This is a genomic window from Hyphomonas sp. BRH_c22 (assembly GCF_000961795.1).
Classification (GTDB): domain Bacteria; phylum Pseudomonadota; class Alphaproteobacteria; order Caulobacterales; family Hyphomonadaceae; genus Hyphomonas.
Genome location: NZ_LADU01000054.1, coordinates 1 through 56,441, shown reverse-complemented (window position 1 = coordinate 56,441; position 56,441 = coordinate 1). Strand labels below are relative to the sequence as shown.

Here is a 56,441-nt window from a genome sequence, read left to right as displayed (position 1 = left end):
ACGATGATCCCGATTCAGACGTGGCGAAGTTTGATACACTGACGGTGGAGCCCGGCAAGAGCGCGATAGCGACCTATATGGCGTCGCTAGGACGTGCGCATCCGGCAGGACAGGTCTGGAACTATTCCACCGGTGAAACCAATCTGATCGGCGTGCTCGTCAGCCGTGCGACGGGAAAGCCATTGGCTGATTACCTGTCGGAAAAGATCTGGAAGCCCTATGGCATGCAACAGGACGCATCCTGGTTGCTCGGCTCCGACGGGCATGAGATCAGCGGCTGCTGCATACAGGCATCGGTGCGTGACTTTGCCCGCTTCGGCCAGTTCATCCTTGACGGCGGCGCAACCGGCGCTGGGCAGATATTGCCAGACGGATGGCTCGATAGCGCCACGCAGAAACAGGTCGACTATGGTGTGCCGGGCGAAGGCTACGGATACCAATGGTGGACATGGGACGACGGTTCGTTCCAGGCCGACGGCATATTCGGGCAGGGCATATTCATTGATCCCGCGCGCAATCTGGTGATTGCATCCAACAGCAGCTGGACATCGGCTCTGGGAGACCGCGATGGCGAATTCGAGGCCCGCAAGGCCTTTTACAAGGCAGTGCAGCGCGCGATTGATTCAAGTACGCAATAGGAGCGCCGTGCCGGGTCCGCGGGGTGACGTGACAGCAGGAAGGTGGCACTGTCCGCCGAAAAGGGAGAAGACATGAGCGACGTCCTGAAAGGCCCGTTTCGCGCGCCCGCGCAGATGCTGCAGGAGCAATCCTATGGCGGCCACAAGTCCCTGCACGACGATGCCGAGGCCGAACGGCTTGGCATCAAGGCGGGTCCGATCGAAGGCCCGACGCATTTCCAGCAATTCGTGCCGATGCTTTTCGATATCTGGGGCAAGGACTGGTTCGAGCGCGGCTGTCTCTCTACCCATTTCCTGAACATGGTGTTCGAGGGCGAGAAGGTCCGCGCCTTTGTCGAGCGTCCGGCGCCCGGCGAAACACGGGCCAAATGCTGGGCGGAAAAGGAAGACGGCACACCTGTCCTGGAGGCGAGCGCAACGCTCGGCCCTGACCATGGCGAGACCTTGCTCGAAGCGCGCATGGCGAAACTCCGTCCGGCTGAGGATCTTGTGATCCTCGCCGACATGAAGGTTGGCCTGACCACCACGAAGGACGAACCGGTCCGCATGGACGCCGACCAGCATATGGGCAACCTGTATCCTTTCAGCCTGAATCAGAAACTTGCCGTCATCACCGAGCCAAGCGACTGGTACAGCGATGCCGAAGCGTCTCCCTGGGGCCGCCCCGTCATCCCGCTGGAAATGGTCAGCGTCCTCGCCAACTATACCGGCGGAATGGCCAACTGGCCGGTCAAGCATCCGTCCATCGGCCTGTTTGCCGACCTTGAAATGCGCATGATCGACGGGCCGCTCTTTGTTGGCGAAGACTATATCCTCCGCCGTGAAGTCGTCGCGCTGTCAGCCAGCCGCCGGGCCGAGAATTATTGGATCCGTACACGTATATTCGATTCAACGGGCACCAGGCAGGTCGCGGAAACGCTTCTCAATCATGGCGTTCTGAAAGCCAGCTATCCGCACTACCCGGCCGACAGGCTGCCGGCCTGAATCCCGAAATCGCACCAGGGACACGCGCCTCATCAGGGCCTCGCCTTCCTGACCGACGCCCGCGAAAATGGTGCAATGAAAATCACCCAGACGCCCCGAGAAAGGCCAATCCGATGAAGACTGCACTTTTGAAATCTCTGGCCCTCTCGACTGCCTGCATCGTCGCGGCGGGTGTTGCCAGCGCACAGGACGCGGTCGTGCACGCAGGCCACGTTCTGGCGGTTCCGGGCGAGGGCTACCTCACCCAGCAGACAATCACCGTCAAGGACGGGCGCATCGTATCGATCCAGCCTGGCTACAAGTCCGGCGCGAAGGGCGCGCCGGTCATTGACCTCAAAAGCGCCTATGTCCTTCCCGGTCTCATCGACAGCCATGTCCATATCACCGGCGAGAATGGCCCGGATGAACGCTTGAAAAGTTTCACGGATTCCGCCGTGGATACCGCCTTTGATGGCGCCGCCTTCGCCAAGGTCACACTGGAAGCCGGATTCACCACTGTTCAGGATGTTGGCGCCGGCAACGATACCATCTTCGGCCTGCGCGATGCCATTGCCCGCGGCGCGGTCGTCGGTCCGCGGATGCGTGCGGCGGGCCAGGCGATCTCCGTCACGGGTGGCCATGGCGACGTGAACGGCTATTCCTCGCCGGTCATGAAACTGTTCACGGGCACGAATGTCTGCAACGGTGCGGATGACTGCCGCCGCGCCGTCCGCCAGCAGGTCAAGGAAGGTGCCGACATCATCAAGATCACGGCGACGGGCGGTGTCCTGTCGAACACGTCGGCCGGGCTCGAGCAGCAATTCTCGCAGGATGAACTCGTCGCCATCGTCGAGGCAGCGCATGCGATGGGGCGTCAGGTCACCGCTCATGCCCACGGCAAGGGCGGCGTCAATGCCGCGCTTCGTGCCGGTATCGATTCCATTGAACACGGCACTTACCTCGATGACGAATCGATTGCCCTGTTCAAGGAACACGGCGCCACCCTTGTGCCGACGGTGCTGGCTGGCGCAACCGTCACGGGCTGGACCAATGAGCCCTGGCTCCCTGAGGCCTCGCGCAAGAAGGCCGCGATCGTCGGGCCGCTGATGCTCGACATGCTGCGCCGTGCCCGTGAGGGCGGGGTAAATGTGGCTTTCGGCACTGATACGGGCGTTTCCCGCCACGGTGAGAACGCCAAGGAATTCGCGCTCATGGTCCAGGCTGGCTTCACGCCGGAAGAGGCGATCCGCTCTGCGACTGTGACCGCATCCCGGCATCTGGAAATGGAGACTGACATTGGCACGCTGGAAGCTGGAAAATATGCCGATCTCATCGCTGTGACCGCTGACCCCCTGAAGAAGATCACGGAACTTGAATCGGTCGACTTCGTGATGAAAGGTGGCGTGGTTCACAAGGGCCTGAATTAGCGCCTTCCAGTCATTTCTGGCCCGAAATGTGCAATAGCTTCGCCTAATCCGCGAAGCATTTTGACAATGCGCGGCAAAGGAATGAAAGTCAGGCATGCAGAATTTCCAAGCCTCAGCACCTCGGGCCATTGGCGGGAAAGGGTTCGCCATGGCTAATCGTGACCGCAATCTGGCCCGGATCGTCGCATGCTTGGCCCTGATTGGACTTGCTGCCTGCGCTGGCGAAGAGACGGCTGAAGTCGCAGCAAGCGCAGCAGGCAATGACCCTGAATGCATCACCATCGCCGAAGGCCTCTATGTGTTCGAAAATGGCAAATTCACCGCGACCGCGGCGCCAGTGCCGCAAGTGGTGGAGCGTGTGACACGCGTCTCGACGGGCTGGGTTGGCGAGATTGAAACGGCCCTTGCGGCGGCGGGCTATCCCTGGATGGGCATCGTGGCGCGCGAAAATGTGGCAACGCTCACCGGACTTGCCCCTGATGCCGACGCCAAACGCCGCGCTTTGGAAATCGGCACGACAGCGCTCCAGACTGACCCCGTCAGCTCCGCCGAGATCACGATTATCGTTGACGGGATTGGCATTGAAAGCGGCGAGCGTGGCCCGGGCGAAAGCCTCGCAGCGCTTGCCCAGGGCGGCATTTCGGAAGCCGCCTGCCAGCAGGCCCTGAACCAGACCATGGAAGGCCAGAAGATCCACTTCCCGACCAATCGCAGTGACATCTCGCCTGTCAGCACCGGTCTGCTCGATGCCGTCGCAGGGATTTCCATGCTCTGCGACGATTACGCCATCGAAATCGGGTCCCACACGGATTCCCGCGGGTCGGATGAATACAATCTGGTCCTGTCGCAGAAGCGCGCCGATGCGATCCGGCAATACCTGCTGGAACAGGGCGTGGCGGTCGACCAGCTCACCGCCATCGGCTTTGGCGAAAGCATGCCGCTGGACAAGGCCGATACGCCGGATTCGCGCGATCGCAACGTGCGGACCGAATTCCGGATTTCCCGTCGCCCCTGACGGGTCTCAGAAGGTCAGGATGCGTCCCGTCGCGGGGCTGACCTTGCCCTCCAGCGTGTCGTGCCAGGCCGCATCAATGGCATCCATGCCCGCATCTTGCTGCGGCGTCACGAATGCAGATGACGCGCGGTAGAAGGCCATCAGTGACGTGCCCAGCTTCTGGTTCAGCACATCGGCGCCCAGATCCTTTGCCCGCTGCGCCGCATAGGTCGGAACGAAGAAGAATTCCGGCTGCGGGTCAGGCAGGCTGATCGGCGCGCGATTGCCCTCCCAGTCGGTCACGCCAATCACCAGGCTGCGCACGAGGCGGTCTTTCAGCGCATTGTGCACGTCTGCCGTCAGGGCCGGCCGTCCGAGGAAATCGACAAAGGCCGTCAGGCCGCGCGCATGCATGCTGTCGACCTGGTCATAGGTCTGCGTGCGGGCATACAGCCCTGTGCTTTCAACATATTTCACGTTGCCCGGCGATGTCAGCGCCACGGCTTCGACGACGCCCCGGGCCTTCAGGCAGTGCGCCAGCGCCATCGCGGTCTTGGACGACGCGCTGGAAATCACGACCGTCTCCGGCACGGGATCACCCGTCTCCATCAGGCAGTCATCAATCATCCAGCCGGTTGTGAACAATGGCCGGAACAGCATCTGCTGCGCTTCGAAGGCAGGATCATAGGTCGGGTCGGCAGCGGTTAGCACATAGGTATTGTATATCGGCGCCAGGCCCTGCCGGTGTGCGGCGCCGTCAAGGAAGCTCTCCTTGCCGACACGGGCTGGCTGAACATCGAACGTGCCCGAGATCGGCAGGTATCCGTAAACGCGTGCCCCTGCTTCGACGCCAGGCGCTTTGGACTCAATCACCGTCGCAAAGCCCCAGACGGGCACGCGCCCGAATTCGGACGAGCCTGCCGGGAAGAATTTCCAATATTCCATCGCTTCGCCGAACGTGGCGTAGGTCACATTATTGGCGGTCAGCGCAAACGCGTCGACGCGCAACCGCGCCATGCCGTCGGCCAGGTCGGTCACCGGCGCATCGGCCCAGTGGCAATCACGAAGGTCATCGCGCCTGATCAGGTAGTCCATGGTCTTGCGTCCCCTTAGTCTTTGCGCATGAAGGCGCCGATTCGCGCCTGCATGTCAGGTCCGACGCCCTCATTCCTGAGAATTTCCCATTGAAGGCCGGAATCCATGTCGCGCGCATCTGTGGCTTCAAGCAAGCGTTTGTTGGCGGCATGGGAGAAGGAGGAGTTTGCAAGGATCTGGCGCGCAAGCGCGTCAATCGCCGCATCGAATTCGTCAGCCGGAACCACCTGTTCGGCGAGGCCGATCCGCAGGGCCTCTGCCGCATTGATCATTTCTGCCGTGAACATCAGGCGCTTGGCCGTCGCCACGCCCACGCGCCGCGGCAGGCGCTGGCTCATGCCCCAGATCGGGGTCAGCGCCCATTTGGCATGCGTGTCGCCAAACTTTGCTGTGTCGGCGGCGATAATGAAGTCCGCTGCCAGCGCCACTTCCAGTGCGCCGGTATAGCAATGCCCGTGCACGGCGGCGATAACGGGCTGGGGCAGGGTTTCCAGCATGCGCAGTGTTTCCGAATGCCAGCCGGGGGAGGGCACCTTCTCGCCTTCGGCAATGTCGCCAAGGTCATGACCGGCCGAGAAGCAGCGCCCTGCGCCGCGCAGGACCACGCACCCGATTGTCTCGTCCTTCTTCAGGGCAATCGCATGCGCGCGCAGTTCGCGAAACATGCCGACGGTCAGCGAATTCAGCTTGTCCGGCCGATTCAGCGTCAGCAGCGCCAGCCCGTCTTTGTCCTCCCGCGTGACCAGCGTGCTCATGTGGGCTTGCCCATATCCACCATCAGCCTCGAAATCGCATGAACAAAGTTGTTCGGCGCAATTTCCTGTTCACCCGTCCAGGCAATGTCGGGGAAGCGGCTGAGAATCTGGCGATAGGCCGCTTCCAGCTGCATGTTGGCCACGCGCTGTCCAAGGCAGACGTGCGGCCCGTGCCCGAATGACAAATGCTCCTTCGCATTGGCGCGGGTAATGTCATACGTATCCGGATTATCGAATTTGGCGGGGTCGCGATTGGCAGCGGCATAATACATGACCAGCTTCTCGCCCTCGGCAATGCCCTGGCCGCCAAGCTCTGTGTCCTTCGTCGCAGTCCGGCGCATATAGGTCACGGGGCTGACCATGCGGATCGACTCGTGCACGAAGTTCGGAAACAGGCTGTCGTCAGCCATCAGTTTCGCCTTCTGGTCCGGGTTCTGCGTCAGCAGTTTCATCGTGCCAGACAGCGAATTGCGCGTCGTGTCATTGCCCGCAAAGACGATCAGCAGCCACGAGCCATCGAGGAATTCCGGTGACAGCGGCTTGCCGTCAATCTCCACGTTCGCGATGGCACTCAGCAGGTCCGGTTGCGGATTCTTCCGGCGTTCCGCCAGCAGGGAACGGCCATAGTCGAACATCGCCTGGATTTCGTTCATGAAGGCGGTGATCTGTTCCATGCTCACATTGCCCAGGCCCTCCTGTTGCGCCTGGTATTGCGATGTCTCCAGGAAGTGCATCCAGTGGACCAGCTTCGGCCGGTCGGCCGGCGGCACGCCGAGGATTTCGCACAGTGTGAACAATGGCAGCTCTGCGGAGAAGTGTTCCACCATGTCGACCACCTGGCCCTGCGCTACCATATTGTCGAGCAGTACGTCGACATGCGCAGCCACGCGCTTGCGAAGTTCGGCCACGAAATCGGCGCGGAAATAGGCCATATGCTCCATGCGCAGCGGCGTATGGTAGGGCCGGTCCAGATTGATAAGCGAGTTCAGCGAGGATGAATGCAGCAGCGGATGGCGCGGTGTGCCCTCCATGCCATAATTCATCAGTATCCCGCCCTTTTGAGAGGAATAGGTTTCCGGGTTGAGTTCAATCCTCTTGACCAGGTCATAGGATGTGACGGCCCAGAAACCGGCGCCATACTCTTCCGGGTGCCACATCACGGGCGCCCGTTCACGCATCGTCGCAAAGGCGTCGAATGTATAGCCGCCATTGTCAGAGAAAACGGTCGGTGAGGTCAGGTCCACCGGTGGCGTGAGGTCAAACACAGGCGGGTGGCGCGGCTTGGTAGGCGCATGTTCGACCTGATAGGTGTCCGTGACGTTCTGAAAGCCCATGATCGTCTCCTAGAATTTGTAGCTGACGGGAATGGACTTTGGCCCGCCGACGAAGTTCGCCTTGATGAAGGTCGGATCGCCCGCCAGCTCGATCGACTTGATACGGCTGAACAGCTCTTCATAGATGATCTGCATTTCAAGGCGGGCCAGGTGCATGCCAAGGCACATGTGGCCGCCATGACCGAACGAGATCAGCTTGTTGGGGCTGCGATCCACCTTGAACTTGAACGGCTCGTCGAACACGTCCTCGTCGCGGTTGCCGGAAGGATAGCACAGCAGCAGGCTCTCGCCTTCCTTCACGGTTTTGCCGCGCAGGTCATAGTCGGCATGGGCGGTGCGCATGAAATGCTTCACTGGCGTTGTCCAGCGGATGGCTTCATCAACGGCCGTGCGCGCCATGCCCTTCGGATCATCCATGATCTTCTTCAGCTGCGAGCGGTCCTGCAGCATGGCCAGCACGCCGCCGCCGGTCGAGGCGCTGGTCGTGTCATGCCCGGCGGCTGCCGTGATAATGTAATAGCTCATCGCTTCCAGCTGGCCGATCGGCTCGCCGTCCACCATGCCATTGGCGATGACGGTGGACACGTCGTCGCGCGGATTGGCGCGACGGTCTGCGGTGATTGCGGTGAAATACATGAAAAACTCGGCCAGCGTCTGCTGGATCGAGGCGAGCCCGGCTTCCACGTCGCGGTTCTCGATTGCGTCCCTGCGCCGGCTGAGGTCTTCGTCCTGCGCGCCGAATATCTCCTGCGTCAGCTTCAGCATCATCGGCTCGTCGGATTCCGGTACGCCCAGTATCTGCATGATCACGCGCAGCGGATAGTGCAGGGCGATGTCGCGCTGGAAGTCGCATTCCCCGCCCAGGTCTTCCATCCGGTCGACAAACTGCCTGGCAATCGCCCGCACACCGTCTTCGCGCTTCTTCACGTTCTGCGGCATGAACCATTCCTGGGTCAGGTGGCGCAGCTTGAAATGAAGCGGGTCGTCCAGCTGGACGAGCGTCTTCAGCAGGTGCGGCTGGCCAAACTTGGCATAGACGCCTTTCTCCGCTTCCACATAGGACAGCATTTCCCGTTCGCCATTGGTGAACAGCTGGTTCTGGCGGCTGATCTCCATGATGTCGGCATGCTTGGTCACTGCCCAGAAAGGCCGGAAATCGTCCGGTTCGCACCATGCGAGCGGGTCTTCCGCCCTCAGTTTGGCAAAGGCGGCGTCCAGTACAGGCTGGTTCGCATAAACCGCCGGGTCAACGATCTGGTTGCACGTCGCGGCCGCCGCCGCGCTCATTGTCCGGCCCGGATCCATTTTGGTCTCGGGCGGGGTGGCAAGCGCGGTATCGGCCATGGAGGTCTCCGTGTGCTATTTTTTGGGTCTGCGTTTCCTGTCAGCAAGTCTAGTGGAACCGGGCCGCGTGCCAAGGTGTGACTTGGCGGCAGGTGCGGCGCGTTTCGGCGCCTCCCCCAGCGGCTTGTTGGCATCGGCAATCATGTGGCCGACCGTTTCAATCATCAGTTCGGCGGGAATTTCCTCCACGGCGCCGGGGCGCAGGTCACCCAGCTCATAGGGCCCGTAATTGATGCGGATCAGCCGGTTGACGATCAGGTTCACGGCCTCCAGTGCGCGGCGCACCTCCCGCTTCTTGCCCTCGGTCAGCGTCACGGTCAGCCACGAGTTCGCGCCATTCTCCCGGTCGAACACGGCGGTAATCGGCGCATAGTCCACACCGTCTACCGATATCCCTGCGGCCAGGTCGGCAATCTTGAAGTCCGTCACGGTGCCCTGTGCGCGCACACGATAGGTCCGCTCCAGCGCATTTTTCGGCAGTTCCAGTTCCCGCGCCAGCTCGCCATCATTGGTCAGCAGTAACAGGCCCTCGGTTGTCAGGTCGAGACGCCCGACAGTCACGACACGGGGCAGGGATTTCGGCAATTCGTCAAAGATCGTCCGGCGGCCCTCGGGGTCGCTGTTGGTGGCAATCAGGCCGGCTGGCTTGTGATATCGCCACAGGCGTGTCGGCTCGGGTGCGCTGATCGTCTTGCGGCCCACCTTGATCGTCTCGCGGCCGGTGACCTTGAAGGCAGGCGATGTCAGCTTCACGCCATTCACGATCACCTCGCCGGCCTCGATCATGCGCTCAACTTCGCGGCGCGAGGCGACGCCTGCGCGCGCGAGATATTTCGCAATGCGCTCGCCTTCGCTCCAGTCGGGCTCGGCCAGCGTTTTCGGGCTGTGTCCGGGCTTTTTCCGTGCTGTATCCGGGCTGTTCTTGACCGCACCTGTGCGGGTTTTCTGGGGGCGCGAACCAGGTTTTTCCTGGCGCGTGCGGCCCGTCTCTCGACGCTCCGTCATATCTGTATCTTTCGTTTCGGCCCTACAGGAATTGCAGGAGAGGGGCCGCAATAGCAAGTCCGACAAGAAATTCCATCGGAATCCACACCGGGATCATGCCATTCGACCGGTTCTTGCTGCCATCGACCAGCAGGGAAACCGTCCGTCCGAGGGCCGCGCCCATCCACGCCGCCGCCAGAGGCAGCACCACAAGCACGCTCAGCAGGTTCACGTCGCTGGCCGAAACGGTCAGCAGCAGGGCCGCCGTCATCATGTGGGACAACATGAAAAACCCGCCAAACGTCGCCCGGAACTCGGAATAGCCGCCCGGCTTGTCTGGATCGGGGTCTTCAACCAGTCGGACAACACCGGAAGCCCAGCGCGGCGAGATCAGCGCCATAACGCCCAGGATGGCGCCAAACCCCAGCGCCAGCAACGAAATGATTTCCCCATAATGCATGCGGCCGTCCTCCTTCTCATTCCCAACCTAGAGCATTTGTGGTGAAAGCGTAGTGCATCATCAAATTGGCAGGTGACTCGCTGGCGCTGCTTACTCCGGCGGCGGCGGGGTGCATCATTCCCATGCGAACCTGTACGGTTCAAACTGGATGTGGGGCGCCTGCCCCGCCGGGAACATGATGCAGGCTCCAGCGGGCTCGGCCTGTTCTTGAGGGAATGGAAATGGAACTGGCGATCTTTCTGTCGAGCGTGATTGTGTTCGCGACGTTCACGCTCATGCCGCTCGCCCGGCGGTCCGGCGCGCCGATCCTCCTCATCGTGCTCGGTGTCGGCATGCTGCTCGGCGTGGATGGTCCGGGGGGCATCCGGTTCTACAGTTTCCAGACAGGCTTTGATCTCGGCAGCATTGCCCTCGCCATCATCCTGTTCGCCGGTGGCCTGGAGACAGAACGCGGCATGTTCCACAATGCGCGCAATTCGTCCGTCATGATGGCCACGCTTGGCGTCCTGGTGACGGCGGCTGTTGTGGGCCTGTTTGCTAGCGTCGTCGTCGGCCTGCCCCCGTTTGTCGGCCTGCTGCTTGGCGCCACGGTTGCATCGACCGATGCGGCCGCAACCTTCCTGCTGATCCAGCAAAGCAAGGCGGGCATCAGTGAGCGCGTCAAGAACACGCTTGTCCTGGAATCCGGCCTTAACGATCCGATGGCCATTTTCCTCGTTGTCTCCCTTACGGCGATCGTGAATGGCGGGCCGCCTGGGTCATTGCAGGAGGTCGGCGGGTTCCTGTTCTTCCTGTGCACACAAATCGGCGTCGGCCTGGCCGGGGGCATTCTGGGCGGGCGGGCGCTGACCTTCATCATAGACCGGATGACGCTTCCCAATGGCACCTATCCTGCCATGGCGCTGTCCGGTGCTCTGGCCATTTACGCTTCAGTTGCCTTGCTGGGCGGCAGCGGCTTCCTAGCCGTCTACATCGTCGGTATCGTGATACGAAACCGCCTGCAGCGCCCGCTCGACAATATCCTGAACTTCAACGAGGCCCTGCAATGGATCAGCCAGATGGCCCTGTTCCTCCTGCTCGGCCTGCTGGTGGCGCCCAGTCACCTCCTCAAGGACATATGGGCCGCACTCGCAATCGCGGCAGTGCTCATGTTCGTCGCCCGTCCGCTGGCTGTTCTGGTCAGCATAGGCTGGATGGGCTTCACCGCTCGCGAAAACCTCTTCCTCAGCTGGGTCGGCCTGCGCGGTGCGGTGCCGGTCCTGCTGGCGATCTATCCTGTTATCACACCGGGGCCAGTCACGATCGAATTCTTCAATATTGTCTTTGTCATCGTCGTCGTGTCGCTCATCGCGCAGGGCTGGACCATCGCGCCGCTCGCAAACCTTCTCAAGCTCAAGGAGCCGGACGCCGTGACCGAAGCGGACGTGGAAACCTAGCCAGCCAGTTCGGTCAGCAGGACGTGCCAGTGTTCCAGCGCCCCCGGGATGGAATCCACCGGAACCCGCTCGTTCAGGCCGTGCGCATAGTCGTCAGACGGCTTCATGAACACGCCGGACACGCCATAGCTCGGAATGCCCTGGCCGCGGAACAGCAGGCTGTCTGTCGTTCCTGCCGACATGCTCGGAATGATCGGCAGGCCTGGCACATGCGTGTCGACCGCTTTGCGGACCGCCGCCATCAGTTCGGCATCCAGAGGTGACGTCTCGCTTTGCGGGAACTCCAGTGGAAAGGTCACCATTCCCGCATCGCCCACCAGTTCCTGCAGTTTCGCCTGCACCGTGCGCGGCGGAACGCCCGGGAATATCCGGCAATTGATATTAGCTGCGACACGCTGGGGCAGGGCGTTCTGGGCATGGCCGCCCTCGATCTGTGTCGCGACGCAGGTCGTGCGGACCTGGCCAATGTATTCTGGCTCGGCCGACAGGATGGCCACGGCCTCTGCATCGTCCTTGTCCTCGGCAAAACGCGCCATGGCCCCGCCCAGCGCGCCCGGTGTCTGCTTCGCCGTCTCGCGGAAATAGGCCTGCGTCAGCTCGCTCGTCTGCGGCGGGAAGGCATAGGCTGCCACCCTCGCCAGCGCATGCGACATGTCGACAATGGCATTGCTGCCCGTGGGCCGGCTGGAATGCCCGCCGGGATTTGTGATCACAACTTCGAAATCGGCATAGGTCTTCTCGCCCGCCTGCAGGCTGTAATAGAGAGGCGTTCCATCCTCGCCAAGCGTGCCGCCGCCCGCATCGGCGTTCAGCAGCATCCGCGCGCCCTTGAAGCGTGGCGCCAGTTCCGCAGCTGTCACCTGCGCTGTCTCTTCATCGCCCGTCAGGACCAGAATGATGTCGTGTTCCGGCACAAAGCCTTCGCGCTTCAGACGCATCAGCGTGGTGACCAGCATGGTCAGCCCGTATTTATTGTCCAGCACGCCGCGCCCGTAGAAATAGGTCCCGTCGGTCTCCATCCTGAAGGGGTCACGCACCCAGTCGGCCGGGTCCGCTTCCACGACGTCCATGTGCGCATTCAGAATGATCGGCGTCGCGCTGCTGCGGCCCGCATAGTGCGCCATCAGGGCCGCCGTCTCGCCAAAGGGCTCGACTGCCACGTCTTCCGCCGCAAAGCCGCCCGCGATCAGCACCCCGGCCAGGTATTCGGCATAGGCGGGCACCTTGCCACGGCCTTCCACCGTGTCAAACGCCACAGACGCTCCCAGAATCTCGACAGCCTTGTCCACGTCTGCTGGCTCAGCCGCCACCTTCAAGGGCACGCAGATGCACCCCGCCAGGATCAATGTTGCAAGGCTCGTCAGGATTCGTTTCGTCATGTCCGGTCAATTCTTCCCATAGGTTGTATGTTCTCGCACGGCAATTTCGGGACGTCGCTTGCCTTTAAGCTGACGCGGTCCGTGCGAATAGGTGTGGTCTGCGCCACCCTGCGCGTCAATATCTCTGCTCGGTACAGGCCGTCTGCCCGACGGTTGGCGTCCAGATCGAATGACCCTTGTCGCAAGGGACCCGGCGCGCCTGCTTCAAAAAGGCACAATCCTTGCAAATCGGTCCGGCAAACATAGTCAGAGAAGTATTTCAGGGATGGTGAACGCGCCGAAAATCAGTATTTCGCACCTGACGCCGGATATTCCTGATTATTACGCGATATCGCACCTGTCCAGGATATGGCGTGAGGTGGGTCTGGATGTCGAGGTCTCGCGTGAATACGCCGACGATGCCCGGCTATGCATTCTGCATCACGACAAGACGCGCTTGAGCAAAGACACAATTCCGGACGCGCCAAGCGGCGTAAAACCACTCAATGAGGATGTGCTCGATATTTCAAAGCGCTTGATTTCGACGCTTTTGCTCACGCCGGAATCCGACTGGGCTGGACCGGTCATCATCAAATCAGATCTCAACCATTACGGATTGCAGGACGGCGGCGATGACAGGGCAGGCATTGTTGCGCGTGTACAAAAGCGGCTGGCGCGCCATTCATGGCGATGGGCAAGGAAGCTTCCCGAGAAGCACTATCCTGTTCTTGCGTCGCTGAATGACGTGCCCGGTTGGGTGTGGAGCGATCAGCATCTCGTGGTCGAAAAGTTCCTGCCGGAATATTCAGATGATGGCCTTTACTGCGTGCGCGGATGGATATTTTTTGGCGACCAGGGATATGCCTATCGCAGTCTTTCAAAAGACCCGCTTGTCAAAGCCACTTCATTGGTCCGTAGCGAAATACTTGACGCGGTACCGGCTGAACTGGCCGCGCTTCGCGAAAAAATGAAGTTCGACTTCGGCAAGTTCGATTATGTCGAACACGATGGCGTGCCGATACTTCTCGATGCGAACAAGACCCCGACGTATCCCGTTTCGGATGGAACCCCGACGCCGCGCATGCGGCTGTTGGCCAAAGGCATTGAGGCTTTCCTGTGAGCCAGATGACAAGCCACACCAAGCCCCTGGTTCCACTCATGCCGCTTTTCGACCGGGGGGTCGCATTCGCCGCACGAACGGACCTTCGCCAGACGCGCATGATCGGCTTTTCAGCTTTCGATCTCGACAGTGTTACCAATGGGCTTCTGGGCTTGCTCAACGGCATGCCGACGGTGCGCCACATTTGCGGGGTCACGGACGAGGGACTCGCCGTGCTCGAACGGGCTGGTCTCCATGTCGACGAGGACATGCGCATATTCGAGACAGCCGCCGAGGCCAAACGCCGCACGAAAGAGTTGATCGAGGAAGGCTACAAACTCGCCTCGCCCTATCCGCTACCTGTCGGGACCTATCCGCAAAAAGCCCAACTGGTCTCGCGCGATTTGTGGCGTCGGCTTAACAACAAGAAAAATCTTCCAGACATCGTACCGGCGAAGCACCTGTCTGACCGCCGAATCGTTCCGCTCGATGATCCTGCTGCGTTTACATTCAATGGTCCGGTCTTCCTGAAATCATGCACCGACGAGGCAACAGGAATCGGTTACGCTGTTCGCCACTGTACGACTGAAGCAGAATACCTGGCTGCTTTCGAGAGTCTGAAGGCCTTGGGTGACGCAAGCGACGTGATTGTCGAGAACGACATGGACGTCGTCTCCTGCTGGTGCGTGTCGCTCGTCCTGTCGGAAACGGGCATCCACTATGCCGGTGCGGCGGAACAGCTGTTCGACCTGCCGGGCCAGCAGTCCGGCAGCGTGATCAATCCATCCAATCCATTTCCCAAGGCCGCAATCTCGCTGGCGCTGGAGGTTGGCGAAGCGGCACTCGCCATGGGATTCCGTGGTGTTGCCGGGCTCGACATTGGCCTAACCACCCGAGGACGATTGATCGTATTCGATCCGAATTTCAGGATTCAAGGTTCGACAGCCCAGGTAATGCTGCATGCGTCCGCGACCAAGCGGTCCGGCTTGCCGGCTTCGCGGTCTGCGAATTTCAGGAGTTCGCTCAACATTCGACAACTGGCACTCGAGCTCAGCGGGCCGATAGACGATGGGTGGTACATGCCCTTCCGCCTGATAGACGGGGCACGTCATGCTGAGCCGCCTGCCAACACGACCTGTACAGGAATCGTGATGGGTAAGACGCAGGCCGATGCAGAGCGACGTCACGGCCAGTTGAAAAAGCTCCTGGTCGCTGCCTAGATATCGCGAGATCAAGCGGACTGGATCACGCCCGCTTTGCGCCAGGCCTCCTTCGGCCAGCGGCGGTGCTGCCAGAACCATTGGCCGGGTTCGGCGCGGATACAGGCTTCCAGGAACTGGTTGATCCGCGTCACCGAGGCAAGGATGTCCGCCTCCGTGTCGCCCGTGTCCTGCGGCAGGAAAGGCTCATGGATTTCCACCCGGAATCGGGCCGGGCCGGTGCGCACGGTCGACACCGGCACGATGGGCACGCCGTATTTCAGCGCCAGCCGGGTTGGCCCCTGCGCCGTCATCGCGTCATGCCCGAACAGGGGTACCGCGATGCCTTCGCGGAATTTCTGGTCATTCATCAGCGCAACCGGCGCGCCGCGCGCCAGCGCCCGCATCAGTTCGCGCGTGCCAATGCCCTTGGGCGCAGCCGTGCCCGTTCCATAGTCGTGGCGCAGCTTGTTGATGCGCCGGTCAATATACGGATTGTTCAGTGCACGGTAGGTCATCACGGCATGCGGGATGCGCTTGCAGATGGCCGCAGGCATGATTTCCCAATTGGCGAAGTGCCCGGAAATGAACACCGCCCCCTTGCCGCTCACATTGATGGCATCGAGGCGTTCAACACCGACCACGTCAACACGCCCGCTCGTATAGGGATCAATCGCGGGCAGGTGGGGTATCTCGCCCGCCGTGCGCCCGGCGCTTTCCCAGGCCGCCAGCGCGATGCGGTCTATCTCGGCATCGCTCCAATCCGGAAAGGCGAGCTTCAGGTTGCGCCGTGTCGTCTTGTGCTGCGAAAGGCGCGGGCCGATCTTCTTCATCACCCAGCCGCCAAAGTCAGAGGCCTTGTCTGGCCCGAGCAGCTTCATCGGCCACCAATAGATGACGTCCCATGCGATTGTCTCCAGCCGCCATTGCACGCGCTGGCCAAACGAGGCGCGGTTGTCGATGTCCTTCGGGCGGACATAGGTGGAGGGCGTTTCGGTCATGCGCTCGCAGACGTGATGATCGGGGCCAGCAGCGCGTCAAGCGCGCTCGCATCTTCAAAGCGGGCGGCGACCGGAAAGGCAAGCACGCGCTGCTGTTCCGGCTGCGAAAGGCGCACATGGTCCTTGGTCGTCGTGATCAGCCGTGCGCCATGGTGGCTCGCCAGCTTGTGCAGGAATTTCAGCTCGCCTTCGGAATAGACATGATGGTCGCCATATCCCACCGCTTCGCGCAGGTCCGCGCCAGCGGCCTTCAGCGCGTCAAAGAACTTGAGCGGACGCCCGATGCCCGCAAAGGCCACAAGCGGTCCCTCCGGCATGGCGCCGACCGGCTCAACCGACGCGCGCAGGACAGGGGCCGCTGCCAGCATGACCGGGGCTGGAACCTCGCCTTCACCCATCAGGATAACGCCTTGCGCCCGCGCCAGTCCGTCAGCGACAGGTTCGCGCAGCGGGCCATTGGGCAGCAGGTGCCCGTTCCCGAACGGCGCCGCCGCATCAATCACAATGAGAGACAGGTCCTTGTGCAGCGACGGGTTCTGGTGGCCGTCATCCATGACAATCAGCTGAACCCCGTCGGCCTGCATCGCGCGGGCAGCGGCGACCCTGTCCTGGCCGATCCAGCTCTCGCCGCTCGCGGCCAGCATCAGCGGCTCGTCGCCAACGTCAGCCGCCGTATGCGTGCCCGGCTGCACCCTTGCCACACCCTTGATGCCCCCACCGTACCCCCTCGAAAGGGTCGCCGCGCGTATCCCGCGCGCCGCCAGCACACCCCTTATCGCCGCCACGACCGGTGTCTTGCCCACGCCGCCAACAGTGAGGTTTCCGACGCAGATTACCGGAATGTCCACGCTGGCCGGTAACGCCCTTTTCAGCTTGCGCTGCACGCCCAGCCGGTAGGCAAAGGCCAGCGGCGTCAGCAGAAGACGGGTCAGTGGCGCGGCTTCCCGTGATCGTGGGTCCAGCCCGGCTGACCAGAAATGCGGCGCCTTCATTGCAACAATCCTGGTTCGGGAATCAGGGGTAATAGAGCAGCCAGCGTTTCCACCATCGGCGCATCCGCATGTTCCGCCAAAGCATCGACCGCCGCCTGTGACGGCGGCGGGGAATTCTTCAGTGCATCGGCCACACCTGCTGCATCCGCTGCGATCCTGACAAGACCGCGCGATTCAAGGTCGGCCATCATGGGGGCAAAATTGAACACGTGCGGTCCGGTGACAACCGGCTTGGCAAACCTGACTGGCTCCAGCGGATTGTGTCCGCCAACCCCCTCGGCATGTCCGCCACCCAGATAGACGGCGTCGGCCAGGCGAAGCCACAGGCCCATTTCGCCCATCGTATCCGCCAGCAGCACGCGCGTACGTGTATTGGCCACCTGTCCCCTGGACCGGCGCGCATGCGGCAGGCCCCGTGCCTTGACCAATGCTTCCACCTCATCGCCGCGTTCTGGGTGGCGCGGCGCAATGATGATCGCCGTGTCCGGCATATCGGATACGGCATCGAGAAACAGTTCCTCCTCGCCTGCATGCGTCGATGCGGCCACGAGGCAGCGGCGCCCGCCGACGAATCCGTCCCGGATCCGCTTGATTTCAAAGTCGCTCGCTTCAGGGCCCGGGAGGGCAGATTTCATGTTTCCGGCTGACCGCACAGTACGTCCCAGCAAGCTGCCCAGCCGCTGGGCCGTGTCCGTATCTGCGGCGAGCACAACATCGAATTGTCCCACGAGTTTCTGGAACAGTTTGCTGGCCTTGCGCCAGCCATCTGCCGAGCCCTGCGTCATCCGTGCGTTCACCAGCGCGCGCTTTGCCCCGCTGCGTTCGGCTTCGAAAATCAGGTTCGGCCAGATCTCGCCTTCACCGAACACGCACAGGTCAGGCTGCCAGTGCTGGATAAAGCGCTTCGCAATCGCGGGTGTGTCCAGCGGTGCCATCAGGTGGATCGCGGCGTCTGGCAGGGCGGGGCCCATCAGGCGCGCCGATGTCAGCGTCTGGCTGGTGAAAACCAGCATCAGGTCAGGCCGCTCTGCCACCAGCCGGTGACCCAGTTCAAGCAACAGGCGGCTTTCTCCCACACTCGCGCCATGCAGCCAGACCAGCCGCCCGGGGCGGCGACCCGGCATTCCGCGCGCCAGCCGCTCGTTCAGCCGGCCAAAATCTTCCTTGCCCGCCCGTCCGCGGCGGCGCAGCAATCCCGGCAGGAAGGGTGACGCCAGCCGTCCGACGACGCGATAAAGATGAAAGGCTGGCGTCATGCTGTTGTCGGCTCCGAATTGGCTGGCGATCCTTCATAGCCTGCCAGCCTTTCGGATCGCCGCGTGACTGCATCGAGACGGCGCTGCAGTTCCGCGCGCAGCATCTCCGGATCGGCGCTGCGCGGTGTCTCCAGCAATTGTCCGAAAACAATAGCGCCTTTCGTGAACGGAAAGGGGATGACGAACCCATCCCAGCTGCTCAGCTGTTTGGCCGGCCTGGTCGTCACCGCATAGGGCAGGATGGGGGCGCCTGCCCGCTGCGCGATCAGGATGGCGCCGAGGCTGACCTGCTCGCGCGGCCCGCGGGGGCCGTCGGGTGTGATGCATACCGCGCCGCCAGACTTGAGCAGCTTTACCGCATCAATGATGGCGCGGGCGCCGCCCTTGTCCTTTTTGGCCTTCTTCTTGTTGCCAGCAGAACCGCGGATCGTTCCGACGCCGAGGTGGCGCATCGCGCGGGCAACAGGTTCGCCATCGCCTGACATGGAGATCAGCATGGACACGTCGGCCGTCCGGCCCGGCCAGCGACGGATCAGCCGGGTCCAGCCCGACGGGATGAGCATGATCCGGGAATGCCAGATGGCGACGACTATCCCTGGTGCGGAGACCCACGATGCCCTGGCTTCTGATGCGCCCTCGATGGTCCAGCGCACGGTACGGCCAATCAGGGCCATCCAGGACCAGATGAGGAAACCCAGCAGGACAGTGACAGGTTTGGAGCGGAACAGGGACTTCATCGCGTCGCTTATACTTCGCTTTGCGCCTTGCGCCACGATTGCTGGCAATGACAACTGAATTGTTTTGGATGGTGGGCGATGCAAGGTTCGAACTTGCGACCCCTGCCGTGTGAAGGCAGTGCTCTACCACTGAGCTAATCGCCCCGTTTCCAGGAAAGCGCGTCCGTAATCCGATGCCCTCTCAACGTCAAGCCGGGAAGGCCGTAACGAGGCTGCCGGTCCTGATGGCGTCTTTTTCATCAATGCAAAAATGCATTCCAGCATCCCGATGCTAAGCAAATCGACATGCATTAGCTGTGTTGCCTTATTTCCGCTTCCGTACGATCATGTTTGCGTCGTGGGGCCCAATCACACCAATGGTTGCCTGTTGCGCAACGGAATGTATGATTTCCGGCCCGGATTAACCTAGCGGAAAAGCTGGATGAACAACTGTTCATTGTGAATGGCTGTTCATGTTCCAATGTTACGCGATTTTCATTCGATTTCGCCCTTGAGAAACCCGGCAAACATAGTCATCTTCACGTCATAAACGATGAACTGAAGAGCAGTTCGCGGTGTTGATTTAAGAAGGACAGGCCTTGGTGAAGTAATTCGCCAATATAAACAAGAAGCCTGGAGAGAGAGACAATGAAAGACTGGTGTGACGAAGACGGCGCCAAGCGCCTCTGTGAGAAGATCAATGCGTACTGGGCCGAGCGTGGCTACGAAGTGGATGTCGACCTTATCGACGCTGGCTTCGTCCCCGCAATGCGCAGTGCCCGCACGGATGTTCGCAGCAATATGGTAAACGGAATGCCTCGCCGCCGTGCGGCAGGTGAAGCTGGCGCAGCTCGCCCCAGCTACCGTCCCAGATCCGAAGCGTCAGCTTAGCTGACGAATTCAAGTAAAACCGAAACCAGATCCGAATAGTTGCTGACAACTGCGTCGGCGTCGATTTCGTCTTGAGTTTCGGTCTCGTATCCAAACGGAACGAAAATGAAGGGCAGCCCGGCATTCCGGGCTGCCCTTTCGTCTGTCCGGCTGTCGCCCACCATGATCGCGCGTGACCGGTCACCGCCTGCGCGATCCACCGTCAGCAGGATATGGTCTCCATGCGGCTTGCGCTCCGGCACGCTGTCGGCACCGACAATCGCACTGAACCGGTCCGTCAGTTCAAGCGCCGCCAGCAGCTGGTCCGACAGACGTTGTGGCTTGTTGGTGCATACGGCCAGCCTCGCGCCGGCCACCGTCAGGGCGTCCAGGGCAGCTATCGTATTCTCGAAAGGCCGCGATCCCAGCGCGATATTGGCCTCGTAATAGGCCAGGAACTGATTGAACAGGCCATCCAGCCGGCGGCTCTCAGGCTCAACGCCCTGCGCGGCCATGCCTTTCACGATCATCGCCTTGGCACCGTGGCCGATCATCGTGGCAATCGTCTCGAGCCCCACCGGCTGCAATCCGGCTTCAACCAGAACGTGGTTCAGCGCGCTCAGCAGGTCCGGCGCCGTATCCACGAGGGTCCCGTCGAGATCGAAAACAATCGTCCAGCCGTCAAACGCTCCATTCATGCCTGTATGAATTCCTCTCTCGCCACTCGCCTTGAATCGGCCTTTGGTCTAGGCGAAAGGTCTGGGGAAAGCGAGAGGGCCTGCCCGTGACGAATATCGCCAGAGACCGCGCCGCCATTATCCTTGCCGCAGGCAAGGGTACGCGCATGAAGTCCGGCCTGCCAAAGGTCATGCACGCCGTCGGCGGCCGTCCCATGATCGACTGGTCGATCGAGCTTGCCCGCAATGCCGGCTGCTCGCGTATCGTCGTCATCGCCCATCCGTCGCAAACCGTCCTCATCGACCATGTCACCGCCAGCCTGGGCCGCGATGCGATTGCCTTTCAGGATCCGCCACAAGGCACGGGCCATGCCGTCCAGTGTGCCGAAGCCGCCCTCACAGGGTTCGTTGGCGACCTTGTTGTCCTCTATGGCGACAGTCCTCTCGTGCCTGTCAGCGCCATCGAAGACCTTTATGCTGTGCTCGAAACCGGGGCGGCGCTCGGCGTGCTGGGCTTCGAGGCGGCCGAGCCCGGTCTCTATGGGCGTCTCATCCTCGCCGGTGATGGCGACCTTGAGGCCATCGTCGAGGCGCGCGAGGCGACACCTCAGCAGCTTGTGGTCCGCCTCTGCAATTCCGGCGTCATGGCGGGCCGCGCTGAAACCATGTTCCGTCTACTCAGGCGTGTGACCAACCAGAACGCCAAGGGCGAGTATTACCTGACAGACCTTGTCGGGCTGGCGCGGAGCGAGGGCGCCATCTGCAAGGCCGTACGTTGCGCAGAAGCGGACCTGATCGGATGCGACAGCAAGTCAGACCTTGCGCAGGCTGAAGCCATCTTCCAGGCGCGCCGCCGCCTTGAAGCCCTGGAATCGGGCGTCACGCTGGTTGCGCCCGAAACCGTTTTCTTTTCCCACGACACCATTCTGGAGGCCGATGTGCTGGTGGAGCCCAATGTCGTCTTCGGCCCGGGCGTCCACGTAAAAGGCGGCGCGCGAATCCGGGCCTTCAGTCACCTTGAAGGCGCCATCGTCGCGACGGGCTGCGAGATTGGCCCCTATGCGCGGCTCCGCCCCGGCACCGTTCTCGAAGCCGGTGTCCGCGTCGGCAATTTCGTCGAGACCAAGAACACGCATATGGGTGAAGGCGCCAAGGCAAACCATCTCGCCTATCTCGGCGATGGCCAGATTGGCGCGCAGGCCAATATCGGCGCCGGCACCATTTTCTGCAACTATGATGGCTTCATGAAACACCAGACCATCGTGGGGGACGGGGCCTTCATCGGCTCGAATTCCTCACTGGTCGCGCCGGTTGAAATCGGCAAGGGCGCGATTGTCGGATCCGGCAGTGTCATCACCACGAATGTGCAAGCTGATGCACTCGCCGTCGCACGCGGAAAACGTGTCGAACACCAGGGCTGGGCGATCAGCTTCAGAACCCGTAAAAGCGCCGAAAAGGCTGCCGCCAGCAAGAAGGATTAGCCAGGATGGCAAACGAGCACGAAAAGGAAAACGCGGCGCAGGCTGCGATGGAATATGTCGAGGATGGCATGACCATCGGTCTCGGAACCGGTTCCACGGCCAAATACTTTGTCGAGATGCTGGCAGACGAGGTCGCCGATGGCTTGCTCGTTCGCTGCATCGAGACGAGTGAGCAGACGCGGGCGCTCGCCACCAGCCTCGGCGTGCCGCTGGTTCCCTTCGAACAGGTCGACCGGATCCACCTGACCGTGGACGGGGCCGACGAGGTCGACAGCAACGGCTATCTCATCAAGGGCGGCGGAGCGGCGCTTCTGCGCGAGAAGATTATTGCCAGCGCCAGCGATCACATGGTGGTGATCGCCGACCCCTCGAAACAGGTCGAACGCCTCGGCGCTTTCCCGCTTCCGGTCGAAGTTACGCCGTTCGGATACACCATCACCGCCAAGAAGGTTTATGACGTCCTGTGCGCTGCGGGGATCGACCGCCCAAGGGTCGAATTGCGCAAGCAAGCGGGCAGTATGGACCTCTTGGTCACCGACGGCGGCAACCACATTCTCGACTGCCATTGCGGCCGGATTCCGGACGCCGAAGCCCTCGCCGCGCGCCTCTCCAATGTGCCCGGCGTGGTCGAGCACGGCCTGTTCATCAATATCGCGCGCACCGTGATCATCGGCAATGAAAACGGCGCAACCGTGTTTGAATTCTAGGCTTCGCCTCTTACATCTGCAGAAGAATCAACGGATTGCCCGCAGCCGCGCCCCAAGGTGCGTTGAACAACTCGGGCCGCACACAAGGATTGCCCGATGGCTGACACGAGCTACGACTTTGATCTATTCGTCATCGGAGGCGGTTCCGGCGGTGTGCGCGCCGCGCGCCTGGCTGCGCTCTCGGGAGCCAAAGTCGCGGTGGCGGAAGAATACCGGATGGGCGGCACCTGCGTCATCCGCGGCTGTGTGCCGAAAAAGTTCATGGTCTATGCCAGCGGCTACGGAAAGCACATCAAGCATGCCAGGGGGTATGGCTGGAGCGTCGGCCAAGTGTCCTACGACCACGAGGTTTTCGCGACAGCCATGCATGCCGAAGTCGACCGCTTGTCCGGCATCTATCACCGCAACCTCGTGAATGCCGGCGTCGAAATCATCGAAGAGCGCGCCGAATTTGTCGACGCCAACACGCTGCGCCTCAAGGCCAGCGGCAAGACGGTCACGGCCCGCAAGATCCTGATAGCCGTCGGTGGCCGCCCGTGGATGCCTTCGGCCGAGGAATTGCCGGGCGTCGAGCACGCCATCACTTCGAACGAGATATTCCATCTCGAAACCCTGCCCAAACACCTCGTTATCGCGGGCGGCGGCTATATCGCGGTAGAGTTCGCCCACGTCTTTGCCGGGCTGGGTGTGAAGACATGCCTCGTCTATCGCGGCGATACGGTACTGCGCGGATTTGATGAAGATGTCCGCATGGCGGTCCATGAGGGCCTGAAGGAGGCTGGCGTGCGCGTCATCACGCAAACCGTGTTCGAGAAGATCGAGAAGACTGACGGCGACCTTCCGCTCCGCATCCAGCTCAAGAACGGTCACCACCTGGAGGCCGACGTGATCATGATGGCCGTTGGGCGCTGCCCGAATACGGACGGGCTTGGCTGCGAAGCGGCCGGTATTGCGCTTGACGCCAATGGCGCTGTCATCGTGGACGAATGGTCGAAGACCAATGTCCCGAGCATCTGGGCTGTCGGTGACGTGACCGACCGTGTCGCACTGACACCTGTTGCTATCCGGGAAGGTCACGCCTTCGCCGAGACCGAGTTCTACGACAAGCCATGGCACTTTGATCATTCAGACATCCCGACGGCCGTGTTCACCCAGCCGGAAGTTGGAACCGTGGGAATGTCGGAGGCTGACGCGCGTAAAAAGTACGGCAATGTCGATATCTACAAGACCCGGTTCCGGCCGATGAAAAACATGCTCAATGGCGATACCAGCCGGGTCCTCATGAAGCTGGTCGTCAAGCCGGACGACGAGCGCGTCCTTGGCGTCCATATCGTCGGCGAAGACGCTGCCGAAATGATCCAGGCCATCGGCATTGCGATCAAGATGGGTGTCACCAAGCCCGACTTTGACCGGACATGCGCCCTGCATCCAAGCGTCGCCGAGGAGCTGGTCACGATGCGCCAGAAATGGGTGCCCGAAGTCACCGCCTGATCCCGCTCACTACCTCTCGAGCAGGGCCTGCAACTCCATGCCCACGGTCTTCAGGCTTTCGCGGACAGACTTCAGTCCGCCGCCCCGGCCGGAGTGAATCAACAGCTGCCGCCAGGGTGGCTGGCCATCCTTTGGCGCCTTCACCACAAGGTGACCTGAGCGGGGCAGGGCTGATTTCAGCAACGCCTTGGACAGCGGGAAACCGGCTTTTATGTCGAAGGCCCCATTGCGCGCATCGGCCTCGAATGTCGATTGCTCGCTGCGCCCGACTGCATTGAACAAGACGGAAAGCGCCGGCCGCTTGCTCTCTTCGACCTGTTCCGAGATCACCTGGTTCAGCAGCCGCACGCCCCGCAGCGAATAGACGTCAGCGTGCATGGGAGCCAGCACCCGGTCCGCCACTTCCAGCGCGCAGCGCGTCAGGAAAGTCGCATTCGGGTTGGTGTCGAAGACGATCAGGTCATATTCGCTGCGATAATTGTCGACCATGCGAAGGAACTGGGCCTTCACCTTCAAGAGCGCCTCAGAATCGTTCGCGAAGGCGTACTTCGAAATCTCGAATTGACCCGAAATGAGGTCCAGCCTGCCGCCGGGGCTGCCTTCACCCATCAGGTCGTGGACAAGATCCTGGCGCGGCGCCGCTGCGAATGGTTCGGTCGACAGCGTCAGCCAGCTCTCGCCCGGACTCACGACATCCCGTGAATGCAGGCGCGACCGCTCGAACAGGGAAATCACGGACCGGTCAGCCGCAGCGCTCGCATCGGCATATTCCATGTCGAAGAATGTCTGCGTCAGGTTATATTGCGGGTCGAGATCGACGAGCAGCACGCGCCCGCCCAGCGCCCCCTGCCACGCGCCGAACACCTGGCTCGTCACCGTCGTCTTACCGACGCCGCCTTTCAGGTTCATCACGGCCAGCACGGGGCACTTGCGCTTGTAGGCCTTCTGCACCTGGTTCACGAGTTGCTCGGTCCCGTCAGGCAGCGTCGATGACAGCTTCAGGTGCGGCAGGACTTCGTGCTTGAAAAAGCCGTTCAGGCGCGCCTTGTCGATCTGGTAGGGAATGAGCCGCAGATTGCGCGCCTTGGCGCGCTCCACGTCCTGGCGAACGGATTTGGATCTGACAGAGCTGGCCGAGACCAGGACGATCATCGCGAACGCGTCATCGATGGCCTGGTCGGCTTTCGGGCGGTCCTGGCTCTCGTTCGGCGCGTACCAATCGGGGATTGCGGCCATGCGCAGCGCCTCGTGAATTTCGAGCAGCGCGTCGAGATCCTGGGATGAATGGCTGATGTAGACATGCGACATGCGGCTTTGACGGTCCTTCAGGTGGCGGCTGTGATCCCGTTTCTAAAGGGCTTAGCGCTGATTCCACCACCTTTGTGCTGTGAAATTGTGGTGAAACTTGAGCAAGGGACGTCCATGTGATTTATGCAGCATTCGAACGGAGCAATGGAACATGACCTGGACACCTTCAGATTGGCGGAAACTGCCCGCCAAGCACATCCCGTCGGACTATCCCGACGCTGCAGCCCTTGCTGCAGTAGAGGCGCGCCTGAAAGGCTATCCGCCGCTCGTGTTTGCAGGTGAAGCGCGGCGTCTGAAAAAGCGCCTGGCAGAGGTCGCTGCCGGCGAGGCATTCCTGCTTCAGGGCGGAGATTGCGCCGAGAGCTTCAAGGAGTTCCACCCGGACAACATCCGCGACACGTTCCGCGTCATCCTGCAAATGGCGGTCGTGCTGACATTTGCGGCTGCCAAGCCGGTCGTGAAAGTGGGTCGCATTGCGGGCCAGTTCGCCAAGCCACGTTCGGAGCCCATCGAAACCATTGATGGCGTCACGCTGCCGTCCTACCGGGGCGACAATATCAACGGTATGGATTTCACGCCGGAGGCGCGCATCCCCGATCCTGAGCGTCTGATGCAGGCCTATTCGCAATCGGCCGCCACGCTGAACCTGCTGCGGGCTTTCAGCCAGGGCGGGTATGCTGACCTGTCCAACGTCCACCGCTGGATGCTCGGCTTCGTCGACCGCAGCCCCCAGGGCGAACGGTATGAGGCCTTGGCCGACCAGATCACCAAATCGATGGACTTCATGGCCGCATGCGGCGTGACATCGAACAGCGTGCCGCAAATGGCGCAGGTCGAATTCTACACCAGCCACGAGGCCCTGCTTCTTGGCTATGAAGAAGCGATGACCCGCATCGATTCCACATCGGGCGACTGGTACGACACCTCGGCCCATATGCTGTGGATCGGTCACCGGACCCGCCAGGTCGATCACGCCCATGTCAATTTCTGCAAGGGCGTGAAGAATCCGATCGGCATCAAGTGCGGTCCGGGCATGGAAACCGACGAGCTGTTGCGCCTGATTGATGTGCTCAACCCGGCGGACGAGGCTGGCCGCATTACGCTGATCTCGCGCTTTGGTTCTGACGGCGTCGAAAAAGGGCTCCCGCCGCTGGCCCGCGCCATCAAGAAGAGCGGGCGCACGGTCGTCTGGTCCTGTGATCCGATGCACGGCAACACGCTGAAAACCGAGAGCGGTTTCAAGACGCGTCCTGTTGACCGTATCCTGTCCGAAGTGCGCCAGTTCATCGACGTCCTGTCGGCCGAGGGCTGCTATCCCGGCGGCGTCCATTTCGAGATGACCGGCCAGAATGTCACCGAATGTATCGGTGGCGCTCAGGCAATCTCGGAGGGAGACCTGTCGTCACGATACCACACTCACTGCGATCCTCGCCTGAATGGCGAACAGGCGCTTGAACTCGCGTTCATGATCGCCGAAAAGCTGCAGGGAGTAGGCCGGGGCGAGACGAATATCTCCCTCAAGGCCGGATAATCAGGGACGAAACAACCAATGGCTCGCGCAGGCTGGCCCGCCTGGGCGCGGGCCTCCGACATTTCGGATTTGCTTCGGCTGTCCGTGCCGATCGCGATTTCGCGCATGTCGATGATGCTCATGGGCATCACCGATGCGATCGTGCTTGGCCAGTATGCGCCGGGAGAATTGCCCTTCATCCTCAACTCCTGGCTGCCGATGGGTGTCTCCCTCGGTTTCGGCATGGGGCTGCTGCTCGGCACGCAGGTGCTGACATCAGAACTGCTGGGGATTGGACACAAGGCTGAGACCGGCCGGATCTTCCGGCGGGGACTGTGGGCAGCACTGGGCCTCGGCGTGATATTGACCTCATTGGTCTTTTTCGGCGCAGAGCCGCTGTTTCACTGGATCTTCGTGACCATTGCGCCCGTGTCGGAAGCCGCAGACAAGCTGCCGCCTGAATTCATCGCGACAGAAACCGCCAAGGTGACGCGCATCCTCTCCAGCGGCCTGCTGGCCTTCATGGTGTCGCAGGTTTGCAGCTTCTATCTGGAGGCCCTGCGCCGTCCGCTGCTGGTCACGGTAGTGATGTATGTGGGTGTGGTGATCAACCTCGTGCTGGACCTGGCCTTTGTCGGCGGCTGGTGGGGCGTCACCCCGATGGGCGCGGAGGGCGTCGCCTGGGCGACGACAGGCTCCCGCTGGCTGCTGACGATCGCGATGTTCATCCTGGTCATCGTGATGACTCCCGCATTCCGCAAGTCGGTCGCCGGTCCGTTTGGTGAGGCGCGGCGCCAGTTCAATGTCGGCATCGGCACCGCCATCAGCAATGTCGCTGAATGGGGTGGCTTCAACATGACCTATATTATCGCGACCTGGATCAGCCTCGCGGCCAACTCGATCTATGGCTACGCCATCCAGATCGTCGGCCTCTGCTTCATGTTCTATCTGGGCATCGGGTCGGCCACGAGCGTTCGGGTGGCCGAGGCGTTCGGGCGCGGCAATGCTGACCAGATCCGGAATGCCAGCCGCCTCGGTGTCGCGGCGACGGTCGTGATGGGCATCATTCTGGGCATTATTCTCGTCCTTTTCCACGGCCCGATTTCACGCATCCTGGTGCGGCCTGACGCTGTGCTGAACGGGATCGTACTGGCCCCGGCGATTGCGGGCCTTCTGGCGCTCGCAGCAGCGGCCTCGATCTTCGACGGGCTTCAGGCAACGTCTTCCATGGCGCTGCGAGCGCAGGAAATCGTCTGGTCTCCCAGCATCATCCACATTGGCTCGTTCTTCTTCGTGATGATCCCGGCCTGCTACATGCTCGGACTTGTGGCGGGCAGGGGTGCGCAGGGCATGATGGAAGGCGCGTTCATCGGCATGGCTGTTGCCGGTGTGGGGCAGACCCTGCTTCTGGAATTGAAAACGGCGCGCTTGCCTAGCAAACGCGCCGCCTGAATTTCGGGGTAGGCCTCCGATAAGAAGGCCGAAGCCCTAGAGGTCTTTCAGAGCCGTGGCTGGTTTGAAAGCCAGGGATGTCTTTTCCGGGATCTTGATCTTGTCGCCAGTCGCCGGGTTACGGCCTTCACGTGCGTTGCGGGTCTTGGCCGCGAACGTACCAAAGCCGGCGATTGCAACTTGCTGACGCGACTTCGCTGCAGCAGCGATTGTGTCGAAAACAGCGTCAACAGCCTTGCCAGCTTCGCTTTGCGAGAGGCCGGATTCGGCAGCAACTGCCTTTGTAAGTTCACCCTTGTTCATAGGGGTTCTCCTCTAAGTTAAACGGCGATCCCCCGCCGTTGCGCCGACATGCCCACGATTCGTTTTGCGTGAACACGCCGAAACGCCAGTAAACACAGGCTATACGCCGAGAATCCAGCCCTCTTCGGCCTGAATCTGCTCGATTTTTCCCGCGTCAAGCGATTTGCCTGTGGAAAACGCGCCTCCGAGCAGGCCTTTTTCGTCGAGTTGCGAATAATGACGGGCGATCTCACGAACCTGCGCTTCGTCGAGTGTTTCACCTTTTTCGGCTTTTACCTTCACTTGGGCAGGGTAAATTTCCGCCATGACGACCTCGATGCCTTCAAGGTCATCGGCGGTCATTTCACCCGTTCCGGTTTCAAAGGGCCAGATCCGCGCATTCGGCCAGGCCGCTCGCAATGCATGGACATGCGGAATGCCGGTCAGCGACTGGCTGCCGACGCTCCCGGTATAGGCAAGCTGCCAGACAGACTTTGGCTGGCCCAGCTTTTTGTCCCGCAGATACGTCTCGACGATGCGGAACTCCGGCAGGGGCTGGCCCGCATAGTCCGGCTTCGTCGATGACAGGGTCGAGACAACGTCGCGCGCAGGCGCTCCCCAGAACGGGTACGGGCCTTTTGATATGGCATAGTTCATCCCGGCGGCGATGGCATAGCGCGCGTTGGAATTGTCCGGCTTGTCCTTCAGCTTCTTGGAAAGGTGCGCGTGCATGGCGGCCCAGGCAGGCTGTGACGCCACGTCGAGACCGAGCGCCTTCGCGGTCCCCGCTGGGTAGCCGAGCGAAAAATCGAAGCCGAGCAGGATACGGTCGCCGCGCCTTGTCAGCTTGGCGACCATGTCCTCCAGGAATTCGCGCGCCTTGAGCCGCGTATCGATATTGACCGCCTTGAACTGCAGCTTCAGGCGGGCATCCTTGGCAAGGATGCCGATCCAGATTGAATTGGCGCCAAGCGCCGGCTTCGTCGCCGCGCTCCAGTCCACCATGATATAGGCATCGAACAACCGAGCCATGTTTCGCGTCTCCGTGGCCGCACCGCAGCCCTGAAGACGCGGTGCGGCGAGTTTGAGTTAGGTAAGTTTGACCAACATCTTGCCGGTGTTGGCCCCTGTGAAGAGGCCCATAAAGGCTTCCGGCGCCTTGTCGATCCCTTCCATCACAGTTTGCTCGAACTTCATCTTTCCGGCCGGGATCCACTTCGCCATGTCCGCGAAGAATGCCGGCTGCATGTCGGCATGTGTCGACACGATAAAGCCCTGCAGCTTCAGCTGCTTGCCCACCGCCATGATGATATTGTGCGGGCCGACCGGTGTACCTGTCTCGTTATACTGGGCAATCATGCCGCAAAGTGCCATCCGCGCCATCGGGCGGGCAACCTCGATCGCCGCTGTCAGGTGGTCGCCGCCGACATTGTCAAAATAGACGTCGATGCCCTTGGGCGAGGCGTCCTTGAGGGCTTTCACGAGGCCCGCAAAGCCACCCGCTTTCTTGTAGTCGATGACATGATCGGCGCCGAGCGACTTCACGAAGGCGCACTTGTCGGGTCCGCCGGCAGAGCCGATCACCGTGCAGCCCTTGTTCTTGGCGATCTGGACCACGGTGGAGCCGACGGCGCCAGCCGCGCCTGATACGAAGACGATGTCGCCTTCCTTCAGCTCCGCGATGCGCAGGAGGCCTGCATAGGCGGTCAGGCCGGGCATGCCGGCAACGCCGAGGAAGGCGCTCTCGGGCAGGCCGACGTCGGGCAGTTTCTGCACCATGGCAGCCTCGGGCTTTGCCACCCAGGCGGTACGCCAGCCCAGCATGGAGGACACAAGATCGCCTTCCTTGTAGTCAGGATGCGCAGAGGCCGTCACGCGGCCGACAGCGCCGCCCTGCATCGTCTCGCCGATCTGGAAAGGCGGCACATAGCTTTCACGGTCATACATGCGGCCGCGCATGTAGGGGTCAACAGACATCCATTCATTCTGCACCTGGATCTCACCGTCCTGCGGCTCGGCAATCTCAGCGGTCTTCTTTGCGAAGTTGGCCGGCTTGGGCATGCCTTCAGGGCGGGACGCGAGGGCCCATTCAGTCGATTTCAGTTTAGCCATTGTGATTTCCTCCATTTTCGTTGTCGTTTAAGTGGACCGTGACATGGCGGCTGTGAAGGGGGCGGGCCGATTATCTTCGGTCGCGCCCGCTGCGGCCTGTGGCAATCTATGCTGCCCGCAACCCTTGCAGCAGGACGCGATGCGGTGTCATGTCCGCAGGGACAGAGGGCCTGATTGATGAACAAATTGAAAGTGGGCGTCGCGGGCGCGGGTGTGTTCGGGAACTATCACGCGCAGAAGGCGGCAGCGTCGGCGCGGACCGAATTCATGGGCGTGTACGATATCGACCAGGCCCGGGCCGAACGCGTTGCCAGCACGTTCGGTGCCCCCGGCACGTCGGACTACCGCGCCTTTCTTGAATTGTGTGACGCCATCGTGATTGCGGTTCCGGCTACCTTCCACGAGCCTTTGGCGCGTGAGGCCATCGAGGCGCACTGCCATGTGCTGGTCGAAAAGCCGCTGGCGCTCTCAGGCAAGGCAGCCCGCAGCCTTGCGGATGAAGCCGCCGCGCGCGGACGTATCCTTCAGGTCGGCCATCAGGAACGCTTTGTGGCGCGCGCCATGGGTGTTCTCTCCATCGAGGAAACACCATTGCTGATCGAATCCGTTCGCGCCGGGCCGCCTGCGCCGGAAAACCGGGCGGGTGATGTTTCCGTGATCTGGGATCTCATGATCCATGATCTTGACCTGGCTGCGATGATGCTTGGCACGGAGTTCACCGGCGTCATGGCCACGGGCAAACGGGTGCATTCAGCGCATCTGGATGAGGCCAGCGCCCAATTCACCTATGCAAGTGGCGGCGTGGCGCGGCTGCGTGCCAGCCGGGCCGCTGAGGTGCGTGAGCGGACCATGCGTGTGGTCTATCCGTCAGGCGAGATCGCGATCGACTTCCTGACACGCAAGCTGGAGAACTCCACGCCTTACGAAGTGCGCGTGGATATTGCTGCCGACCTGCCAGACCCGCTCGGCGCCGCTGATGAGGGTTTCTACGCAGCCTGCCTCGGGCTCGCCCGCAGTCCGGTGCCCGCCCATGGAGCGGTTGCGGCGGTCGCGATGGCGGAGGCAGCAGAAGCGGCCGCGCTCGCCAAGCTGGACGCCTGAACTAGCCGCGCTGTGACTGTTTGGGATCGTGCTTCGGTGCCGGCGCCAGGCGCATCACCTCGGTCTGGAAGCGCTCGTCGTCTCCGGCTGCGAGAAAGGGCAGGGCGCCCGTAATCGCCTTCTGAAGGGGCTCGAACCAGTCCTGGTCCGCCTTGGAAAAGTCCGACAATACGTAAGGCATGACCTGCGACTTGTCGCCGGGATGGCCAACACCAATACGCACGCGCCGGACATTCTCGCCCAGGTGCGCAATCATTGACCGGACACCATTATTGCCGGAATGGCCGCCGCCCTGTTTCATGCGAAGGCGGCCGGGTGCCAGGTCGATCTCGTCGTGGAACACGACCACGTCCTCGGCAGACAGTTTGTAAAACGCCGCAGCCTTTGACAGCGCCCGGCCTGATTCATTGTAGAAGGTTTCGGGTTTCACCAGCAGCGTCCTGATCCGGCCAGCGGCGGTCTCGATCGTGCCTTCGGAAATCTGGCTCTCGAACTTGGAGCGCCACGGCTGGAAGCCGAACTCGGCGTGAATCCGGTCCAGAATCATGAATCCGGCATTGTGACGGTTGCCCGCATACTTTGCGCCCGGGTTTCCCTGTCCCGCGAGGATCAGCATGGGGCGTTCTCCCTCGTGCGACCGTGCAGGGGTTGGCCGCGTGCCTGGCCCGAACAGGCCAAGCACGCTGCGCCAGACCGAACGGATCAGTCTTCGCCGCCTTCTTCAGCTGCTGCTTCGCCTTCGGCTTCAGCAGTATCAGTGTCTTCGTCCCCGTCCGTGTCGCTGACGGCGACGCGTCCGGCAATCGTGGCGATCGTGAAGTCGCGGTCATTGATCGTTGGTTCAGCGTCCGATGGAAGCTTGATGTCGGAAATCTTGATATTGTCGCCGACTTCAAGTTTCGAAACGTCAGCTTCGAGGAATTCCGGGATGTGACCGGCTGGGACGAGCAGTTCGACATTGTGACGCACGACGTTGAGCGTGCCGCCCTTTTTCAGGCCTGGCGAGACGTCTTCGCCCTTGAAGTGCACAGGCACTTCGACCTTGATCTTCTGGTTGGCAGTCACGCGGAACAGGTCGACGTGGACCGGACGGTCGGTGATCGGGTGCATCTGGATCGCCTGCGGGATCACGAGCTGCTTTTCGCCCTTGTGGACCAGCGTAGCGGTCGAAGACAGGAAGTGGCCGGTTTCAATGGCTTTCAGCACTTCTGCGAGGCGCAGGTTGATCGCAACAGGCTTGTCGCCGCCGCCATACAGGACGCCGGGCACGAAGCCATTGTTACGGGCTTCACGAGCGCCGCCGGTGCCGGTGCGCTCGCGCACTTCGACATTGAATGAAATCTGTTTCTTGGACATTTGTTTTCCTTTCGCCCTGAAGTCCGCCGCCGGACGCCCGGACGGTGACAGCCTGACACGTACGGCCTTGCGCCGTCGTTTCCAGTCGGCGCCTATAGGCGATCAGGCTTCCGCTGGCAAGCGGGGCCGGCACCCCTGGCAAGTCCTGTTTGCCTATCGCGCGGTTCTGCGGGATGACTGGGAAAACACAAAAGCCGGGGAGCATACGCAGCAATGACGGAAAAGGCGGTTGGAATCGACGGAAAAGCCTATTGGAAGGCGGTTATCCGCCTGACGGTGAGCTTGCTGGTCATCTGGTTTGCAGTGTCGTTCGGAGCGGGAATCCTGCTCCGGGGCTGGCTCGACCAGTTTCACATCGGGGGCGCCCCCCTCGGGTTCTGGTTCGCCCAGCAGGGGTCGATCTACGTCTTCGTCGGCCTCATTTTCTATTATTGCACCGCCATGCGGCGCCTCGAGCGCAAATTCGGCATCAAGGGCTAGGGGCCGATCATGGACTGGACACTCACCTGGGTCTTCGCGACCTTCGCCCTCTATATCGGCATCGCTGTCTGGGCCCGCGCAGGCTCGACCAATGATTTCTACGTCGCCGGCCATGGCGTCCATCCTGTCGTCAATGGCATGGCCACGGCGGCGGACTGGATGTCGGCGGCCTCCTTCCTGTCCATGGCAGGCCTGATTGCCGGTCTTGGCTATGGCGGATCGGTCTACCTGATGGGCTGGACCGGAGGCTATGTGCTCCTCGCGCTCCTGCTCGCACCCTTCCTGCGCGAGTTCGGCAAATTCACGGTGCCGGATTTTGTCGGCGACCGCTATTACAGTGACGCCGCCCGCGTCGTCGCCGTGATCTGCGCCCTGTTCGTGTCGTTCACCTATATCGCAGGCCAGATGTCCGGTGTCGGGCTCGCCTTCTCGCGCTTCCTGGGGGTCGACTTCAACACGGGCATTTTCGTCGGCATGGGCATTGTGTTCTTCTATGCCGTTCTGGGCGGCATGAAGGGCGTCACCTATACGCAGGTGGCCCAGTATTGCGTGCTGATCTTCGCCTATACCGTCCCCGCCATCTTCATCTCGCTTATGCTGACCGGCAATCCGGTGCCCCAGCTCGGTTTCATTTCCGACATCAAGGGTGAAGGCGTCTCCATGCTCCAGAAGCTCAACGAGACCGTCACGGGCCTCGGCTTTGCGGAATATACCAGCACCAACAAGACCATGTTCGATGTGTTCTGCATCACGGCGGCCCTGATGTTCGGCACGGCCGGCCTGCCGCATGTCATCGTGCGCTTCTTCACAGTGCCGCGTGCATCCGATGCCCGCCTCTCGGCTGGCTGGGCGCTTGTCTTCATTGCGCTCCTCTACACAGTTGCACCTGCCGTCGGCTCCTTTGCGCGCCTGAACGTCATCAGCTCCGTCAATGAAACGACCTACGTGCCTGCGGCCGCCTATGACGACGAATCGGCCGCCATCACCGAGCGCGGCGGCACGCCCAGCCCGGCCTGGTTTGCAAATTGGGAGAAGACCGGCCTTGTCGGCTTTGACGACATCAATGGCGATGGCCTGATGCAGATCCGTGGCCCGGCCGCGCCGGATGGCCTCGACAATGAGGTGACCATCAACAATGACATCTATGTCCTGGCCAATCCTGAAATCGCCAAGCTGCCCGACTGGGTGATCGGCCTCGTCGTGGCCGGCGGCCTTGCTGCGGCCCTGTCCACCGCAGCGGGCCTCCTGATGGTGATCTCGTCAGCGATCAGCCACGATCTCTGCCGGCGCACCTTCTTCAAGGGCATGTCCGACAAGACCGAACTGCGCATCGCCCGCGTCGCGGCGGCGGGGGCGGTTGTCGCCGCCGGGTTCATGGGCATTTATTCGGCCAAGCTCGCCTTCGTGGCGCAGGTCGTTGCCTTCGCCTTCGGCCTTGCGGCAGCCTCGCTGTTCCCGGTCATATTCCTCGGCATCTTCTGGAAGCGCATGAACCGGGAAGGTGCCATCGCCGCGATGCTGACCGGCCTCGTGCCGACCTTCGCCTATATCTGGCACTTCAAGCTCGGCGCCGGAAAGGCATCGACCGCGTCTGACTGGTTCCTTGGCGTTTCGCCTGAGGGCATCGGCTTTGTCTTCATGTTCGTGGCCCTCGTCGTCGGAATCATCGTCTCGCTGATGACCAAGGCGCCGCCACAGGACATCCAGGATCTCGTCGAGGATATCCGCGTGCCGGGCACACGGTCGCCGCATGGCGTGGCGGACGCGGGCATGCTGCCCGTTGATTGAGGTCTTGATGGTTATCCGAGCCCGAACTTACCCCATCGGACTGTCTCGTTTCTGATACAGTCCAATGGGTCAGGTTTATGCCGACCTGCCGCACTTGCTTTAATCCGGCCCGCAATTGGCTAGAAAACTTCTCAAGTTGCGGACTTCCCTATAAGCAACAGTCAGAAACGTTCCAAAGGAGAGGCCCGACATGAGCGACGCCAGCAAGACATATCCCGTTCCAGCCGATTTTGCCGCGAAGGCGAATCTGACGCCGGAAAAATACCGGGAGATGTATGCAGCCTCAATTGCCGACCCCGAATCCTTCTGGGGCGAGCATGGCAAGCGCCTCGACTGGATGACGCCCTATTCTGTCGTGAAGGACGTCTCGTGGGAAACCGGCGACCTGCATGTGAAATGGTATTCGGACGGCGTGCTCAACGTGTCGGCCAACTGTATCGACCGCCATCTGGCAACGCGCGGCGACAAGCCCGCCTTCATATGGGAAGGCGACGACCCGAACGACACCTTCACGGTCACCTACAAGCAGCTCCATGTCGCCGTCAGCAAGTTTGCGAACGTCCTCAAGGAGCTTGGCGTCAAGAAAGGAGACCGCGTCACCATCTACATGCCAATGATCCTGGAGGCGACCTATGCGATGCTCGCCTGTGCCCGCATCGGCGCGGTACATTCGATCGTGTTTGGCGGATTTTCGCCTGAGGCCCTCGCTGGCCGCATCGTCGACTGTGAATCCGAAGTGCTGATCACCGCCGATGAGGGCGTGCGCGGCGGGCGCAAGGTGCCGCTCAAGGTGAATGCCGACGCGGCAGCGAAGATCGCCAATGGCATGGTCAAGAAGATGCTGGTCGTCCGCCGCACCGGCTCTGAAGTCAGCATGACCGAGGGCCGGGACCATTGGCTGCACGAGGTCGGAGCCACCGTGTCGGCCGATTGCCCGCCCGAACCGATGAATGCCGAAGACCCGCTCTTCATCCTCTACACGTCCGGGTCCACAGGCAAGCCGAAGGGCGTGCTGCACACGACCGGCGGCTATCTCGTCTGGGCGTCCATGACCCACGAATATGTTTTCGACCTGAAGGAAGACGATGTCTTCTGGTGTTCGGCGGATGTCGGCTGGGTGACCGGCCACACCTATATCGTCTATGGCCCGCTTGCGAACGGCGCCACGAGTGTCCTGTTCGAAGGCATCCCGACCTATCCCGATGCCAGCCGCTTCTGGCAGGCATGCGACAAGCACAAGGTCACCATCTTCTACACTGCGCCGACGGCCATCCGCGCCCTGATGCGCGAGGGCGAAGGCCCGGTGAACAAGACGTCCCGCAAGTCCATCCGCCTCCTCGGCACCGTCGGAGAGCCGATTAATCCCGAAGCCTGGGAATGGTATTTCCACACGGTCGGCGAGGGGCGCTGCCCGATCATCGACACATGGTGGCAGACCGAAACGGGCGGCACCATGATCGTGCCGCTTCCGGGCACGACCGACATGAAGCCAGGCGCAGGCAGCCATCCCTTCTTTGGCGTCAAGCCCGCGCTGGTCGATGCCGAAGGCCAGACCCTTGAGGGCGCTGCCGACGGCAACCTGCTCATAACCGACAGCTGGCCCGGCCAGATGCGCACCGTCTATGGCGACCATCAGCGCTTCATCGACACCTATTTCACCGCCTATCCGGGCAACTATTTCACCGGCGACGGATGCCGCCGCGACGAGGACGGCTTCTACTGGATCACCGGCCGGGTGGATGACGTGATCAACGTGTCCGGCCACCGCATGGGTACGGCTGAAGTTGAAAGCGCGCTGGTCAGCCATGACGCCGTCGCAGAGGCCGCCGTTGTCGGCTATCCGCACGATATCAAGGGGCAGGGCATCTATGCCTATGTCACGCTCCGCCAGGGCGTTGAGGTGGACGACGCGCTGCGCAAGAACCTCGTTCAGCACGTGCGCAACGAGATCGGACCGATTGCATCGCCGGACCTGATCCAGTTCGCCCCGGGCCTGCCCAAGACGCGCTCCGGCAAGATCATGCGCCGCATCTTGCGCAAGATCGCCGAGAACGAGTTTTCCAATCTGGGAGACACGAGCACACTGGCAGAGCCGGAAGTCGTGAACGACCTGATCGAGAACCGCCAGAACCGCTAGATTGCCGGCAGGTCCACCACGAACCGGGCGCCGCCCTCTTCGCGGTTCTCGGCAAACACATTGCCGCGATGCGTGGCGATGATCTGCTTCACGATGGACAGGCCAAGGCCGGAATTGTTGCCGAAGGCCGTCCCTTTCGGGCGGTCAGTATAGAAGCGGTTGAAAATCTCTTCCAGCTTGTCTGCCGGAATGCCCGGCCCGGAATCCTCGACGCGCAGCCGGGCGACTGTCTGCGGCCCGCTATTGGTCTGCTCCAGTGTCACGTGCACGCTGCTGCCCGGCGGCGAGAAGGAGCGGGCATTGTCGACAAGGTTGCGGATGACCTGGCCCAGCGGCCCTTCACGAGCGCGCACCAGCAACCGGGCGCCCATCGTCGCGTCTTCGAACACGACCGTGACCGCCCCTTCGCCGTTACTCATCGATTCATAGGTGCGCACCACATCGCGCGCAAAACGCGCAATATCGATCTGTTCGCTTGGCACGCGGGTCATTTCCGCTTCGATCCGTGAGGCGTTTGAAATGTCCGTAATCAGACGGTCGAGCCGTTTCACATCTGACGCGATGACCGCGCGCAGACGTTCGCTGGCGACCGGATCGTCCTGGACGCGCTCGGCTGTTTCGATGGCTGAGCGGATCGATGTGAGCGGGTTCTTCAGTTCGTGCGCAACGTCCGCTGCAAACTGTTCGTTCGCCTCGATCCGTTCCAGCAAGGCTTCGGTCATGCCCTGCATGGAGGAGGCAAGATTGCCGATCTCGTCCTTGCGGCGGGTCAGCGCGGGAATGTCGATCCTGTCGGAGGTTCCGGAACGGATGCGGTCCGCCGCCAGCGACAGCCGCCGCAAGGGGCGGGCAATGCCCAGCGTCAGCAGGAATGATGTTATAAACGCCACCATCACGGCCACGCCGATGAACGGCACAAGCGCGGCACGTTCCGACTGGATGATTTCGTCAATGTCGCTGGCCTCCAGCGTGAGCACGCCCACAACGGCAGAGACCCGCTGTATCGGCATCGACACCGAGATGATGCGCTGGCCGCGATCGGAGAACCGCTGGCTGGCGGCGATGTCTCCCAGCACGGCGCTGTCGAATTCCTCCTCGAAGCTCTGTGTGCGCACGGCTTCTGAACTGCGCCGGGGCATGATGGGGCCGAACACGCGGCCTGCCCATTCCGACAGGGCCGCTCCGGTGCGGGCGATGCGGCTCGGTTCCTTCAGCGGGGGCAGGGCGTCGATATCGACCCGTTCCGACAGGTAGAAGCTGTCGCCGATCAATTCGCCTGCGGGCGAGTAGATGCGCGCCCGAACGCGTTCTGGCAGGTTCAGCCTGACAATGGTTTGCCGCGCCGCATCCACATCCAGGCTGGGCTCCGGCGTCGTCGCGTCTTCGCCCAGCAGGCTGGTGAAAATCTGCGCCTGCGCAACCAGGTCCTGCTTTTTCGACACGACGAAACCGGCGCGCATTTCGTTCAGGACCATCGCGCCAATAATCAGGATGGCGAGACCAGCGAGGTTCGACGCAAAGATCAGCCGGGCAATGCGCGAGCCCAGGAACATGGATCCGCGCCTTGAGCCTGGCAATCTGATGCGTTTCGACTCGCCCATCCCGTTCACCCTGATTCCGGGCTGCGGCGAATCTTAGGCGTCGGCCGCAACGCGCATGCTTACAATCTTGTCAGGATTGCGCGGCGGCTCGCCTTTCGCAAGCTGGTCGATCACATCCATGCCCTCGGTCACCTTGCCCCACACCGTGTATTGGCGGTTCAGGAAGCTGGCATCATCAAAGCAGATGAAAAACTGGCTGTTGGCGGAATTCGGCGCCGAAGTGCGCGCCATGGAACAGGTGCCGCGCACATGCGGCTCGGCGTTGAACTCGGCCTTGATGTCAGGCTTGCTCGAACCACCGGTGCCAGTGCCCTTCGGGCAGCCGACCTGGGCCATGAAGCCGGCGATCACGCGGTGGAAGACGATGCCGTCATAAAACCCCTCACGGGCGAGTTCCTTGATGCGCTCGACATGTCCGGGCGCAAGATCAGGGCGCAGTTCGATCTTCACAGGCCCTTTGGAGGTTTCAAGAAGGAGTGTGTTTTCAAGGTCGCTCATGGAAAATTCCTTATGTGTGGCGCGGGTTTATGACTGGCTATTGAATGAAGGCGATGGCGGCAAGCCCAACAGGCATGTTATTGTGTTCGTCTCACATCAGGATAGGTCAGCCCATGATTGCCCATTCCCTCTCGATCCTGCTGTCTGCCGTACTGGGTATTACAGGCCTGGTGCATCTGGCCTGGGCCTTCGGCAGCACGTTTCCCTATGCCAATGAGCAGGCGCTTGCGCGCGCCGTTGTCGGGCGCCGGGGCATCACCCGCATGCCGTCAACGGCCGCCTCTGCCCTGGTCGCCCTCTGCCTGTTCGGGGCATCGCTCTGGGCCCTTCTGCTCGGGCGCCTGGTGGAGGCACCGGTGTCAGACTGGCTGATCGCGCCCGGCGGACTGGTGCTCGCGGCTGTATTCCTGTTGCGCGGCGTGATCGGCATCCTGCCCACCTTCGAACAGGCGCTGCCCGAACAGCCGTTCCTCCGCCTCAACCGCCTGTTCTATTCGCCGCTCTGTCTCCTCATCGGCATGGCCTTTGTCGGCCTCACCATGATGATGCCGAACTGGAGCTGGCGCTTCAGCCTGTTTGGCTAGCGGGCGCGCCGAGACCGACCTCCAGGATCATCTGGTCAAGTGTCAGGCCAGCAGGGCTCGCCGTGGCCATCATCTCTGAAAAGGCCCAGTGATTGAGGGTTGCCGGGATCGTCACATCGGCCACCCGAAAGGCCGGCGCGAGTCCTCCCCCAAGGATGACGCCCGTTGCCTTGACCAGATCGGAATGGTCCATCTGCTTCGGCCGTGCATCAACGTAAACCACCATCTCGGCATTCGCCGGCCGGTGGGTGACGTTTGAAAACAGGGTGCCGGGCCGCATCACAGGATCGACACCGGCCAGCAGGGCGATGGGGCCGTGAAGCATGTGGGCCGCCCGCAGGGCCGTGTCGCTGCCCCAGCTATGTCCGACCAGCACAATTTGCTCGCCGCGCGCAAGGGCTGCATCGCAATGCGCGCGCACGGCATCGGTATCATAATGGGCAAACCAGCTGGCCGTCCGGAAATGGTCCAGACTGCGCGCCTGCAACAGGCGCTGGCGTTCCCGCACATAGTTTGCCACCAGCCGCGACTGGCCATCCGCAGCGCCACCGACATAGACTTCGGCAACGCCGCGACGGTCAGCGGCACGGGCCCGGGACCTGATTCTATTCGGTATAACGGTAGCCGACGCCATAGAGTGTTTCGATTGCATCGAACTCGTCTGTCACTTCGCGGAACTTCTTGCGCAGCCGCTTGATGTGGCTGTCAATGGTCCGGTCGTCGACATAGATCTGGTCGTCATAGGCGGCGTCCATCAGCTGGTCGCGGCTCTTCACATATCCGGGGCGCGAGGCCAGCGCCTGCAGGATCAGGAATTCGGTCACCGTCAGGCGCACCGGGTGGCCATCCCAGGTGCAGGCATGGCGGTTCGGGTCCAGCGTCAGCTTGCCGCGAACGATGGGCTTGTGGTCGCCCTCTTCAGGCCCCGCCACGCCGCCGCGCGCGCGCCGCAGCACGGCCTTCACGCGCTCGGCCAGCAGCCGGTTGGAACAGGGTTTGCGCACGAAATCATCGGCGCCGATATTGAAGCCGATCACTTCGTCGATCTCTTCGTCTTTCGACGTCAGGAAGATCACCGGCAGTTCGCTGGTCTGGCGCAGGCGGCGCAGCAGTTCCATGCCGTCCATTTTGGGCATCTTGACGTCGAGAATGGCAATGTCCGGTGGCGTTTCGGTCAGCGCCGGCAGGGCGGATTCGCCATCATGATAGGTGCGGACATTATAGCCCTCAGCCTCAAAGAACATTTTCAGCGACGCGACGATGTTCTCGTCGTCATCCACCAGTGCCAAAGTCGTCATCGCTCGATCCTTCTCGGCCAGTGCATACCCCGACGCGGGGTCTGGCCGTCTTCCAATATGGTGTTCAACCACGGTTCGCGACATGACAAAAGCCCTCCTTCGGTGCTGTCCCAATGAAAACAGCAGACTAGGGCAAGCAAACGCTCACATTACGGCGATTTAAGGAAACAAGATGGCAGGGGGCCATGATTGCCAAAGACGGTCTGTCAATTCCGTAGCGGGTGGCAGGGTTACCTGGGGATCTCGCAGAAGTGCGTTGTGCCCTACAGCCCGGACCTTTGGAAGCGCTCAGCATGAGTTCAGTGTGTGGGGCGAGGGCGGATGGCGGGTATCGCTTCGCGTGGACCCACCCGGCCTGCGCTAATGCGCCTCCGCCCAGTTCGTCGCCGCGCGCGCCTCGACCACCAGCGGCACGGACAGGTTCAGGGCCGGCATGGCCGCGCCCTGCATCGTGTCCTGCGCCACCTTGATCAGCGTACCGGCCTCCGCCTCCGGGCATTCGAACACGAGTTCATCATGCACCTGCAGCAGCATGCGCGCCTTCAGGCCCGCCCTGGCCAGCGCCTCAGGCATGCGGATCATGGCGCGCTTGATCACATCAGCGGCGCTGCCCTGGATCGGCGCATTGATCGCCTGGCGCTCGGCAAAGGCCTTGGCAGGGCCTTTTGACTTGATCGCTTCGAGATGGATCTTCCGCCCGAAGGCGGTCTGCACGTATCCGGTCTCCTTCGCGAAATCCTTGGTCGCGTCCATATAGGCGCGGATGCCGGGAAAGCGTTTGAAATAAGTCTTGATGTATTCGCTCGCTTCGCCCTGCGGAATGCCGAGCTGGCGCGCGAGGCCGAAGCCGGAGATGCCATAGATGATGCCGAAATTGATCGCCTTGGCCTGGCGGCGCACCATAGGGTCCATACCCTCGATCGGCACGCCGAACATCTCGCTGGCCGTCATGGCGTGAATGTCGAGGCCCTGCAGGAACGCATCCTTCAGCGCCGGAATGTCCGCCATGTGCGCCAGGATGCGCAGCTCGATCTGGCTATAGTCGGCGCTCACCAGAACATTGCCTTCGTCGGCAATGAAGGCCTGCCGGATCTTGCGGCCCTCTTCCGTCCGCACCGGGATGTTCTGCAGGTTAGGGTCTGAGGATGACAGGCGCCCGGTCTGCGCGACAGCCATGGCAAAGCTCGTATGCACACGGCCTGTCTTCGGGTTGATCGCCGCCTGCAAGGCCTCGGTATAGGTCGAGCGTAGCTTGGACAGCGTACGCCAGTCGACAATCGTGCGGGGCAGGGGGTGGCCCTCCGTCGCAAGGCCTTCCAGCACATCGGCATCGGTCACCCAGGCGCCGGTCTTGGTCTTCTTGCCGCCGGGCAGGCCCATCTCGTCGAACAGGATCTCGCCGAGCTGTTTCGGGCTGCCGATATTGAACGCGCGCCCCGCCTGTTCCTCGGCTTCGGCTTCCAGCGCCGCCATGCGCTGCGAGAAATCCGCCGAGAGGCGCGAGAGCTGGTCCCGGTCCACCTTGATGCCGTGCCGCTCCATCTCCGCCAGAACCGGCACCAAGGGCCGCTCCAGCGTCTCGTAAACGGTTGTCACCTTTTCCGTGTGCAGTTTCGGCTTGAATGTCTGCCACAGGCGCAAGGTCACATCGGCGTCTTCGGCAGCATATTCCGTCGCCTTGTCCAGCGCCACGCGGTCAAAGCTCACCTGCTGCTTGCCGGTGCCGGCGACGTCCTTGAACGCAATCGGCGTGTGGCCGAGATAGCGTTCCGATAGCGTGTCCAGGCCATGGCTGTGCTTGCCGGCATTCAGCACATAGGACAGCAGCATCGTGTCATCGATCGGCGCGACGCGAATACCCTGCGACGCGAATATGCTGTCATCATACTTGATGTTCTGGCCGATCTTCAGGACTGACGGATCCTCCAGCATCGGCTTCAGCGCGCGCATCGCATCCTTCATCCGTATCTGCCGCGGCGGGTCGGCGCCGAACATGTCGCCATCGCCTGCGCCGTTCGGATCGACATGCGCCAGCGGGATATAGCACGCCACGCCCGGCGCCAGCGCCAGTGACACGCCGACAAGATTGGCGGCCACGGAATCAAGGCTGTCAGTCTCGGTATCGACGGCGACATGGCCCTGCGCCACGGCACGGGCTACCCAGTCCTCCAGCCGCTCGAAGTCACGCACGCACTCATACTGCGTCCGGTCAATCGGCGCTTCGGCGGGCGGGGCGGCCTCGATGGCGCCCTCGAGTTCCATCATCTCGCGCACGCGGCGGGTGATGGTGCGGAACTCCATCTCTTCCAGGAAGGCGATCAGCGTCTCCGGGTCCGGGTCAGCGACGGCCAGTCCTTCCAGTTCCAGCGTCACCGGCACGTCATCCTTCAGCATGACCAGCTGCTTCGACAGGCGGATCTGGTCGGCATTGTCGATCAGGCTCTCGCGCCGTTTCGGCTGCTTGATCTCACCGGCGCGTTCCAGCAGCGTTTCGACATCGCCAAACTCATTGATCAGTTGCGCGGCCGTCTTGATGCCGATGCCCGGCGCGCCCGGCACATTGTCCACGCTGTCGCCGGCCAGAGACTGCACGTCGACAACCCGGTCAGGCGCTACGCCGAACTTCTCGAACACCGCGTCAATGCCCATCGTCTTGTTCTTCATCGTGTCGAGCATCACGACGCGGTCAGATACGAGCTGCATCAGGTCCTTGTCGGAAGACACAATCGTCACGCGCGCCCCCTTGGCCTCGGCCTGGCGTGCATAGGTCGCGATCAGGTCGTCGGCCTCATAGCCTTCCAGTTCCAGCGCATGGGCTGCGAAGGCAATCGCGGCGCGCCGCACCAGCGGGAATTGCGGCCGCAATTCTTCCGGCGGCTCGGACCGGTTCGCCTTGTAGAGGTCGTACATGTCATTGCGGAACGTGTGGGACGAGGCGTCGAAGATGCAGGCAAAATGCGTCGGCCGCTCGGGCCCCTTGAGTTCTTCCAGCAGCTTGAACAGCATGTTGCAGAAGCCGGCGACAGCGCCAATCGGCAGGCCATCCGACGCGCGTGTCAGCGGCGGCAGGGCATGGAAGGCGCGGAAGATATAAGCGCTCGCGTCCACGAGATAGAGGTGGCTGTCCTTGGTAACGGGGGCAGTGGCCATGAGCGAGAATCCTTTGCAGGCCGAAGGTTTAACGCCTTGAGGCGGGCCCGTCACCCGCTGCTTATCCCACACCGGCCAGTCGGGTGTATTATGTACCGGTCGCCTGAATGGAGGCGAAGGGGTGTGGCCAGCATGCGCGGCCTCATCTTTCGGGCAGGACGGGGAATCGCGCCCCCAATCCCTGTCACACCAGCCCATGTCAGCGCGGTCTCCTTCTTGCCCGCCCGATCAGTAACGGAAACCGGACGCGTCCCCCCGCGATCCGGTTTCCGGTGCTGGCGTTCTGTCATTTCCCTTTTTGGAGTATTCTTTCCCGAAACAAGCTTGGGAGGGCATACGCATGACAGACAGTTCAGACGAAACCCGCGCAAAAACGCCATGGCACCTGTGGGTGGTCGGCGCAGTAAGCCTGCTGTGGAACGCGTTTGGCTGTTTCGATTTCACGATGACGGCCACCCGTAATGCCGCCTATCTGGAACCCTATCCGCAGGAAATGCTCGACTACTGGTTCGCCATGCCCCTGTGGGTCTGGGCGTTGTGGGTGATCGGCGTGTTCGGCGGACTGTTCGCCAGCATCCTCTTGCTGCTTCGCAGGAAACTCGCATTTCCCCTGTTCGCCGCATCTTTCCTTGCCGCTGCAATCAGCATGCTCGTCGGGACGCTCGACAAGGACGCGCCCCGCATGGAAGGCGCCGGCGTGATGAGCGCTGTCATCATCATCATCGCCGCTCTGTTCATGGCTTATGCATGGTGGATGTCCCGGCGGGACGTCTTGCGCTGAGCCTGTTTCGTCGTAGCTTCCATGGAAATGGGAGAGAACGATGACACAGATGAACAAGACCTGGGTGCTGCGGGCCCGCCCCGTAGGTGACGTCAAGGAGAGCGATCTGGAACTGGTGGAGGCGCCGCTCGCGCCGCTTCAGGAGGGAGAAGTGCGCGCCCGCACCATCTATCTCTCCCTCGACCCGACCAACCGGATATGGATGAGCGACAGGGATGCCTACCTCCCGCCGGTTGGCATTGGTGAACCCATGCGAGGTGGCGGCCTCAGCCTCGTGACCGAAAGCCGCTTTGACGGTCTTGAACCCGGCGACATCGTCAATACCGGGCTCGCCCACTGGTCGCTCTACAACACGCTTCCCGGCGCGGGCCTCGCCAGGATGCCCCAGCTTCCCGGCGTGCCGCTCACCGCCTTCATGGGCCCCCTCGGGGCAACCGGCATGACCGCCTATTTCGGCCTGATGGACATCGCCAAGCCGAAGGCAGGCGAAACGGTCGTCGTGTCCGCTGCGGCGGGCGCCGTCGGCTCGATGGTCGGCCAGATCGCGAAGATCCAGGGCTGCCGCGTCGTCGGCATCGCCGGGTCGGACGAAAAGTGCAAATGGCTGGTCGAGACGGCGGGCTTCGATGCTGCGATCAATTACAAGACCGAAGACCTCGGCGCCGCGCTCGACAGGCATTGCCCGGACGGCATCGACATCAACTTTGAAAACGTCGGCGGCAAGATTATGGACACCGTGATCGCGCGCCTGAACGATTTCTCGCGCATGCCGCTGTGCGGACTGATCTCGACCTATAATGCGACAGAGCCTGTGCCGGGGCCCTACAATTTCGACAATTTGCTGATGCGCCGCACGCTGTTGAAAGGCTTCATCGTCATCGACTATTTCCCGCGCTTCGCCGAAGGCATCCAGCAGATGGCCCAGTGGCTGATGGAAGGGAAACTGAAGTTCGAGACCGATATTGTTCAAGGCCTCGAGAATGCGCCCTCCAGCCTGTCACGCCTGTTTGAAGGCAAGAATCTCGGAAAGCTTGTCGTCCGGGTCTCTGACGAACCGAACTGAGCGCCTCGCCCGCGTCCTGTTGCAGCCGCAGCAGGACAAGGCGGCTGGTTAATGACGAAATTGTCATTCGAAACATCGCTTGTTCCGCGACGGGTAATGCCCAGATGCGCGTTGAACCCAAGTGATTTCGGCCAGGACTTCCCGCCAGGCCGGCATCATGGACTGTTCGCGTTCCCGCTGTTGGTACCTCCAAACCCTCCCCCTGGCCTGCAGCGGTGTCCTCCCACTCTCCCTCACCCTTCGAGTGGGGCGACGACACGCGGTCAGAGCACCAGAGGTGCGATAAAGTAGCCGATCAGCGTAATGACAATGATGCCGATCAGGTTCACCCGCAGGCCGCGGCGGATCATGTCCTGAATCGGCACGTGGCCCGTCGCGTACACAATCGCATTGGGCGCTGTCGCCACAGGCAGCATGAAGGCGCAGGACGCCGCGACCGCTGCCGGACCCAGCAGGCTTTCCGGCGCCATGCCCACCGCAACAGCCAGCGAGCCCAGAATGGGTGCCAGCGTCGTCATGGTCGCAACATTGCTGGTCAGCTCGGTCAGGAAAATGACCAGCGTCACGACCACGGCAATGAACAGGATGGGGGGGAAAGTCGACAGGATCGACAACTGGCTGCCCAGCCATTCCGACAGGCCTGTGCGCGAGATGGCATTGCCGAGTGCGATGCCGCCGCCAAACAGGACCAGAACGCCCCAGGGCAGCCGTTCGGCCTCTTCCCAGGTCAGCAGCATGCGCTTCTCGCCGCCGCCCGCGGGCACCAGGAACATCACGACCGCGCCTGCCATGGCAATCATCATGTCCACCTCGGCGCCGCCATAGGTGCCAAGCGTTCCCCAGCCGGCTGCGTCCAGCAGGTCCACCGTCCAGAGCCGCGAGACCCAGAGCAGGGCGACACATCCGAACACGATGGCAGCGCGCTTTTCGGCTGGCGTCATGCGGCCCAGCGCGTGCTTGTCACGCCGCACCCGCTCAAGCACCTCCTGGCCGCCGCTGAATTTCGGCAGGGTGCGGGTCAGTGACCACCAGGCCGCCGGAACCAGCAAGGCTGCGGCGGGCACGCCAAAGGCCATCCATTGCGGGAAGCCGATATTGCCGCCCGCTTCGACCTGCAGCCAGTTGATCGCGATCAGGTTGGTCGGGGTCCCGATTGGCGTCGCCACACCGCCAATGGAGGCGGCATAGCATATGCCCAGAAGCAGTGCCGTCGCGAAGCGGCCACTCTTGTCATCCAGCGTCTGGGCGGCCGACAGGGCGATCGGCATCATCATCAGCGTGGTTGCGGAGTTCGAAATCCACATCGACAGCAGCGCCGTCGCCAGCATGAAGCCGAAGATCAGTGCTTTCGGCGCCGCGCCCACGCGGGAAATCACGTTCAGCGCGATACGCTTGTGCAGGTCCCAGCGTTCGATCCCCATCGCGATGATGAAGCCGCCCAGCAGCAGCAGGACGATATAGTTCGCATAGTCCGCGCCGACCTGCCGCGGTGTCCCGGCGTCGATGAGCGGCAGTACGACCAGCGGCAGCAGCGATGTCGCCGGGATCGGGATCGCCTCGGTCGCCCACCATGTTGCCATCAGCACCATCAGCGCCCCGGTGCCCCAGGCCGCGAAGCTCAATCCGTCCGGCGCACCGACCAGCAGCATGAGTCCCGCCAGGGCAGGGCCCAGAACCAGTCCGACTTGTTTTACCCCCATGTTTCGTTCATTTCCCCGTCATGGCCGCAAACCCGCTCGCAAGGTCCGCAACAAGATCATCCACAGCCTCCAGCCCGATATGAAGACGCAACAGGGGGCCAGCCCGCGTATCGGTCCAGTTTCCCTTCATGCGCGTCAGCTGCTGATCGCACGGAATGATCAGGCTCTCAAAGCCTCCCCATGAAAATCCCATGGAAAACAGGTGCAATGCCTCGAAAAAGCGCTCCATGCCGCCTGCGGGCACGGGATTCAGGATGACTCCGAACAAGCCGTTCGAGCCGCTGAAGTCGCGCTGCCACAGCGCATGGTCCGGGTGGGTCGGCAAAGCCGGGTTCAGCACGCTGGCCACTTCGTCCCGCGCCGCCAGCCATTCCGACACCGCCAGCCCCGCCGCTTCATGTGCCTTCAGCCTTGTCTTCAGGGTCCGCAGGCCGCGCAGGCACAGAAAGGCATCGTCCGGCGACAGGCAGATGCCCCAGTCTTCCGACACGGCTTCAAGGCGCCCGGCCATGCCCGGCGTGCCGGTCATCACGGCGCCGCCAAACGCATCGGAATGTCCCGACACGTATTTCGTCAGTGCCTGCACGGACAGGTCAACGCCCAGGGCCAGCGGCTGGTGATGCAGGCCCGCGCCCCACGTATTGTCCATAATCGTGCGAATGCCGCGCGCCTTGGCAGCCTCCACAATCGTCGGTGTGTCGCACACTTCGAATGTGAGAGATCCCGGCGATTCGAGGAAGATGGCTTTCGTATTGTCCTGAAACAGGTCCGCGATACCCGCGCCGATGCGGGGATCATAGCGCGATGTCTTCACGCCCATTGCCGGCAGCCGCCGCTCGCAAAACCGGGCCGTGGGGCCATAGGCAGAGTCGGGAAACAGCAAATGGTCGCCCGCGCGCACCGTGCTCGCAATGGCCAGCGTGCAGGCCTGCAGGCCGTTGGCAGCCAGCCGCGCATAGGTCGCGCCTTCCAGCTCGCACATGGCGGCTTCAAGTTCGCGGTGGACCGTCAGCCCCATACGGCCATAGGTCGGCTTCGGGCCGTAGAGCGCCTCTTCAGTCGAAAACAGCACGGTGGATGCACGCTCAACGGGCGGGTTCACCGTCACCCGTCCAAGCCGCTCCTTGCGCGTGTGAATCAGGCGGGTTTCGGGCTGTTTCATCAGGCGCCAGTCGCAACCGGGCGGGATGGATCGGAGGCCCATTCCGTCCACGAGCCGTCATAGACCGCCACGTCCCAGTTGCCGAGGCGTGCGAGCGCCAGCGCCGCGATCGCCGCCGTGACGCCCGAGCCGCAGGTCGTCACGGTTGGGGCCTTCGGGTCCTTGAACAGTTTCGCCAGTTTGTCAGCCGGTTTCATATGGCCGTCTTCCGTGACCAAAGCACTGCCTGGCAGGTTGACGCTGCCGGGAATATGCCCTGACGCCAGTCCTTTGCGCGGTTCGGGATCGCGCCCGAAATAGCGTCCATCAGGGCGGGAGTCGACAATGGTCATGCGCGCCGATCCGACCAGCTTTTCCAGTCCGGCGGCATCCATGACCAGGTCCGTACGAACGCGCGGCGTGAAATGCCGCTCGCTGACGACCGGCGGCAGGTCTTCCAGGACGCCGCCCGCTTCGACCCAGGCGTACAGCCCGCCGTCAAGCACGCGCACGTCCGTGTGCCCCATCACCCGCAGCATCCACCAGACGCGGGCCGATGCGAAGAACCGGTTCTGGTCATACACGATGATCCGGTTGCCATCGCCGACGCCCAGCTTGCGGATGCGGGCCGAGAACTTGACGGAATCCGGCAGCATGTGGGGCAGGTCGGATGACGTGTCGGCGATCTCGTCGATGTCAAAATGCACGGCGCCGGGAATATGGCCGCGCGCCCAGGCCTCGCGCCCGGTTTCAGGCGGATTGGTGAAATCTGCAAAATAGGTTGCATCAAGGATGCGGACATCCGGCGCGGCGATATTGTTGATCAGCCAGTCTGCACTGACGAGCGGGTCACCCGATTCCATCTGCTTATTTCTCCATCCACGGCGGCACCGGAAGGTCCTTCGACCTCAGGAATTCCGGATTGTACAGTTTCGACTGGTAACGATTGCCATAATCGCACAGCATCGTCACGATCGTGTGGCCCGGCCCCATGTCGCGCGCCATCTTGGCCGCGCCGGCGACATTGATCCCCGCCGATCCGCCGAGGCAGAGGCCTTCTTTCTGGACAAGGTCGAACAGCACATTGAGCGCTTCGGTATCGGTGCAGCGATAGGCGCGGTCGACCTCGATACCCTCAAGGTTCGCCGTAATGCGCCCCTGTCCGATGCCTTCGGTGATCGACGTGCCCTCCGATTTCAATTCGCCGCTCGTGAAATATTCGTACATCGCGGCGCCGCCGGGGTCGGCCAGTCCGATCTGGATGGATTTGCGCTTTTCCTTGAGGGCCATCGAGACACCGCCCAGCGTGCCGCCCGATCCGACTGCACAGATGAAACTGTCCAGCTTGCCATCCGTCTGCTTCCAGATTTCCTGCCCCGTCGTATCATAGTGCGCCTTGCGGTTTGACGTATTGTCGAACTGGTTGGCCCAGATCGCGCCATTCGGCTCAGATTTGGCGAGATCTTCGGCGAGGCGGCCGGAATACTTGATGTAATTGTTCGGGTTGGCGTAGGGCACTGCGTCAACTTCGATCAGTTCTGCGCCCAGCAGGCGGATGGCGTCCTTCTTCTCCTGGCTCTGCGTGCGCGGCATGACGATGACCACGCGATAGCCAAGCGCGGCCCCGACAAGGGCCAGGCCGATCCCCGTATTGCCTGCCGTGCCTTCGACAATCGTGCCGCCCGGCTTCAGCAGGCCCGCGGCCTCTGCATCGCGCACAATGCCCAGGGCCGGACGGTCCTTGACCGACTGTCCGGGATTCAGGAACTCGCATTTGCCGAGGATTTCGCACCCGGTCGCGTCGGAAATGGCATTGAGGCGGAGGAGGGGGGTGTTTCCGATCAGGTCAATTACGGAGCGGTGAATGGTCATGCAGTCAGTCCGGTTCAGTTGGGGAGGCGGATCAGGCCAAGCTAGGGTGCGGCGCGCCAATGCACAACAGCCACATCTAAAGTGATCCAGATGGCCCTGTGGCCCGTAAACCGATTGATCCAACACGAACACCGAACTGGAAATGCCGTTTGAATATGCAGGAATCCTACGCATCCTTCATGATGGACCATGCCGCCGGCAATCACGCCGATGCGCTGGCGCTGGCTGCTGACATGCACATGATGCTCAGCCCTTCAGGGGCAGAGCAGGTGCAGATATGGTCAATCGTCGGCGGCGCGCTGCTTGAACGTGATCCGCGGCAGGCGGCAAGTGTCAGGCCCCGCGCTGCCCGGCCCCGCCTGCTGGAGCCATTAAGGGAGACGGCCGAAGACCTGCTCGCGATGGCGGATGGCGCGATTGACTGGAAGCGGGGCATCACGGGTGTTTCATATGCCAATACCCGGACTCGCGGCGCAAAATTCATGCGGCTGGATCCCGGCCAGTCTGCGCCCGCTCACGGTCACGGCGCCCTGGAAGCAACCGTTGTGCTCCAGGGGCGTTTCAGTGATGGACATGGCGTCTATTCCCGCGGGGATATCGTTCTGGGTGAACCGGGCAAACGCCACAAGCCAGCCGCCGTTGGGGATGAGACCTGTATCTGTTTCGTCGCTGAAACCAGCCACCCCCTCTGGAACCTGTTCCGATGATCCGCCACACCCTTACCGCACTCTCGCTCGCCCTCCTCGCCACCCCTGCGCATGCCGATACCGCCCCTGCCCCCACCGCCACCCCTGCGTCCTCATCACCGGTCTGGACGCCCAAGGACGGTGACGAGATCCGCTTCGATGTGCTCCGCAATGGCAAGCCCTTTGGCAGCCACTCGGTATCGTTTGGCGTTGCAGCCGACGGCACATTGACCGCCACCACGGATGTACGGCTGAAAGCCGGCCTCGGGCCGATTACGGTTTTCAACTATGAACTGGACGCCACCGAAACGTGGAAAGAGGGCCTGCTGGTTGGCCTGACGGGCGTTGTCGACGACAGCGGCAAGGATGGATCCGTTCAGGCCTTGCGCGATGGCGAGACGCTTAGCGTCAAGGGGACCGAATATTCAGGCACCGTACCCCTCGGCATACTGCCTTCAAGTCACTGGAACTTTGCCCAGACAGGGGCGTCGCAGCTGCTCTCCACCGAGGATGGCGAATTGATCAAGGTCAATGTCCAGGACAAGGGCAGCGACACCGTTATGGTTGACGGACAGCCGGTCGATGCCCGCCGCTACCTGATGGATTCGGACATAGACGTGGACCTCTGGTACGACGCGCAGGGCCGTTGGGTGAAACTCGCCTTCGAGGCCCGCGGCCAGCAGATCGAGTATGCGCTGACGCAGGCCTATTAGGCTTGCAGGCCGGGCACTATTCCGGTTCAGCGGGCGCCGGTTCTTCCTTCTTCTTCCTGCCAAACAGGTCGCCGAGCGCATTCCGCGCGGCTTCCTCGGCTGCGTCTTCCAGCGTGACGGGTGCCTTGGGCTCCGGCTCTGGCTGTGCGGTCGCGGGGTCCGCCGTGTCAGGCGCAGGGGGAGTGGCGGGCGTGGCGGGAACTCCCAGCACAGTCCCGAGGATGTCCCCGGCATCGCCCCCAATCCTGTCCGACAGCTGGTCCTTCAGCTTGCTGCCCAGTTCGGCCTTCAGCGCAGCCTGGATACCTGACGTATCCGGCGACACTTTCAGATTGCTCCACGAACCCGAAACACGCACCGGCACCGGGATTCCGTTCAGCTGAACGACGCTGCCCGACCCTGTTCCCGCCTTGTCGATGCTGGTCGCCAGCCGGAGGTCCAGCGCCTGGCCGCCGAGATTGATCTTGCCCGAACCGTCAATGCCAAGCACCGGGTTGATCAGTTTCATCAGGTCCACATTGGCGACACCATCGGTAATGGTGAGAACCGAGTCGAAACTGGAAAAGTCCGTCTCGGCCGATGGGGACAGGGCTTGCGAGAAATCCAGGTTCGACAGGTTCCCGGAGGCCAGCGCCTGCTGGAGCGACGACGCGCTGCGGACCAGTTGTGCCACGTTCAGTCCCTTCAGCGCGCCATCGGTCAGGTTTGTCGTCACCTTGCCGTCCAGTGCGTTCATGATGTCATTCATCGAGTTGCCGGACGCAGCGCCTGTCACGGTAAAGCCACCTGTGCCGGTGAGTTTGTCGAAGCCGGCGAGCGTGCCCAGCAGGCTCGACATGCCAACGCCGCTGCCATTCATCGTGAAATCCAGGGCAGGCCTCGCGCCCTGCGCATTGACGCCCAGCTTCCCGTTCCAGTCGCCTCCAAAGGCCTTGAACCGTGACAGGTCGGCCGCCAGCACGCCCTTGTCCAGCCTGGTCGACATGGCCGCATCGGTCAGCTTGACCTTGCCGATTGTCAGCGCGCTCGTCGTGATCTGGACGTCGGCATCGACGGCGTTCAGGCCGCCAAGGTTGAGCGGTTCCGTGCTCCAGCCCGTACCCGCCTGTTTCGGCTTGCCGGCCTGATCGCCCTCGCCAAGGAATGGCGACAGGTCGAGCGGTCCCATCGCAAGGTTGCCCGTCAGCTTTGGCCGTTCGCCTGACAGGTCCACGCCTGCTGTGCCCGTGCCGGTTATGCCGTCCAGGGTCAGCGTCAGGTCAGTCAGGGACAGCTTCTTGAAGCTGCCGGCAACCGCGCTTTTGACGTCGAATGCCGCGAGTGTTTCGCCCGGCGCCATCTCGACATCCGCTGCCTCCAGCAAGGCGCGCAGTTCATCGCTTGAGGCTGTCAGCCGGCCAGTGACGCGCCCGTCGCCGCCCAGCCCGACCTCACCGGCATAGGTGGCTTTCAGCAGTGCGCCTGTGTGTTTCACGTCGAGCGCGCTGAGTTTCAGGGCGTCCAGTGCGCCGGTCAGCGCGCCCTTGATTTCCACGCGCTCCAGCGCGTCACTGGCCGGCAGGTCCAAACCCAATTGCGTGGCAAGGTCACCGGCTTGCGGAAGGGTTGCCGCAAACTTGCCGTCAAGGCTGATCGCCTCGCCGATCTTCATGCCGCCGGTATAATTGGCGTCGATCAGCGCGCCCTTGAGGGTCAGCGTCTCGAATACCATTTGCGGCGCAGTCAGATCGCCGGATATCGCCGCCTTGAGATTGGCCGCGCCAAGCGGGGCCGCCGCTTCGGGAAGTTCGACGCCGCCGAATTTTGCAAGTTCATGCACGTCGGACGCTACCAGCCCGAGCGTGCCCTGTATCGTCGGGGCGTCAGACAGGAGGACGCTGCCCGTGAAGTCCGTTTTCGCGAGATCGGACGATTGGCTGAAGCTCTCAATGTCAATCTTCAACGCATCCAGAGGCCCGGAGACGGTGCCCTTCGCGTCCAGCTTGCCGAGCCGGGATACGTCCATCGGCAATTCGGTCCCAGAGAATGCGGCCAGTTTCCCCACCGCGTCTGTCCCGGCCGTAAACGCGCCGGAGAGGGAGGCCGCGTCACCCAGCGTCACGCTGCCCTCATAGCTGGCATTGCCGAGCGATGATTTCAGGGTGAATTCCGCATTGGCCGGCGTGCCAGCGGTCATGGCACTGGGCGAATCGAGCCGAAGGACCACGTCGAAAGTCTCACCCTGAAAGAGGCCTGACGCGTCCAGATCAAGCGGTTTGTCGAGCGCCTGCAGCGACGCCTGCATGTCCAGCTCGCTGAGTTCGTAGGATGCGCCGGAGGCATCATCACGATAGGTCAGCCGGGCATTCTTGAGCCGGGCAGACGCGACGCCCGCGTCAAAGCCGCCGCCGGACTCGCCTGTATCCGCATCAGGCTCGGTTTTGGCGCCAAATTCCCAGTTCGACGTGCCATCGGCCAGCTTGTGCAGGTCGACATTTGCGTCAAGGAACGAAATCTCCTGCACGTCGACGCGCCCGGACAGCAGCGGCAGCCATTTGACCGATCCGCGCAACTCCCCGGCCTCGATCATGTATGGCCGGTCAAACCCTTCAGGATTGGCCACGGTCACGCCGCCGACGCCCGCCGCGATGCGCGGGAAGACGGAAATCTTCACGTCTCCGGTGAGTGTCACGTCCCGCTGAAGGGCGCCGGTCGCCGCCTTCTCGATCTGGGCCTTGTAGACATCCTTGGGCACCAGGAAGGGCACGACCAGTGCCGCGACCACGAGCAACCCCAAGACACCGGCGATGATGAGAAATATGCGTTTCATGAGAAGGTCCTGATTCCGTCTATTCTACGGGTAATTCGACAATGTGACCGATGAATGACGCTTGAAAAGCATATAATCGCGCCTGGCCTGACGTTCGTCGCTTGACCGCCCTAGTCCGCTTGACTAGAGAGACGGCTCGCCGCGTTGCGGCAGGAGAAATACGCGGGTGTAGCTCAGTCGGTTAGAGTGCCGGCCTGTCACGCCGGAGGTCGCGGGTTCAAGTCCCGTCACTCGCGCCATTTCTTGCGATGTCCGGCCCGGACACATAGGTAACAGTATGTACCGGAGAGATGGGTTACACTTTTGCTCCGAACGGGTTGTCGATTGTCTGCAGGGTTCTCTGCTCGAGGTCAACGTATCCGAGGTCATAGTGCATGAAGGAGACGAGCCATATGCCGTCGTCGACCTCCTTTACGCCGACACGCTGACCCGCGAGCACGGTGGAGATGTTGATTTTTTTCCGATGCATGCAGATCCGGCCGCAGGCGGTTATCAGGACCTCGCGATCATGGAAGGGATAATCGATGTCTGGCAGGCCGTCATAGATGCGCGATGACGGCGTGTAGATCTCTGCAGGGGTCGCCATGGCGAGGCCTTCATGCGGACGTTCTGTGTTATATTCCCTGACGAAGTCATCGAACCGCACCTGCTGTTGCAGGTGATTTTCGCAGGCCGGCCGGGTGGTTTCCTGCTTCAGGGTCAGGTGCATGCGCTCATGCCGGCCATTCTGCTGCGGATGGCC

Annotated in this window: 51 protein-coding genes and 2 tRNA genes (1 of these 53 running past the window's edge); 23 read left to right on the top strand and 30 right to left on the bottom strand. The window is 62.0% G+C overall.

Features of this window, described 5'->3' with window-relative positions:
• The 4 genes from VR74_RS07030 to VR74_RS20625 all read left to right on the top strand — a co-directional run.
• Positions 1-638: the 3' portion of a serine hydrolase gene (locus tag VR74_RS07030; protein WP_299949801.1), read on the top strand. It extends 568 nt beyond the left edge of the window; only the last 638 of its 1,206 coding nucleotides appear in the window; its start codon lies off the left edge, out of view; the stop codon is at positions 636-638.
• Positions 639-710: 72 nt separating this feature from the next.
• Entirely contained in the window at positions 711-1,622 is a 912-nt protein-coding gene (locus VR74_RS07025; protein WP_045695466.1) for a hypothetical protein, read from the top strand.
• 113 nt (positions 1,623-1,735) lie between these two features.
• Entirely contained in the window at positions 1,736-3,028 is a 1,293-nt protein-coding gene (locus VR74_RS07020; RefSeq protein WP_045695465.1) for an amidohydrolase family protein, read from the top strand.
• Between the two features lie 148 nt (positions 3,029-3,176).
• A complete protein-coding gene (locus VR74_RS20625; RefSeq protein WP_299949799.1) occupies positions 3,177-4,043 on the top strand; it encodes an OmpA family protein in 867 nt (288 codons plus the stop codon).
• Between the two features lie 6 nt (positions 4,044-4,049).
• Here VR74_RS20625 and VR74_RS07010 read toward each other — a convergent pair whose 3' ends face one another.
• From VR74_RS07010 to VR74_RS20620, 6 genes are read right to left on the bottom strand one after another with little or no spacing between them, the layout of a single operon-like run.
• Positions 4,050-5,117, bottom strand: coding sequence for a DUF2855 family protein (locus VR74_RS07010; protein WP_045695463.1), 1,068 nt, complete (start codon positions 5,115-5,117; stop codon positions 4,050-4,052).
• A 14-nt stretch (positions 5,118-5,131) separates the two neighbouring features.
• Complete coding sequence (locus VR74_RS07005; RefSeq protein WP_045695462.1) at positions 5,132-5,872, bottom strand: enoyl-CoA hydratase/isomerase family protein; 741 nt, start codon at positions 5,870-5,872, stop codon at positions 5,132-5,134.
• Positions 5,869-7,206: a cytochrome P450 gene (locus tag VR74_RS07000; RefSeq protein ID WP_045695460.1), complete on the bottom strand. Its 1,338-nt coding sequence runs from the start codon at positions 7,204-7,206 to the stop codon at positions 5,869-5,871. The genes VR74_RS07005 and VR74_RS07000 overlap by 4 nt, the downstream gene beginning before the upstream one ends.
• Positions 7,207-7,215: 9 nt before the next feature.
• On the bottom strand, positions 7,216-8,550 hold the full coding sequence (locus VR74_RS06995; protein ID WP_299949797.1) for a cytochrome P450: 1,335 nt from the start codon (positions 8,548-8,550) through the stop codon (positions 7,216-7,218).
• Positions 8,551-8,565: 15 nt separating this feature from the next.
• Entirely contained in the window at positions 8,566-9,555 is a 990-nt protein-coding gene (locus VR74_RS06990; RefSeq protein WP_299949795.1) for a pseudouridine synthase, read from the bottom strand.
• A gap of 22 nt (positions 9,556-9,577) precedes the next feature.
• Complete coding sequence (locus VR74_RS20620) at positions 9,578-9,994, bottom strand: hypothetical protein (RefSeq protein ID WP_299949793.1); 417 nt, start codon at positions 9,992-9,994, stop codon at positions 9,578-9,580.
• A 221-nt stretch (positions 9,995-10,215) separates the two neighbouring features.
• Here VR74_RS20620 and VR74_RS06980 point away from each other — a divergent pair, with 221 nt between their 5' ends.
• A complete protein-coding gene (locus VR74_RS06980) occupies positions 10,216-11,430 on the top strand; it encodes a potassium/proton antiporter (protein ID WP_299949791.1) in 1,215 nt (404 codons plus the stop codon).
• On the opposite strand, the gene VR74_RS06975 is transcribed toward VR74_RS06980, so the two are convergent.
• Complete coding sequence (locus VR74_RS06975) at positions 11,427-12,809, bottom strand: M20/M25/M40 family metallo-hydrolase (RefSeq protein ID WP_299949789.1); 1,383 nt, start codon at positions 12,807-12,809, stop codon at positions 11,427-11,429. The two genes, VR74_RS06980 and VR74_RS06975, sit on opposite strands and share 4 nt — an antisense overlap.
• Positions 12,810-12,900: 91 nt before the next feature.
• On the opposite strand from VR74_RS06975, the gene VR74_RS20615 reads away from it, so the two are divergent.
• On the top strand, positions 12,901-13,908 hold the full coding sequence (locus VR74_RS20615; protein ID WP_299949786.1) for a hypothetical protein: 1,008 nt from the start codon (positions 12,901-12,903) through the stop codon (positions 13,906-13,908).
• Positions 13,905-15,107: a hypothetical protein gene (locus VR74_RS06965; RefSeq protein ID WP_299949784.1), complete on the top strand. Its 1,203-nt coding sequence runs from the start codon at positions 13,905-13,907 to the stop codon at positions 15,105-15,107. The genes VR74_RS20615 and VR74_RS06965 overlap by 4 nt, the downstream gene beginning before the upstream one ends.
• Before the next feature lie 11 nt (positions 15,108-15,118).
• On the opposite strand, the gene VR74_RS06960 is transcribed toward VR74_RS06965, so the two are convergent.
• From VR74_RS06960 to VR74_RS06940, 5 genes are all read right to left on the bottom strand, one after another.
• Entirely contained in the window at positions 15,119-16,087 is a 969-nt protein-coding gene (locus VR74_RS06960; RefSeq protein ID WP_045695456.1) for a lysophospholipid acyltransferase family protein, read from the bottom strand.
• Entirely contained in the window at positions 16,084-17,079 is a 996-nt protein-coding gene (lpxK, locus tag VR74_RS06955; protein WP_045695454.1) for a tetraacyldisaccharide 4'-kinase, read from the bottom strand. Before lpxK ends, VR74_RS06960 begins: the two co-directional genes overlap by 4 nt.
• The gene (locus tag VR74_RS06950) at positions 17,076-18,335 is read right to left on the bottom strand and encodes a glycosyltransferase N-terminal domain-containing protein (protein ID WP_045695453.1); all 1,260 of its coding nucleotides are present in this window, start codon (positions 18,333-18,335) and stop codon (positions 17,076-17,078) included. The genes lpxK and VR74_RS06950 overlap by 4 nt, the downstream gene beginning before the upstream one ends.
• Entirely contained in the window at positions 18,332-19,072 is a 741-nt protein-coding gene (locus VR74_RS06945; protein WP_045695452.1) for a lysophospholipid acyltransferase family protein, read from the bottom strand. The genes VR74_RS06950 and VR74_RS06945 overlap by 4 nt, the downstream gene beginning before the upstream one ends.
• A gap of 69 nt (positions 19,073-19,141) precedes the next feature.
• Positions 19,142-19,216 (bottom strand) — tRNA-Val (locus VR74_RS06940).
• A gap of 483 nt (positions 19,217-19,699) precedes the next feature.
• Here VR74_RS06940 and VR74_RS06935 point away from each other — a divergent pair.
• Positions 19,700-19,942: a lipoprotein gene (locus VR74_RS06935; protein ID WP_045695451.1), complete on the top strand. Its 243-nt coding sequence runs from the start codon at positions 19,700-19,702 to the stop codon at positions 19,940-19,942.
• Here the strand turns inward: VR74_RS06935 and gph are convergent.
• The gene (gph, locus tag VR74_RS06930) at positions 19,939-20,619 is read right to left on the bottom strand and encodes a phosphoglycolate phosphatase (RefSeq protein WP_045695450.1); all 681 of its coding nucleotides are present in this window, start codon (positions 20,617-20,619) and stop codon (positions 19,939-19,941) included. The two genes, VR74_RS06935 and gph, sit on opposite strands and share 4 nt — an antisense overlap.
• Positions 20,620-20,705: 86 nt before the next feature.
• Between gph and glmU the strand changes: the two genes are divergently transcribed.
• The 3 genes from glmU to gor all read left to right on the top strand — a co-directional run bounded on the left by glmU (position 20,706) and on the right by gor (position 24,277).
• On the top strand, positions 20,706-22,079 hold the full coding sequence (gene glmU / locus VR74_RS06925) for a bifunctional UDP-N-acetylglucosamine diphosphorylase/glucosamine-1-phosphate N-acetyltransferase GlmU (protein WP_045695449.1): 1,374 nt from the start codon (positions 20,706-20,708) through the stop codon (positions 22,077-22,079).
• A 5-nt stretch (positions 22,080-22,084) separates the two neighbouring features.
• A complete protein-coding gene (gene rpiA / locus VR74_RS06920) occupies positions 22,085-22,786 on the top strand; it encodes a ribose-5-phosphate isomerase RpiA (protein ID WP_045695448.1) in 702 nt (233 codons plus the stop codon).
• A 96-nt stretch (positions 22,787-22,882) separates the two neighbouring features.
• Positions 22,883-24,277 (top strand): glutathione-disulfide reductase, encoded by a 1,395-nt coding sequence (gene gor, locus VR74_RS06915; RefSeq protein ID WP_045695447.1) that lies wholly within the window; start codon positions 22,883-22,885, stop codon positions 24,275-24,277.
• A gap of 9 nt (positions 24,278-24,286) precedes the next feature.
• On the opposite strand, the gene VR74_RS06910 is transcribed toward gor, so the two are convergent.
• Positions 24,287-25,585 (bottom strand): AAA family ATPase, encoded by a 1,299-nt coding sequence (locus tag VR74_RS06910; RefSeq protein WP_045695446.1) that lies wholly within the window; start codon positions 25,583-25,585, stop codon positions 24,287-24,289.
• A 151-nt stretch (positions 25,586-25,736) separates the two neighbouring features.
• Between VR74_RS06910 and VR74_RS06905 the strand changes: the two genes are divergently transcribed.
• Together VR74_RS06905 and VR74_RS06900 are read left to right on the top strand one after the other, a co-directional pair.
• Positions 25,737-27,116 carry a class II 3-deoxy-7-phosphoheptulonate synthase gene (locus VR74_RS06905; RefSeq protein ID WP_045695444.1) on the top strand — a complete coding sequence of 460 codons (1,380 nt, stop codon included), beginning with the start codon at positions 25,737-25,739 and terminating at the stop codon, positions 27,114-27,116.
• Positions 27,117-27,134: 18 nt separating this feature from the next.
• The gene (locus VR74_RS06900; protein ID WP_045695443.1) at positions 27,135-28,547 is read left to right on the top strand and encodes an MATE family efflux transporter; all 1,413 of its coding nucleotides are present in this window, start codon (positions 27,135-27,137) and stop codon (positions 28,545-28,547) included.
• Positions 28,548-28,583: 36 nt separating this feature from the next.
• On the opposite strand, the gene VR74_RS06895 is transcribed toward VR74_RS06900, so the two are convergent.
• The 3 genes from VR74_RS06895 to VR74_RS06885 form a co-directional block, all read right to left on the bottom strand.
• A complete protein-coding gene (locus VR74_RS06895; protein ID WP_034738305.1) occupies positions 28,584-28,850 on the bottom strand; it encodes an HU family DNA-binding protein in 267 nt (88 codons plus the stop codon).
• A gap of 99 nt (positions 28,851-28,949) precedes the next feature.
• The gene (locus tag VR74_RS06890) at positions 28,950-29,861 is read right to left on the bottom strand and encodes a hypothetical protein (protein ID WP_045695441.1); all 912 of its coding nucleotides are present in this window, start codon (positions 29,859-29,861) and stop codon (positions 28,950-28,952) included.
• A gap of 57 nt (positions 29,862-29,918) precedes the next feature.
• Positions 29,919-30,941: an NADP-dependent oxidoreductase gene (locus VR74_RS06885; protein ID WP_045695439.1), complete on the bottom strand. Its 1,023-nt coding sequence runs from the start codon at positions 30,939-30,941 to the stop codon at positions 29,919-29,921.
• A gap of 177 nt (positions 30,942-31,118) precedes the next feature.
• Between VR74_RS06885 and VR74_RS06880 the strand changes: the two genes are divergently transcribed.
• Positions 31,119-32,042: a Gfo/Idh/MocA family oxidoreductase gene (locus VR74_RS06880; protein WP_045695437.1), complete on the top strand. Its 924-nt coding sequence runs from the start codon at positions 31,119-31,121 to the stop codon at positions 32,040-32,042.
• 1 nt (position 32,043) lies between these two features.
• On the opposite strand, the gene pth is transcribed toward VR74_RS06880, so the two are convergent.
• Both pth and VR74_RS06870 read right to left on the bottom strand, forming a co-directional pair.
• The gene (gene pth, locus VR74_RS06875) at positions 32,044-32,658 is read right to left on the bottom strand and encodes an aminoacyl-tRNA hydrolase (protein ID WP_045695435.1); all 615 of its coding nucleotides are present in this window, start codon (positions 32,656-32,658) and stop codon (positions 32,044-32,046) included.
• An 86-nt stretch (positions 32,659-32,744) separates the two neighbouring features.
• Positions 32,745-33,398, bottom strand: a complete 654-nt coding sequence (locus tag VR74_RS06870; RefSeq protein ID WP_045695433.1) for a 50S ribosomal protein L25/general stress protein Ctc — start codon at positions 33,396-33,398, stop codon at positions 32,745-32,747.
• 213 nt (positions 33,399-33,611) lie between these two features.
• On the opposite strand from VR74_RS06870, the gene VR74_RS06865 reads away from it, so the two are divergent.
• The 3 genes from VR74_RS06865 (at position 33,612) to acs (ending at position 37,803) form a co-directional block, all read left to right on the top strand.
• Positions 33,612-33,878: a DUF4212 domain-containing protein gene (locus tag VR74_RS06865; protein WP_045695431.1), complete on the top strand. Its 267-nt coding sequence runs from the start codon at positions 33,612-33,614 to the stop codon at positions 33,876-33,878.
• Between the two features lie 9 nt (positions 33,879-33,887).
• Positions 33,888-35,666 (top strand): sodium:solute symporter family protein, encoded by a 1,779-nt coding sequence (locus tag VR74_RS06860; protein ID WP_045695429.1) that lies wholly within the window; start codon positions 33,888-33,890, stop codon positions 35,664-35,666.
• Between the two features lie 190 nt (positions 35,667-35,856).
• Positions 35,857-37,803: an acetate--CoA ligase gene (gene acs, locus VR74_RS06855; protein ID WP_045695428.1), complete on the top strand. Its 1,947-nt coding sequence runs from the start codon at positions 35,857-35,859 to the stop codon at positions 37,801-37,803.
• On the opposite strand, the gene VR74_RS06850 is transcribed toward acs, so the two are convergent.
• Both VR74_RS06850 and VR74_RS06845 read right to left on the bottom strand, forming a co-directional pair.
• Positions 37,800-39,356 (bottom strand): stimulus-sensing domain-containing protein, encoded by a 1,557-nt coding sequence (locus VR74_RS06850; protein ID WP_299949783.1) that lies wholly within the window; start codon positions 39,354-39,356, stop codon positions 37,800-37,802. The genes acs and VR74_RS06850 overlap by 4 nt on opposite strands.
• 81 nt (positions 39,357-39,437) lie before the next feature.
• Positions 39,438-39,902, bottom strand: a complete 465-nt coding sequence (locus VR74_RS06845; protein ID WP_045695425.1) for a peptidylprolyl isomerase — start codon at positions 39,900-39,902, stop codon at positions 39,438-39,440.
• Between the two features lie 113 nt (positions 39,903-40,015).
• On the opposite strand from VR74_RS06845, the gene VR74_RS06840 reads away from it, so the two are divergent.
• Positions 40,016-40,486 (top strand): DUF3995 domain-containing protein, encoded by a 471-nt coding sequence (locus VR74_RS06840; RefSeq protein WP_045695423.1) that lies wholly within the window; start codon positions 40,016-40,018, stop codon positions 40,484-40,486.
• Here the strand turns inward: VR74_RS06840 and VR74_RS06835 are convergent.
• From VR74_RS06835 to polA, 3 genes are all read right to left on the bottom strand, one after another.
• Positions 40,470-41,120: a hypothetical protein gene (locus tag VR74_RS06835; protein WP_045695422.1), complete on the bottom strand. Its 651-nt coding sequence runs from the start codon at positions 41,118-41,120 to the stop codon at positions 40,470-40,472. The two genes, VR74_RS06840 and VR74_RS06835, sit on opposite strands and share 17 nt — an antisense overlap.
• Positions 41,092-41,784, bottom strand: a complete 693-nt coding sequence (locus tag VR74_RS06830; RefSeq protein WP_034738323.1) for a response regulator transcription factor — start codon at positions 41,782-41,784, stop codon at positions 41,092-41,094. Before VR74_RS06830 ends, VR74_RS06835 begins: the two co-directional genes overlap by 29 nt.
• A gap of 360 nt (positions 41,785-42,144) precedes the next feature.
• On the bottom strand, positions 42,145-44,934 hold the full coding sequence (polA, locus tag VR74_RS06825) for a DNA polymerase I (protein WP_045695420.1): 2,790 nt from the start codon (positions 44,932-44,934) through the stop codon (positions 42,145-42,147).
• Between the two features lie 340 nt (positions 44,935-45,274).
• Between polA and VR74_RS06820 the strand changes: the two genes are divergently transcribed.
• Together VR74_RS06820 and VR74_RS06815 are read left to right on the top strand one after the other, a co-directional pair.
• Complete coding sequence (locus VR74_RS06820) at positions 45,275-45,715, top strand: hypothetical protein (protein ID WP_045695418.1); 441 nt, start codon at positions 45,275-45,277, stop codon at positions 45,713-45,715.
• Positions 45,716-45,755: 40 nt separating this feature from the next.
• The gene (locus tag VR74_RS06815) at positions 45,756-46,778 is read left to right on the top strand and encodes an NADP-dependent oxidoreductase (RefSeq protein WP_045695416.1); all 1,023 of its coding nucleotides are present in this window, start codon (positions 45,756-45,758) and stop codon (positions 46,776-46,778) included.
• Positions 46,779-47,041: 263 nt separating this feature from the next.
• Here VR74_RS06815 and VR74_RS06810 read toward each other — a convergent pair whose 3' ends face one another.
• The 4 genes from VR74_RS06810 to VR74_RS06795 are packed head-to-tail and all read right to left on the bottom strand — an operon-like array spanning position 47,042 to position 51,491.
• A complete protein-coding gene (locus VR74_RS06810; RefSeq protein WP_045695415.1) occupies positions 47,042-48,478 on the bottom strand; it encodes an SLC13 family permease in 1,437 nt (478 codons plus the stop codon).
• A gap of 7 nt (positions 48,479-48,485) precedes the next feature.
• Positions 48,486-49,640 (bottom strand): cystathionine beta-lyase, encoded by a 1,155-nt coding sequence (metC, locus tag VR74_RS06805; protein WP_045695413.1) that lies wholly within the window; start codon positions 49,638-49,640, stop codon positions 48,486-48,488.
• Complete coding sequence (locus tag VR74_RS06800; protein WP_045695411.1) at positions 49,640-50,482, bottom strand: sulfurtransferase; 843 nt, start codon at positions 50,480-50,482, stop codon at positions 49,640-49,642. The genes metC and VR74_RS06800 overlap by 1 nt, the downstream gene beginning before the upstream one ends.
• Before the next feature lie 4 nt (positions 50,483-50,486).
• The gene (locus VR74_RS06795; RefSeq protein ID WP_045695409.1) at positions 50,487-51,491 is read right to left on the bottom strand and encodes a cysteine synthase A; all 1,005 of its coding nucleotides are present in this window, start codon (positions 51,489-51,491) and stop codon (positions 50,487-50,489) included.
• A gap of 155 nt (positions 51,492-51,646) precedes the next feature.
• Here VR74_RS06795 and VR74_RS20610 point away from each other — a divergent pair, with 155 nt between their 5' ends.
• The gene (locus VR74_RS20610) at positions 51,647-52,198 is read left to right on the top strand and encodes a cupin domain-containing protein (protein WP_299949781.1); all 552 of its coding nucleotides are present in this window, start codon (positions 51,647-51,649) and stop codon (positions 52,196-52,198) included.
• Complete coding sequence (locus tag VR74_RS06785) at positions 52,195-52,890, top strand: DUF6134 family protein (RefSeq protein ID WP_045695407.1); 696 nt, start codon at positions 52,195-52,197, stop codon at positions 52,888-52,890. Before VR74_RS20610 ends, VR74_RS06785 begins: the two co-directional genes overlap by 4 nt.
• A gap of 16 nt (positions 52,891-52,906) precedes the next feature.
• Here the strand turns inward: VR74_RS06785 and VR74_RS06780 are convergent, their stop codons facing one another.
• Positions 52,907-55,699, bottom strand: a complete 2,793-nt coding sequence (locus VR74_RS06780; RefSeq protein ID WP_045695406.1) for an AsmA family protein — start codon at positions 55,697-55,699, stop codon at positions 52,907-52,909.
• A gap of 162 nt (positions 55,700-55,861) precedes the next feature.
• Here VR74_RS06780 and VR74_RS06775 point away from each other — a divergent pair.
• A tRNA-Asp gene (locus VR74_RS06775) sits at positions 55,862-55,938 on the top strand.
• Positions 55,939-55,994: 56 nt separating this feature from the next.
• Here VR74_RS06775 and VR74_RS06770 read toward each other — a convergent pair.
• Positions 55,995-56,441: IS481 family transposase (locus VR74_RS06770; protein WP_045695404.1), on the bottom strand; the 447-nt coding region annotated here is incomplete at its 5' end.

Coding starts and splice junctions, on each gene's coding strand:
- VR74_RS07025 (WP_045695466.1), top strand. CDS start 711: ATGAGCGACGTCCTGAAAGGCCCGTTTCGCGCGCCCGCGCAGATGCTG.
- VR74_RS07020 (WP_045695465.1), top strand. CDS start 1,736: ATGAAGACTGCACTTTTGAAATCTCTGGCCCTCTCGACTGCCTGCATC.
- VR74_RS20625 (WP_299949799.1), top strand. CDS start 3,177: ATGGCTAATCGTGACCGCAATCTGGCCCGGATCGTCGCATGCTTGGCC.
- VR74_RS07010 (WP_045695463.1), bottom strand. CDS start 5,117: ATGGACTACCTGATCAGGCGCGATGACCTTCGTGATTGCCACTGGGCC.
- VR74_RS07005 (WP_045695462.1), bottom strand. CDS start 5,872: ATGAGCACGCTGGTCACGCGGGAGGACAAAGACGGGCTGGCGCTGCTG.
- VR74_RS07000 (WP_045695460.1), bottom strand. CDS start 7,206: ATGGGCTTTCAGAACGTCACGGACACCTATCAGGTCGAACATGCGCCT.
- VR74_RS06995 (WP_299949797.1), bottom strand. CDS start 8,550: ATGGCCGATACCGCGCTTGCCACCCCGCCCGAGACCAAAATGGATCCG.
- VR74_RS06990 (WP_299949795.1), bottom strand. CDS start 9,555: ATGACGGAGCGTCGAGAGACGGGCCGCACGCGCCAGGAAAAACCTGGT.
- VR74_RS20620 (WP_299949793.1), bottom strand. CDS start 9,994: ATGCATTATGGGGAAATCATTTCGTTGCTGGCGCTGGGGTTTGGCGCC.
- VR74_RS06980 (WP_299949791.1), top strand. CDS start 10,216: ATGGAACTGGCGATCTTTCTGTCGAGCGTGATTGTGTTCGCGACGTTC.
- VR74_RS06975 (WP_299949789.1), bottom strand. CDS start 12,809: ATGACGAAACGAATCCTGACGAGCCTTGCAACATTGATCCTGGCGGGG.
- VR74_RS06960 (WP_045695456.1), bottom strand. CDS start 16,087: ATGACCGAAACGCCCTCCACCTATGTCCGCCCGAAGGACATCGACAAC.
- lpxK (WP_045695454.1), bottom strand. CDS start 17,079: ATGAAGGCGCCGCATTTCTGGTCAGCCGGGCTGGACCCACGATCACGG.
- VR74_RS06950 (WP_045695453.1), bottom strand. CDS start 18,335: ATGACGCCAGCCTTTCATCTTTATCGCGTCGTCGGACGGCTGGCGTCA.
- VR74_RS06945 (WP_045695452.1), bottom strand. CDS start 19,072: ATGAAGTCCCTGTTCCGCTCCAAACCTGTCACTGTCCTGCTGGGTTTC.
- VR74_RS06935 (WP_045695451.1), top strand. CDS start 19,700: ATGAAAGACTGGTGTGACGAAGACGGCGCCAAGCGCCTCTGTGAGAAG.
- gph (WP_045695450.1), bottom strand. CDS start 20,619: ATGAATGGAGCGTTTGACGGCTGGACGATTGTTTTCGATCTCGACGGG.
- rpiA (WP_045695448.1), top strand. CDS start 22,085: ATGGCAAACGAGCACGAAAAGGAAAACGCGGCGCAGGCTGCGATGGAA.
- gor (WP_045695447.1), top strand. CDS start 22,883: ATGGCTGACACGAGCTACGACTTTGATCTATTCGTCATCGGAGGCGGT.
- VR74_RS06910 (WP_045695446.1), bottom strand. CDS start 25,585: ATGTCGCATGTCTACATCAGCCATTCATCCCAGGATCTCGACGCGCTG.
- VR74_RS06905 (WP_045695444.1), top strand. CDS start 25,737: ATGACCTGGACACCTTCAGATTGGCGGAAACTGCCCGCCAAGCACATC.
- VR74_RS06900 (WP_045695443.1), top strand. CDS start 27,135: ATGGCTCGCGCAGGCTGGCCCGCCTGGGCGCGGGCCTCCGACATTTCG.
- VR74_RS06895 (WP_034738305.1), bottom strand. CDS start 28,850: ATGAACAAGGGTGAACTTACAAAGGCAGTTGCTGCCGAATCCGGCCTC.
- VR74_RS06890 (WP_045695441.1), bottom strand. CDS start 29,861: ATGGCTCGGTTGTTCGATGCCTATATCATGGTGGACTGGAGCGCGGCG.
- VR74_RS06885 (WP_045695439.1), bottom strand. CDS start 30,941: ATGGCTAAACTGAAATCGACTGAATGGGCCCTCGCGTCCCGCCCTGAA.
- VR74_RS06880 (WP_045695437.1), top strand. CDS start 31,119: ATGAACAAATTGAAAGTGGGCGTCGCGGGCGCGGGTGTGTTCGGGAAC.
- pth (WP_045695435.1), bottom strand. CDS start 32,658: ATGCTGATCCTCGCGGGACAGGGAAACCCGGGCGCAAAGTATGCGGGC.
- VR74_RS06870 (WP_045695433.1), bottom strand. CDS start 33,398: ATGTCCAAGAAACAGATTTCATTCAATGTCGAAGTGCGCGAGCGCACC.
- VR74_RS06865 (WP_045695431.1), top strand. CDS start 33,612: ATGACGGAAAAGGCGGTTGGAATCGACGGAAAAGCCTATTGGAAGGCG.
- VR74_RS06860 (WP_045695429.1), top strand. CDS start 33,888: ATGGACTGGACACTCACCTGGGTCTTCGCGACCTTCGCCCTCTATATC.
- acs (WP_045695428.1), top strand. CDS start 35,857: ATGAGCGACGCCAGCAAGACATATCCCGTTCCAGCCGATTTTGCCGCG.
- VR74_RS06850 (WP_299949783.1), bottom strand. CDS start 39,356: ATGTTCCTGGGCTCGCGCATTGCCCGGCTGATCTTTGCGTCGAACCTC.
- VR74_RS06845 (WP_045695425.1), bottom strand. CDS start 39,902: ATGAGCGACCTTGAAAACACACTCCTTCTTGAAACCTCCAAAGGGCCT.
- VR74_RS06840 (WP_045695423.1), top strand. CDS start 40,016: ATGATTGCCCATTCCCTCTCGATCCTGCTGTCTGCCGTACTGGGTATT.
- VR74_RS06835 (WP_045695422.1), bottom strand. CDS start 41,120: ATGGCGTCGGCTACCGTTATACCGAATAGAATCAGGTCCCGGGCCCGT.
- VR74_RS06830 (WP_034738323.1), bottom strand. CDS start 41,784: ATGACGACTTTGGCACTGGTGGATGACGACGAGAACATCGTCGCGTCG.
- polA (WP_045695420.1), bottom strand. CDS start 44,934: ATGGCCACTGCCCCCGTTACCAAGGACAGCCACCTCTATCTCGTGGAC.
- VR74_RS06820 (WP_045695418.1), top strand. CDS start 45,275: ATGACAGACAGTTCAGACGAAACCCGCGCAAAAACGCCATGGCACCTG.
- VR74_RS06815 (WP_045695416.1), top strand. CDS start 45,756: ATGACACAGATGAACAAGACCTGGGTGCTGCGGGCCCGCCCCGTAGGT.
- VR74_RS06810 (WP_045695415.1), bottom strand. CDS start 48,478: ATGGGGGTAAAACAAGTCGGACTGGTTCTGGGCCCTGCCCTGGCGGGA.
- metC (WP_045695413.1), bottom strand. CDS start 49,640: ATGAAACAGCCCGAAACCCGCCTGATTCACACGCGCAAGGAGCGGCTT.
- VR74_RS06800 (WP_045695411.1), bottom strand. CDS start 50,482: ATGGAATCGGGTGACCCGCTCGTCAGTGCAGACTGGCTGATCAACAAT.
- VR74_RS06795 (WP_045695409.1), bottom strand. CDS start 51,491: ATGACCATTCACCGCTCCGTAATTGACCTGATCGGAAACACCCCCCTC.
- VR74_RS20610 (WP_299949781.1), top strand. CDS start 51,647: ATGCAGGAATCCTACGCATCCTTCATGATGGACCATGCCGCCGGCAAT.
- VR74_RS06785 (WP_045695407.1), top strand. CDS start 52,195: ATGATCCGCCACACCCTTACCGCACTCTCGCTCGCCCTCCTCGCCACC.
- VR74_RS06780 (WP_045695406.1), bottom strand. CDS start 55,699: ATGAAACGCATATTTCTCATCATCGCCGGTGTCTTGGGGTTGCTCGTG.